Here is a 54,927-nt window from a genome sequence, read left to right as displayed (position 1 = left end):
CTGCTGCATGGACGCCAGGAGCTGACGCGCCAGACCGAGCCCCGTGCCGCCCATCGTGAGCGCCTTGGCGAACATGTCCGCCATCCCGTCGGCGCCGTTGAGCAGCACCATGTTGTCGACGTTGCCGAAGGCGGACGCGCCGGCCCGGACGATCTCCGGCCAGTTCTCGGCGAGTTGCTGGGCGACGACGGCCTCCTGGTTCTCGGCGAGGGCGGCGGCCCGCGCCTTGATGGCCTCCGCCTCCGCCAGCCCCTTGGCCCTGGTCGCCTCGGCCTGCGCGAGGCCCTTGGCCTGAGCCGCGGCGGCCTCCGCCTCACCGGTGGCCCGGGTCGCCGCGGCCGTCGCCGTGCCGCGCGTCTTCGTCGCCTCCGCCTCGGCGCCCGCGGCCGTCTTGACCCGGGTCGCCTCGGCGGCGGCCGCCAGTTCCGTCTCCTTCGCCTTGGCCTGCGCCGCCGAGATCCGCGCGTCGCGCTCGGCCTCGGCCAGCGTGCGCTTCTCGTAGGCCGTGGCGTCCGCGGGCTTGCGGACATCGGCCTGGAGCTGCTGCTCGCGCCGGTGCGCCTCCAGTTCGGCGACCCGCGTCTCCTGGACGACGACCTCCTGCCGGGCGGCCGCGTCGGCGAGCGGACCGGCCTGCCGGGCCTTGGCGCCCGCCTTGTCGCGCTCGGCCTGATAGCCGGCCTGGAGGATCTCGCTGTCCCGGGTCGCCTCGGCCATCCGCGCGTAACTCTGCTGCTCCGCCTCGGTGGCGAGCCGGTTCGCCTCGGCCTGCGCGATCCGCGCGTCCCGCTGCACGGCCGCCGCGTGCGGCATGGCCAGGTTCTGGATGTACCCGGTGGGGTCCTCGATCTCGTGGATCTGGAGCGAGTCGACGATGAGACCGAGCTTCTCCATCTCCGTCCCGCACGCCGCCCGGGTCTGCCCGGTGAGCTTCTCCCGGTCGCGGATCATGTCCTCCACCGTCAACCCGCCCACGATGGACCGCAGATGACCGGCGAACACGTTGTGCACCCGCTCCGACATCAGCCTCTGCTGGTCCAGGAAACGACGGGCGGCGTTGGCGATCGACACGAAGTCGTCGCCCACCTTGAAGATGACCACGCCCCGCACCTTCAGCGGAATGCCCTGGTGCGTCACGCAGTCCACCTGCAACTCGGTCTCGTTCAGGTCGAGCGACAGCTTGCGCACCGCCTGCACACCGGGCAGCACCAGCGTGCCGCGCCCGGTGACGATACGGAAGCCCATGCCCTCCTCCAGGCCCTCGGTGCGGTGCTTGGAGCCGGAGATGACCAGGGCCTCATTGGGTTCGGCGACCCGCCACATCATCTTGAACAGACCGATCACGGCGAGAACGGCGACGACCGCCACCCCCGCAACGACGCCGACAACCATCGGCATACGCCCCCTTTGCATGGTGCCCTTTCGGCACCGAACGCAAGGGAGTGTGCGCCTTGGCGACGCGCAGGTACAGGCGTTGGCGGATCCTTGCCGCAACCTTGACGCGGACGGCTCTCACCTGCGAAGCAGCGGGCTCAACTGTCGTATGCCGGCTGGACGTAGACGGTGCGCGGCGGCTGGTACTCCACCACCATCACCACCGTGCCGGGTTCGATACGTCCGGTGCCGATGGCCGGATGGGCGAGGAAGTGCTCGGCGCCGCCGCGCACCCGCACGATCACCTCGCCGACGAGCCCGGGCCCCACCGTGCCGGTGACCCGCCCCATGAGCCCGACCATCGACGCATCGTCCATCGTCACAGGGTAGGGCCTGACCCGCCGTCGGCGGTGCCGGCTCAGCCGACGGGGGCCGGTACCGTCTCGCCCTGCTGCGGCGGCCACAGTTCGTGCCAGCGCAGGTCCGCCTCCAGCTGCGCGGCCAGCGAGATCAGCAGCGGCTCGCTGTTCGCGGGCCCGAGCAGCTGGGCGCCGACGGGCAGCCCGTCCACGAACCCGGCGGGGACGTTGACGCCGGGCCAGCCCAGCACGTTCCACGGCCAGGCGTAGGGGCAGGCGGCGATCATCGCGCGGTCGGTGGCGAAACCGCCGAGTTCGAGCATCGCGCCGATCCGGGGCGGGGGAGCGGCCGTCGTGGGCGCGAGGACCACGTCGTACGACTCGTAGAACGCGCCGATACGCCGGTGCAGCACCGCCTCCGCGCGCCGGGCCGCCCGCAGCGGGGCCCCGCGCAGGAGCCGGCCCAGCCGCACGGCGCTGCGGGTGCGCGGGTCCAGCAGCGCGGGGAAGGGCGCGTCGTTCGCCCACTCGGCGATACCGGCCGTCGCGCGCGGCACGAAGGTCAGCCCGATCTGGCCGTACGGCGGATCGGCCGCCTCGACGAAGTGCCCCAACGCGCCCAGTTTCTCGGCGAGTCGGACCACCCTGGCCCGCACCTCCGGCTGGAGCCGGGCGGGCACGGCGGTGAACGGCGGCTTGAGGGAGAGCGCGATGCGCAGCCGGCCGGGGTCGCGGCCCACGGCCTCGGAGGCGTTGACCGCCGGCGGGCGGTGCGGGTCGAATTCGTGGTTGCCGGCCGCCGCGTCCAGGAGAAGGGCCGCGTCGGCCACCGTACGGGCGAGGGTGCCGTTGACGGTGATGCCCTGGAAGGACTCGCCGCGCGGCCAGGTGGAGATCCGGCCGCGCTGGGGCTTGATGCCGATCAGATGTGTCCAGGAGGCCGGGATCCGCACCGAACCGGCGCCGTCCGAGCCGAGCGCGGCGGGCACCAGACCGGCAGCCACGGCAGCCGCCGAACCACCGGACGAGCCGCCCGGTGTGTGGTCCGGGTGCCAGGGATTGCGGGTCGCGCCGAAGGCGGGGCCCTCGGTGAACGGCCACTGCCCCAGCTCACAGGTGTTGGTCTTGCCGACGATCACCGCGCCGGCCGCGCGCAGCCGACGTACCGCCTCGCCGTCCTCGGCGACGGGCGGGAACTCACCGCAACAGCCGAACGCGGTCGGCTCGCCCGCCACGTCCATGTCGTCCTTCACCGCGACCGGCACGCCCAGCAGCGGCTTGCGGATCCCGGCGGCCAGCTCCACGTCGGCGGCCTTCGCCTCGGCGAGGGCCGCCTCGGCCCGCACCACCCGGAAGGCGTTGAGGGACTCCTGGGTCGCCTCGATCCGCGCCAGTGCCTCCGCGACCAGCCCCCGCGACGTCACCTCCCCGTCAGCCAGCGCTCGGGCGGACTCGGCGAGGCCTGCGGCACGGTCGGGTGTCATACGGAGCACCTCCGGGACGACATTGTCTACCGAACGGTAACCTCCAGGGGTCGGCTGCGGAACGGTTTCGCCCGGTGCGGCTCCCAGGTTCACCACAGGTTTCTCCCAGGTCCCACTTCGCGCTGCGCAAACCATTGACGGGCCCGGGCCTCACCCCTACTTTCTGATCGAATTTCCGAACTGTGTTCGACATTCCGAACGAGCCAACGGGTATGTCGAGCGGACGCCGAGGGAGAGCCGCCCGTGACCAGACACCCCCACACCCCGTCCCGCCGCACCCTGCTGCGCGCGATGGCCGTCCTGCCCGCCTCGGCCCTGGTCCTGGGCGAGGCCCCCGGCCTGCTCGGCACGGCGCTGGCGGCCGCACCGCCGAGCGGCTCGGCCACCCGCTACACGATCGTGCCGTTCCTCAACAGCAACGACGGGACCGTGGACGTCTACCAGTCGGACGACGCCACCGACTTCCGGCTGGCCAAGGCCTCCGCGTACACGCCGCCCGCCAACCGGATCCGCGACGCGAGCGCCTTCAAGCACAGCAACGGCTACTACTACATCACCTACACGACCCACACCTGGCAGGACACCAGCACCACCATCGGCTTCGCCCGCAGCTTGGACCGGGTCAACTGGACGTTCCTGTACGACTACACGGTCCCGATCGCGAACCTCTCCCGGGCCTGGGCGCCGGAGTGGTTCGTCGACAGCGATGGCAGCGTCAACGTCATCGTGTCCTGCTCGACCACCAACGACGAGTGGATCTTCACGCCGTATCTGCTGAAGGCGACGAACTCGGCGCTCACGGCGTGGAGTTCACCGGTGGCGCTGTCCGGCATCGGCGCCAACCACATCGACACCTTCCTCGTGAAGATCGGCTCGACCTACCACGCCTTCACGAAGAACGAGACGACGAAGTACATCGAGTACGCGACGGCGTCCAACCTCACCGGCCCCTACACGATCTCCCGCACCGGCGACTGGGCGGGCTGGGGCAGCTACCGCGAGGGTCCCGCGCTGGTCCAGCTCGACAACGGCGGCTGGCGGCTCTTCTTCGACGGCTACGGCGACGGCAGCTACTACTACAGCGACAGCTACGACACCTTCGCCACCTGGTCGGCCCCGGCCGCCCTGCCCGCCGTCTCCGGCACGGCCCGCCACTTCACGGTCATCAAGGAGACCGTCTCGGGCGGCCCGACCCTGGCCAAAAACGCCACCCGGTCCTTCCGGTCGGCCAACTACACCACCCGCCACTGGCAGGTACAGTCCTCCCTGCTCAACCTCCCGGTGGTCACCAGCTCCAGCACGACCGCCGAGAAGCAGGCCGCCACGTTCACGGTCGTCGCCGGTCTCGCCGACGCGAACGGCTACTCCTTCCGCGACTCCTCGGGCAGGTATCTGCGCCACTGGGACTTCCGGGCCCGCCTCGACACCAACGACGGCACGTCGACCTTCGCCAAGGACGCCACGTTCATCGCCCGTACCGGCACGGCGAGCGGCTCGATCCGCTTCGAGTCGTACAACTACCCCGGGTACTACCTGCGGCACTACAACTACGAGCTGCGGGTGGAACGGTCGAACGGGACGGATCTCTTCCGGCAGGACAGCTCGTTCGTGCCGGTGACCGCCTGGGCCTGAGCGGCGACGCCTCCCTGTCACAGAACAGGGAGGCCTCCGGTCAATGAGGGAGACGACCGGAGGATCGGAGACAGCGGGAAGACCGACCGCTCGGTGGTGGTCAGCCCGGTGGCGTTCCTGTCGAGCACCACCACCCGGCTGGCCATCAACGTCGCCCAGTCGGCCCGGGTGCGCCGCGAGACCTACATCGGCCCGTGGCTGCCCGAGCCCGTCGACACCAGCAACGATCCCGAGGTGGGCGCCGAACGGGCCGAGGCGCTGGAGCTCGCGCTGCTCCTCGTCCTGCAGAAGCTGAGCCCCGCCGCGCGGGCCGCGTACGTCCTGAGGGAGGCGTTCGACTACGCCTACGCCGACATCGCGGACATCCTTCGGCTCAGCGTCGTCAACGTCCGCAAGATCGTGAGCCGGGCCCGTCGGCATCTCGCGGCCGACCAGCGGGAGACCGTCGACGCGGTGGCGCACCGACAGCTCCTCGACGCCTTCCGCGCCGCGGCGCGGAACGGGGACGTCGCCTCCCTGGAGTCGCTCCTGACGCCGGACGCCGTCAGCCTGTCCGACGGCAACGGCATCCGGGGCGCCGCGCGCGTCCCCGTGCTCGGCCGCGCGCGGGTGGCGAACCTCGCGAGCGCCACACGGGGGTTCTGGAGCGGGGCGGACGTCCGCCATGTCGAGGCCAACGGGCGCGACGGAGTACTGCTCTACCGGGACGGCCTGCCGACGACGTTCATGACGATGGCCGCCTCGCCCGCCGGCATCCACCAGCTGATGTGGGTGTTGGAACCCGGCAAGATCGCCGCGTTCCTCGGCTCGGGCTCCCGCGTTCAGGGCTGAGCGGGGCCGGGGCGGTTCCAGGTGCGCAGCTTGTCGGGGTTGAGGGTGACCCAGACCTGGACGACCCGCGGGCCGGCGACGTCGAGGCCGACGACCGCGGCGACCTGACGGCCGTAGCGCACCACGAGGCCGGTCCGGCCGTTGACGGGATGGGTGTCCACGGTGGTCCGCGGACGCCGGGCCAGCAGGGTCAGCAGGCTGCGGGCCACCTCAATGTCGCCCCGCACCGGCTCGATCAGCGCCCGCACCTTGCCGCCACCGTCGAAGAACGCCGTCGCGTCGGCCGCCAGCAGCGACGCCAGCAGCGCCTCGTCCTCCGTCACACAGGCCTGACGCACCGCGCGGACCACCTCGTCGTGCCGCTCGGCCGGCGTCGGCCGCGCGCGCCGTGCCCGCAGACTGCGACGGGCCCGGTCGGCCGGCTCGACGCACCGCGGCTCGGTCCGCCTGACGATGTCGGCGACCGCGTGCGGCGCCATCCCGAACACGTCGTCGAGGACGAACGCCGCCCGCTCGGCCGGGGCCGGCGAGTCCCGCGCGTCCAGCGCGTCCAGCAGAACCGTGCTGATCTCCTCCGCCCGCATGCCCTGCGGCACCGCACCGCCGGGCTCCGTCCGTACCGCCCGGGCCCGGGCCCGGCCCGGCGGAGTCAGCCGGGACAGACAGATGCCTCCTGCGGCCTTCGCCAGCCAGGACCGCGGTGCCGTGGTCCGCGCCCGCTCCGCCTCCGGCAGCTCGAACCACCGCCGGTAGGTCTCGTCGACGACGCCCTCGGCCGCACGGCCGCTGCCCAGCATCCAGTACGCGACATCCAGCAGATGCCGCCGTTCGTCGAGCAGTTCCGCGATCGGTACCGCGTCGTTCGCACTCGCCATACCGCGCCCTCCCTCTCCTACAAGGGAGACCGGGCAGGCGCGGACCTTGTGACGCGGCCCACGCATGCCCGGCCACGCACCGGCCACGCGGACCACGGGGTCGCCTACGGCATCCCAAGGGCGCGGGCGCCCGCCTCCCGGGGCGATGTTGGTTCGGGCCGACTTTCAGGCCGCCGACCCACGGAGCGGAGGAGCCGGTCGTGAACACGTATCTGGTCGAAGCCGTGCAGGATCCGGACCCGGCGGGCACGACGAGCGCCGCGGCCACGGGCGTACCCGACGAGGCGACGGCGGTGTTCGTCCAGGCCAGACCCGGACTGCTCAGGATCGCCAACCGGATCGTCGCAGACGCCGGCGAGGCGGAGGACATCCTCCAGGAGGCCTGGCTCCGGTGGCAGCGAACGGACCGTACGGTCGTCCTGAACCCGACGGCGCTGCTCAGGACGACCACCGTCCGGCTGGCCCTCAACCTCGTCCAGTCCGCCTGGAAACGCCGCGAAACCTGTGCCGGTCCCTGGTTCCCGGAGCCGCCGGCCCTCGACGCCACCCCGGAAGCGGTGGCCGAGCGGCACGACGCCGTCGAGCGGGCCGTTCGCCTGCTGATGGAGACGCTGACGCCGACCCAACGGGCCGCGTACGTCCTGCGGGAGGGGTTCGGCTACCCGTACGACCGGATCGCCGAGCTCCTGGGCATCGGCGTGCCCAACGCGAGGCAGCAGGTCTCACGCGCCCAGGACCGTCTCACCGCGCACCGGGTCCGGCAGCCGGTGGACGCGGTCGCGCACCGACGGCTGGTGCAGGCCTTCCTCACGGCCGCCCGGTCCGGTGACCTCGCGCCCCTGGAAACGGTCCTGTCACCTGGTCGCTGACATACGTCGCGGCCCCCGCCCGCGCACCCACGGGCAGGGGCCACTTCGCCCTGCTCACTGCTGCTGCGCGAGCCAGTCCGACAGCTTGGTCTTCGCGATCTGCGCGTCCGGTCCCGGCAGGAGCGTGGTCTCCTGCAGCACGGCTCCGGAGTACGGGGCCTGCGGGTCCGTGACGACCGTGCGCGGGTCGTCGTGGTCGGCGAGGGTCTTGCGGATGAGCTCGTCGAGCTGGAACACGTCGGGGCCCGCGACCTCCACCACGCCGCCCACCGGCGAGCCGACCGCGGTGCGGCCGACGGCCGCGGCCACGTCGTCGGAGTACATGGGCTGGATCTTCGCCGGGGCCAGCCGCACGGTGTCGCCGTCGGTCGAGATGTCCGCGATCCCCTTGATGAACTCGAAGAACTGGGTGGCGTGGACGATGGAGTAGGGCATGCCGGACTCCTTGATCAGGTCCTCCTGGGCCTGCTTGGCCCGGAAGTAACCGCTCTCCAGGAGGCGGTCGGTGCCGACCACGGACAGCGCCACATGGTGGGTCACCCCGGCCTCGGCCTCCGCCTTGAGGAGGTTCGCCGTGGAGGTCCGGAAGAAGTCCATGACGGCGTCGTCCTCCCACGAGGGCGAGTTGGACACGTCGACCACGACCGACGCGCCCTCCAGGACCTCGGCGAGCCCTTCGCCCGTCAGGGTGTTGACGCCGGTGTTGGGCGCGGCCGCGACGGCCTCGTGCCCGTGTTCGTCGAGCTTGCCGACCAGCTTCGAGCCGATGAGCCCGGTTCCACCGATCACTACGACCTTCATGACGGATTCCTCTCGGAGAAAGATTCGGTCTGCACCAGGAGAGACAGGACAGGGGCTCCGCCTGTGACAGGTGCGTCGCGGAGATTGGAAGGGCGGGATCGAGGTCCGGGTAGTCGCTGCGGTTGTGGCAGCCCGGGTCTCGCGGCGCTCCAGCGCCGCTTCGAGGGTGGCCCGGGCCGCCAGGGCCGCGGACTTGAGGTCGAAGGCGTGCGCGAGGTCCTGGAAGCCGGCGATGTCCGGGTGGACGCCGACGTCCAGCATCCGCTTCTCGATCACCGCGAGCTCCGCCAGCCCCCGCTGCTGCCAGCTGTCCTCGGGATCCATCGTGGCCAGCGCCGTGTTGATGCCCCCGGCCGCCAGCGCCGTGTGGGCGTCCTCCTTGGGGCGTTTGCCGACCGCGAGGACGTCGACACCGGCCTCGGCCAGTTCGATCGCCGCGCGCAGACCGGCGCCTCCGGTGCCGATCACCAGCACCATGGTGGAAAGACGTTGTTCGGTGAGGGCCACGGTGTACTCCGATCACGGGGTTGTCACCGAGTACGACCGGTTGATCGCCGTATCTGTGACACCGTCCGCCGCCGGCCCACGCACCCCGCGCCCTCTCATCCTGCGGCAGGCCCGGCTTGGGCGCAGGCGGGAGGCGCGTGGCCGGCCGGTCGGGTCGCCGGCGTGATCGTCGTCGGGGTCCCCTGCCACGCCATCCGCGCGTACGGGCACAGCGAATCGGCCTTCTCAAGGAGTGGGGCGGCGATCTCCGGGTCGATGTCCGGCCACCTGACCGCCAGGTCGATGTGCAGCAGGACGACGTCGTCCTCGGAGGCCCGGCCGAAGGCCACGGTCGCCGCCACGGAGATCGGGGCCGGGTCGAGTTCCTCCTGCCGTGCCACCAGGCTCAGGGCGCCGTGGAAGCAGGCGGCGAAACCGGCCGCGAACAGCTGCTCGGGGTTGGTACCCCGGCCCTCCCCGCCCAGTTCGGCGGGCATGCGGAGGTCGAGGTCGAGGACGCCGTCGGCCGAGCGCGCCCGCCCCGAGGCACGCCCGTGACCGGCCGGGCCGCCGCTCACCGTGACCGTGGTGGTGTAGAGGGGGGCGAAGGACTCGCCGACGTAGTCCTTCTCGGTGGACAGGTCGGGAAGCCGGAACGGCTCGCTCATGGTCGACGCACCTCGCCGCGTAGGGGATCCCGGTCCGGGACAGCCTGTTGACCGACAAGGCACCGGCGTTGTGACAGCCGCCCCGCTCGACGAGCCGGGGGTGGACTCAATCGGCCAGCGACGCCACGTACGGGGCCAGCTTGTCCGGATTCATCACCCACATGACGCGTTCGATACCCCGGGCCGAGACATCGACGCTGAGCAGGGCCACCGGGTCGCCCCCGGCCGTGACGAGGACGGCCGGGCGGCCGTTGGCCTCGACCCAGCGGACCTCCGTCGGCGGCCAGAACCGTGGGGCGAAGGCGGCGAGGTACTTGGACACGCGCGGCCGCCCCACCACCGGGATCCTGGACGCCCCGCGCATCCCGTTGCCGTCGGTGTAGCTGACCACGTCGTCCGTGAGGACGCCCTCCAGCACCGACAGGCTGCCGGTCCGGGCCGCGTCGAGGAAGACCTCCAGCAGACGCCGGTGGACACCGTCGCCGACCGGCTGCCTTCGCTCAGCGGCCACGTGCTTGCGGGCACGGGTCACCAGCTGGCGCGTATGGGCCTCGTTCGTCTCCAGGATGTCCGCGATCCGCTTGTACGGGTAGTCGAAGGCCTCCCGCAGCACATAGGCGGCCCGTTCCACCGGATTGAGCCTTTCGAGGAGCAGGAGCACCGCCAGGTCCAGCGCCTCGGCCCGTTCGGCGCCCAGCTGCGGATCCGCACGGGTGTCGACCGGCTCCGGAAGCCAGGGACCGGTGTACGACTCACGCCGCATCCTGGCGGCCTGGGCGAGGTTGATCGCCAGACGGGAGGTCACGGTCGCCAGGAACGCCGCCGGCTCCCTGATTTCCGCGCGGTCGGTGTTCTGCCACCGCACCCACGCCTCCTGGACGATGTCCTCGGCCTCCACGGCACTGCCGAGGATCCGGTACGCGATGCCGAACAGCTGCGGGCGCGCCGCCATGAACTGCTCCGCCGCCCGGTCCAGGGAGCCCTTGTCGTCCTCGGCGCGCATGCATGTCCTCCAGCCCTGAACGACCAGGCTACAAGCGGACGCGGGGGACGCCGCCTGCCGACCGCGCCGCGGAGCCCCACCGCGGGCGTTGGTAGCGTCGACTCTGCGCCGCGCCCGCCGGTCCGGTGTGCCTACTGACCGAGAGAGACCTGATGTCCCCGACCATTCGCAGGGCCGTGATTCCCGCAGCCGGGCTCGGCTCCCGGCTGCTGCCGCTGACGAAGGCGACGCCGAAGGAGATGCTGCCGGTCGGTGACAAGCCGGTCATCGAGCACACCGTGCGGGAGCTGGTGGACTCCGGCATCACCGACATCACCATCGTGGTCTCCGGCGGCAAGAGCCTCATCCAGGACCACTTCCGGCCCAACCCCGCCCTCGTCGACCAGCTCCGGGCCGACGGCAAGACGGCCTACGCGGACGCTGTGGAGGAGGTCGCGGAACTGGCCCGCCAGGGCCACATCACCTACCTCGACCAGTACGGCCCGTACGGCAACGGCACCCCCGTGCTGAACGCCGCCCGCTCCTTCGGCGACGAGCCGGTCCTGGTGCTGTGGCCCGACGACGTCTTCGTCGCCGAGGTCCCGCGCGCCCAGCAGCTGATCCGCGCCTACGAGCAGACCGGCTGCCCGGTGCTGGCCCTGCTGCCGATGGACCCCACCGAGTCCCAGCGCTACGGCGTGCCCATCGTCAAGGAGGACCTCGGCGACGGCCAGCTGCGCATCACCGGTCTGGTCGAGAAGCCCGAGCCCTCCGCCGCCCCGTCGGCGTACGCGGCCATCGGCGGCTATGTCGTCACCCCCGGCATCATCGACGAACTGCGCGAGCAGACCCGCCGCTGGTACGAGCACCGGACCGGCGAGGTCTATCTGACCGACGCCATCAACGCCTACGCCGCCACCCGCGCCGTGTACGGGCAGGTCATCAAGGGCCGCTGGTACGACACCGGCAACCCGGCCGACTACCTGGTCGCCCAGATGGCGTCCGCCCTCGCCCACCCGGAGTACGGCCCGCTGCTGCGGGGTCTGGTCGCCGGCCTCGACGACGACCAGGCCGCGACCTCGTAGCGCGCCGGAACCTCGTAGCAGCGGCGCGCTCTCAGGGCGCCGGGCGGTCCGTGGCCGGGGCGGTCGTGGTCGCCCCGCGCTGCCGGGCGCGGATCAGCGTGATCACGGTGTCGGTCGTGCGGTCGAGGTGACTGCGGCCGTCCGGCAGCCGTACCTCCGGGCTGATGTAGCTGTGCGGGCCGAGATGGGTGGCCGGCTCCAGCCGGTGCACGGTGATCTTCCCGGCGCGGCGGGCCCGGTTCCACCCGCTGCCGCGCAGCAGCCGCCAGCGCTGCGGGAAGATCCAGGTGCCGACCCCCTCGATGCGGTCGTAGGCGCTGGTGAGCTGGTGCACCTGCTCGGCATGGGTGAGGTCGTTGGCGCCGTTGTGGAATCCGCCGAGCGTGATCACGACCACCGGGCAGCGCAGCCGGGTGTGCAGCTCGTCCACCGCTCCCGTGGCGACCTGGGCGCCCCCGCTGTAGCTGAGCAGCACCACGGGGACGCCGCTGTCGGGCCGGTAGCCGGCCAGCTCCAGCTGGGTGGCGATCTGGGAGCCCACGGCCCGGTTGTAGAGCGGGCGGTAGCGGTGGTCGGCGGCCACGAAGACCTGCATGACGTTGTGCAGGAACAGCAGCAGCCCGATGTGCCGGCGCAGCCACGCCCACACCGGCCGGTCCGCGATCGGGTCGGCCAGCGGCGAGTAGGGCTGCACCTGCCCCAGCACCCGCAGCTCCGGCGCCCCGGCGAGCACGGCCTTCACCAGCTGGCCGCCGTCCCGGGTGTCCCGGACCCGGCGTTTGCCGATGCCGTCGAGATACACCAGGTAGGCGCCCGGAGGACGGTCGGCGGCCGCGCCCCGGGCGTAGGGCACGCCCTCGGGGAGCACGGTCGTCGGGGACCGGAACCCGGCGCTGTAGGCCAGCACCTCGTAGCGGGCCAGCAGACCCTCGGCGAGCAGGACGGGCCCGAGCACACAGGCCCAGAACAGGAAGTCGTTCATGCGATCGGCTCCGGTGTCCGGGGCGCGCTGAACCTCACGACCAGACGCCGAACGGCTCCTACGGCGACCCCGAGTCCGACACCGGCCACGGCGACGCAGCCGGCGGCCCCCCACCAGCCGAGCTCGGTCGCGTCCGCCAGCGGCTCGGCCAGGCCCGCCCCGACCCCGACGAAGAGCAGCAGATGGAGCAGCGGCCCGAGCAGCGGGAACGCGAGGACGCCGGCGAGGACCAGCGGCGCGACCAGGCCTGGCGTCCACGCCAGTGCGTCGCCCGGCGGTGCCGGGGACACCAGGAGCTCGGCCAGGGTCCCCGCGGTCAGCGGCCACAGGGCCAGTACGGCGGCCTCGACGAGGCCGGCGGCCAGCAGCAGTCCGGGCACGAGCCGCCGTGACATGCCGGGTCGGCGCGCCAGCAGCGGCAGGATCCGCCCGGCGGCCTCGGACAGCCCGGCGAACAGCAGCAGCACGATGACGAGTGACATCGCTCAGCCCCGCTGCGACGGATCGACGGCGACCACCGCCGGACGGTCCGGGCCGGCGCCCCGTACGTACTGTTCGAGCTCGTCGGCGGCCCGCCGGTACCCGCCCGCCGCGTGCTGGGCGGCCTTCAGGGCGGCGGCGGCCGTCCGGAACCCGGGCTCGTGCAGCAGGCGCCGGGCGAGGGCACGTACGGAGCCCTTCGCGACGTCCTCGGTGCCGAGGGACAGGCCTGCGCCGAGCTCGACGACGCGGGCGGCGGTCATCGGCTGGTCGGCGCCCTGCGGGACCACCAGCATCGGGACGCCCGCGTGCATCGCCTCGTTCACACTGTTCATCCCGCCGTGGGTGACGAACAGCGCCGCGCGGTCCAGTACTTCGAGCTGCGGAACGAACCGCAGGGGAAGCACGTTCGCCGGCAGCGGCCCCAGCGCGTCCGGGTCGCTCTGCCCGGTCGAGACGATCACGGTGCCGCCCAGGGGGGCGAGCGCGCTCGCGAACGTCCGCAGCAGCTTCGGGTCGGCGCCGAACACCGTGCCCAGCGAGGCGTACAGCACCGGGTCGTGGAGCCGGTCGGCCTCGAACGACGGGTCGGCCGGGCGGGCGCCGATGCTGGGGCCGACGAAACGGTAGGACGCGTCGAAGTCCTCGACGGCCGGCTGGAACGCCCGTGAGGTGTAGACCAAGTTGAGCGGCTGGCGGATGTTCAGCAGGTCGACCAGGGGCAGGCCGCGGGCGTCGAAGCGGCGGCGCAGCTCCCGGCGGGAGCGGACGTACCCCCGTACGCTGCGCGGCTGGGCCCATGCCCCCGCCAGCAGGTGCCACGAGGCGCCGGTCGGGCTGGGGACGTGCCGGCCGAAGGCGAACGTGGTGAACGACGAGGCCGCCGGCACACCGAGTTCACGGGCGGCCACGGCGCCCCACAGACAGGAAGCGTCGTGGACGATCAGGTCGGGCCGGTCCCGGCGCAGATCGTCGAGCACGCTCGGCAGCAGCCGGACGGTGGTGCTCGCGAGCGACTCCAGCAGCGTGACCGGCGTCGGCGGATCGGGGAGCGGCTGCTCGCCCCCGGGGTAGAGCCGCACTCTCGCGCCGGTGGCCTCGATCTCCGACCGGAAGGCGGGCGAGGTGTGGTACGTGACCCTGTGGCCGCGCCGGACGAGCTCGGCCACCACCGGCAGCGTCGGGTTGACGTGCCCGTGCATGCCGATGTTGAGGAACGCGATGGTACTCACAGGCCGGCCTCCAGTACGGAAGGAGTAGTCGACGTCCCGCCCGGACCCGGGGGCGTCACCGAGGGGCCGTCGACCCGGTACAGGCCCGGCCCGCCGACGCGCAGCCCGTCCAGGAAGCGCCCGGCCGCCTGGGACGCGGTGCCGATCAGCCGCTGGGAGTGGCCGAAGTCCCACGGGGCGGGCCAGGCGTCGATGCCGGTGGGGAGCACCACCGTCGGGATGTGCCGGGCCACCTCGTGCAGGTCACGCTCGATCTGATGGTGCAGCAACAGCATCCCGGCCCGGGCGGCGACGGCCCCGGCACTGCGGCGCGGACCATGAGGCCGGGGCGGCGCGCTTTCCGGCCCGCTCGACACCACCACCACGCTCGCCGCACCGGCCCGCAGGGCGGCCAGCACCGGGACGTAAGCGATCACTCCGCCGTCGACGAGGGTGCGGCCCGCACGGTCCACCGGGGGCAGCATCCCCGGAACGGCCGCGCTGGCGAGCAGCGCCGACTCGAGGTCGCCATGGTCGAGGCGGGCCGCGGCGCCGGTGTCCAGGTCCATGGCCACCGCGGTGAACGGCACCGTCAACTCCTCGATCCGCGACGGCAGTTCGGCCCGGGCGATCAGTCGGCGCAGCCCCCGGTCGGTGAAGACGCTGCCCCGTGCGGTCACGCGGCTGAGCGGGTACACCTCGCGACGGCGCAACTGGGCCCACACATGGTCCAGCCACGGCGCGGCCCGGTCCGGGTGGGCGGCCGCGATGGCGCCGTTGAGGGCGCCCACCGAGGTTCCGATGATCATGTCCGGTCTGAACTCACGCTCTTCCAGCGCGTATCCGACGCCCACCTGCGCCGCTCCGACCACCCCGCCGGCGCCCACCACGACGGCGACGGGACGGGGTAGGGCGTGCAACCCTGTCGCCATGACCCACCCGCCGGGTCAGCCGAACTGACCGGGCTGGTAGTCCCCGGCGGGCTGCTGGTTGATCACGTTGATGCGGTTGTAGGCGTTGATGACGGCGAGCAGGGAGATCAGCGCCACGAGCTGGTCCTCGTCGAAGTGCTTGGCGGCGTCGCGCCAGGCCTCGTCGGTGACACCGCCCGCCGCGTCGGCGATACGGGTGCCCTGCTCCGCGATCTCCAGCGCGGCGCGCTCGGCCTCCGTGAAGACGGTGGCCTCCCGCCAGGCCGCGACGAGGTGCAGACGCTGTGCGGTCTCCCCGGCGTGGGCCGCGTCCTTGGTGTGCATGTCGGTGCAGAAGCCGCAGCCGTTGATCTGGCTGGCGCGGATCTTCACCAGTTCCTGGACCGTTTCCGGCAGCGTGGAGTCCGAGACCAGCTTGCCGGCGGTGTTGATGTGCCGGAGCACCTTGCCTGCGAGGGGGTGGCCGAAGTAATCGAGACGCGGTTCCACGGTGATCTCCTTGCCTGTGAGCGGGATACACCCAACTGACCGGGCGGACCCGCGATCTGTGACAGCGGGTCGTGTGTGAGGTGGGTCTCAGGGGTGGTGCGCGACGTACCGCGACACCGCTCGCCGTCCAACTGGTCACCGGAACAGGGGAGTTGATCAGGACGCCGTCCGCACGACGGACACGGGGAGCGGGAATGTTGAAGGAGGGACGTATGTCCCCTACCGGTAAAAGATGCGGCTTTTGTGGCGATATGGTGATCTGGGTTGTGGAGGCTATGGCTGACCCCAGAGGAGATGGTGATATGCCTTCCGTTGACAAGGCGATCGAAGAGATCACCCACGTCCGGACCGACCTAGAAGCGGCACTTGACCCCGCCGAGCCCGACGGTGTCTACCGCGACAGCCGGGAGTGCGCCGCCCTGGCGCTGCTCTCCGCAGACACCAAGCTGCTGCTGTCCCCGCCGACCCCTCGCCCCAAGAAGGGCTGAGCGGACCCCCGAACGGGAGCAGTGAATGGAGCAGTCAGGCACTTCGGCCCTCTTGCAGGGCGCTGTGCAGGACCTTGCGACCGACGTGGTCTCCGCCCTCCGGGGCGGAGACCACGTGCGCATGTCCGACACAGCGACGGCGGACGACCCGGAGGGCAGCTTCGCCCTCGCGGCCGTTCGCGTGCTGGGAGCAGACCTTCTGCTGCCGCACGTCCTCTTCCCGACTCCGCCCGCCCCGGGAGCACTTGCCGCGTTCCGGAACACGGTGGAGGCCTTTCCGCCGCGCGCCGACGCGGCACCCACCGTCAGATGGAGCCACTGGGCCATGAGGCGCACCCTGGTGCGGTTCGACTCGGCCCCGGCCGGCCCACCCGGCGCGGACGACCTCACGGAACCCGACGCCGCCTGGCTCGACGCGGCGACATGGCAGGTTCTGACCCACCAACTAGCGGTCCTGGCCCCCCTCGCGGTGCCCGGCGACGACTGCGCGGTCACCCGCGCCGCCCGGCGCCGGCCGGTCGACGTGGCCCGCGGCTTCGTGCGGGCGGTGCGCCGCAGGGACTGGCAGCAGGCGGCCGGCGCGGGACGCTGGCTGACCCTGCTCGAAGCGGTCCCGGACACCCTCGGCCTCGAAGCGGGCCTGGACTTCGTGGAACTGATGGGCGGCAACGACCCCCGGGTCGCCCTCCAGGTACAGGCGGCGCGGGTCATGCGGGCGGCCGGAGCCCTCGTATGACGGCCCTGGACGTCGGCGGGATCCGGGACGTCGCAGCCGCCGCGTTCGCCTGGCTGTCCGCACACCGCGAGGACTTCGCGCTCGGCGAGGACGCGCTCACCGCGGACGGCCAGGTGGACGCCACCTGGAAACCGCTCGGGGAACTCGCCCAGACCTGTGCGAGCGTCCGCGCGCACAGCCCGCCGTGGGACCCGCTGCACGCCTGCGCCGCGGACCTGCTGCGGTTCGCCTGGCAGCAGACGGGCCGGGGCGAACTGTTCCGCCACCTCCAGCGGTTGGAGCCGTTCGCGACCTACCCGCTGGAGGTCTACTCCGTCTTCGCGTCGGCCGGACTGCGACACCCCGGGTACGAGGCCGCCGCCGCGACGACGGCCCGCACCCGGGGCTGGCGGCTCACCGAGCAGGACCCGACCCGCCGGCTGGGAGTGCTGAAGGCCGAGCGACGCAGCGGCATCCACCGGCCCGAGCAGGACGACCCGACGCTGCGCCGCACCTGGCTGGGCGGGCTGCCGGAACCCTGGACGTTCGAGCGCTCCTCGGGATACGCGCTCACCCACGTCGTCTTCCACCTCACCGACTGGGGCCGCGACCCCGAGGGCGTCCCCGCCGACCTGGCCGCCTATCTGGCGCACTGGCTGCCGCCCTGGCTCGACACCTGCCTGGATGCCGGGATGTGGGACCTCGGCTGCGAACTGCTGGTCGTGGCATCGAGCCTGCCGGACCCGCCCGACCCCGCGACCCTCCAGGACGCCTGGACCCGGATCGCGCGGGCGCAGCTGGACTCCGGCGCGCTCCCGCAGCAGGCGGCCTTCCAGGAGGACGCCGCAGCGGACACCGAGCCGGGGTTCCTGCACTGCTACCACTCCACGCTCATGGCCGCCTTCGCCGCGGCACAGACCGTCACCTGCCTGAGCCGCGAGGCCGAAGGAGTGCCCGGATGACCGACACCCGTCTGATGCACACCGTCGGCGTGCGCGCCCTGGAGTGGCTGTGGGCCCACCGCGACGGATTCCGTCTGGAACCCGACGTCGACCCGGAAGTGGGCTTCCTGGAGCGCTTCAAACCGGTCGGCGAACTGGCCCTGATCTGCCGGGTGCTGTTCCGTGAGGGCGTGGCCGGCTCCCGGCAGGCCGAGCTGGCGCGCAAGCTCCTGGACCACACCTGGCGGCACACCCTGGACGGCGGCCGCATGCTGGCACGCGGCCAGCGCATCGAACCGCTCTCGCCGATCCCGTTCGAGGTCTACCTGCCGTACAAGGAACTGGGGTACAGCGAACCCCAGGTGGAGCGCGCCACCGTCCTCTACCACCGGACGCACAGCTGGGCCGCCCTCGAACTGGACCCGACCCGGCGCCTCGGACTCTCCGCGTTCCAGCGCCGGTTCGGCCTCACGCCCTCCATGCCCGAGGCGGACATCGTCGGCTCCACCTGGCTCGGCCGCACACCCGAGCCCTGGACGGTCAGCGGGCACATCGCCTACGACGTCACCCACACGGTGTTCCACCTCACCGACTGGGGCGAGCACCCGGACGGCCTGCCGCCGGACATCGCCGACTACCTCGCCATGTGGCTGCCGGTCTGGATCGACGACTGGCTGGACCTGAAGCGCTGGGACCTGCTCGGCGAACTCCTCGTCGTGGACGCCTGTCTGCCCCGCCCCACCCTGGACGAACGGGCTTGGGAGGGCTTCGCCGCCGCACAGCAGGCCGACGGCGCCATGCCCGCCGTACGCGAGATGCCGCAGGGCGAGCCGGACGAGCTGTTCGACATGATCTACCACCCGACGCTGGTCGCGGCCTTCGCCTCCGTGCTGGCGACCTCCCGCGCCCTGACCGAACTGACCCAAGTCGCCTCATGAGCGGCCGGCCCCTGCCCTGGCCGGGCATCTCCGACGACACCGAACAGACCCCGCCGGACGGCCCGCCCACCGACGACGCCACTTTGAGGGAGCGTCTGGAGCGTGCCGTCGACGCCGTCGACGCACCCGACGCCGTCTTCGCGGTCTCCCGGCACGGCCGACGCACCCTGCACTGCGGCGGCACCGCCGCGCCCCCGTCCGTCGCCCGGCAGGACCTGCGCTACGAGATCGGTTCGGCCACGAAGACGTTCACCGGACTGCTGCTGGCCCACCTCGTCCAGCGCGGCCTGCTGACCGGCGGCGAGTCGGCCGCAGCCTGTCTGGCACCGGGCCGGCGCACCGACACGGCCCCGGTGACCCTGGCCCACCTCATCACCCACACGGCCGGACTGCCCGGCCTGCCGGCCGACTTCTACGTACGGGCGCTCCCCGCCTGGCGCACCAACCCCTACGGCCGCTACCCGGCCGAGCGGGTGACCGACGCCTTCCTGCGGTACCGCCCACGGCACCGACCCGGCACCCGGTGGCACTACTCCAACCTCGGTGTCGCCGTACTCGGCCACGCACTGGCGGCGGCGACCGGCACGGCCTGGGAGGAACTCCTCGCCGCACAGCTGCTGCGCCCGCTCGGCCTCAGCGGTACGGCCCTGTGCGCGGAGGACCCGAAGACCGACGCCGTCGGGCACGGCAAGGACGGGCAGACGCCCACCCTCCCCTTCGACGCGGGCGGCTTCGAGGCGGCCGGCGCCGTCCGCGCCACCCCGCACGACCTGCTCACGTTCCTCGAAGCCCACCTCGACCCGGCCGGCACCCCGTGCGCCGACGCGCTGCGGGCGGTGCGCACACCGGTCCTGCGGCGCGGCCTCGGGCACCGGCACGTGCACACGACGGCGTGGTTCCGGCACCCCACGGACGGCGGCCCGATGTACTTCCACAGCGGTGCCACCCTCGGCCAGCAGGCCTTCCTGGGCTTCAGACCCGACACGGGCACGGCCCTGGTCGCGCTGTGCACGCGCCGCTACCGCGCCCACGACCCGTTCGTCGCCACCGCGTACGCGTTCCTGGCGGAGGATCCGGAGGATTAGGGGGGTGTCCGGCGCGGAGGGACCGCCGAGGGCCGGTGTGCGGTGCGGGGACAGTGGCCCGCACCGCACGCCGTACGACTCCCGTGCCTCGTCTACACCTTCTGCCACAGCGCCGGAGTGGCGAGCGGCGACCACGTGCCCTGCGCCTGGTGTGTCTGGAGGCACTGGTAGCGGACGCCCGCGTGGGTCACCGTGGCGCCGGCCTCGTAGACGCGGCCCGCGGCCCAGGTGTCGGCGGCCCCGTTGTCCTGCGGAGCGGGAGCGCCCTTCTGGGCGGCCGCGGTCTTCAGGACCAGCCCGAAGTCGCTGAGGATCGGGTTGATCGGCTGGTAGAAGGTGGTACCGCCGTCCGTGCAGTCACCCGAGCCGCCCGAGGTCACGCCCTGGGCCTGGGACCCCGACAGGTACGGGCCGCCGGAGTCGCCCGGCTCGGCGCACACCGTCGTCTCGGTGACGCCGTCCACGGTGCCCTGCGAGTAGCTGACACTCGTGTCGTGCTGCTCGATGGTGCCGCAGTGCCATCCGGTGGTGGAGCCGGAGCGGCAGATCGACGCCCCGACGAGCGCCTGGACCGAGCCGGTGACCTGCGTGCGCGCGTCGTCCTCGCCCTCCACGTCGGCCGTAGCGGTCCAGTCGCTGTTGACGCCGACCCAGGACATGTCCTTGCCGGGGAACGTGGAGGCCTGGAACGTGCCCTGCGTGGCCATGTTGGAGCCGGTGGTCGAGTCGCCCTGGTCGCCGCAGTGGCCCGCCGAGGCGAAGCCCTGCTGGTCGCCCTTGGTGACGGAGAACCCGATGGAGCAGCGGGCGGTGCCCTCGATGTAGTAGGCCTGGCCGCCGACGAGGTCCGCCAGCAGCCGCGGCCGCTGCGCCGACACCCGGATCCCGACGCCCTCGTCCTGGACGCCGGCGGTCTTGATGAAGGCGGTGGCGGCCGACCGCTTGGTCGCCTGGACGACGACCCGGTTCGTCGGCACGTCGACGTACCAGACCGGGGTCTCGCGCGTCTTGACCCGGGTGGCGGCCTTGTCCAGCTTCTCCTTGACGGTCCGCAGCTCGACCAGCGTCCGCTTGACGACCGCGGCCTTCGCGCCCTGCGCCTGGATGGCGGACACATCGGAGGCCCGCGTGGTCGCGACGGTCAGCTCGGCTGCGGTCGTCCCCCGCAGCCAGGCCCCCGCGAAGCGCTCGCCCAGCGAGTTGCGGAGCCGGCCGGCGCGGACGCCCGCCTCCGCCTCGTTGACCAGCCGGTCGGCCGCCTGCCCCGGCTTCAGCTTGAGGTCACGCTCCAGTGCCCGCAGCACCGCGGTGGACGGCCGGTCGGCACCGAGGGTCTGCGCGGCGGTGGACGCGGGCACCGGCGCGGGGGGCGGCCCGGCCGCCGCGGCCGAGGTGACGCCGCTGAGGACGAGGGCGCCGAAAACGGTCAGAGCGGTGCGGCGGCCAGCCGCGGTATGTCTGCCGAGCATGCGATGTACCTCCATCGAGTACAGGGGGATTGCGACCAATCCAGGCCTTGACAGAAAGGCATGACTCGATGTCGGAAAAGATGATTTTTCGCGCTTTGGGAGGTGCGGAGAGGGGCAAGTGCGTCGACGGAAGGGGGCCGTGGGGCCGCCAAAGCTTCATCGTTCGTTTTCTTGAATCATTCGTGTTTAGCAAGGTAGGTTGTCTGCCATGACCGCATCCCAGACTCCGACCCCCGCCGAGGAGCTCCGCGGTGCCGGCCTGCGGGTGACGGCTGCGCGAGTCGCGCTGCTGGAAGCCGTCCGGGCCGGTGACCACCTCGGTGTCGAGGCCATCGCCTCGGGGGTGCGTGATCGCGTAGGTCATGTCTCCCTGCAAGCGGTGTACGAGGGCCTCCACGCACTCACCGCGGCGGGACTCGTACGCCGTATCGAGCCGGCCGGCAGCCCGGCCCGGTTCGAGGGGCGGGTCGGCGACAACCACCACCACATCGTGTGCCGGTCGTGCGGTGTCGTCGCCGACGTCGACTGCGAGGTCGGCGAGGCGCCCTGTCTGACCGCGTCAGACGACCACGGCTTCGCGATCGACGAGGCCGAGGTCATCTACTGGGGCCTGTGCCCCACCTGTTCCACCGCCAGCAGTGCACCCCCAGCACTGTGATCCACCTAGTTCGGAAGGTTTCCCATGGCTGAGAACCCCGATGCGATCGTCACCGACGCGAAGACGGAGGGCACCGGCGGCTGCCCCGTCGCGCACGATCGCGCCCCCCACCCGACGCAGGGCGGCGGCAACCGTCAGTGGTGGCCGGAGCGGCTCAACCTGAAGATCCTCGCCAAGGACCCCGTCGTGGCGAACCCGCTCGGCGAGGAGTTCGACTACGCCAAGGCGTTCCAGGCCCTCGACCTGGCGGCCGTCAAACGGGACATCGCCGAGGTGCTGACCACCTCGCAGGACTGGTGGCCGGCCGACTTCGGCAACTACGGCCCGCTGATGGTCCGGATGGCCTGGCACAGCGCCGGCACCTACCGCATCAGCGACGGCCGCGGCGGTGGCGGCCGCGGTCAGCAGCGCTTCGCGCCGCTGAACAGCTGGCCGGACAACGGCAACCTGGACAAGGCCCGCCGTCTGCTGTGGCCGGTCAAGAAGAGGTACGGCCAGTCCATCTCCTGGGCCGACCTCATGATCCTCACCGGTAACGTCGCCCTGGAGACGATGGGCTTCGAGACCTTCGGCTTCGGCGGCGGCCGAGCCGACGTCTGGGAGGCCGACGAGGACGTCTACTGGGGTCCCGAGACCACCTGGCTCGACGACCAGCGCTACACCGGCGACCGTGAGCTGGAGAACCCGCTCGGCGCCGTCCAGATGGGCCTGATCTACGTCAACCCGGAGGGCCCGAACGGCAACCCGGACCCGATCGCCGCGGCCCGCGACATCCGCGAGACCTTCCGCCGGATGGCGATGAACGACGAGGAGACCGTCGCCCTCATCGCCGGTGGCCACACCTTCGGCAAGACCCACGGCGCCGGCCCGGCCGACGCGGTCGGCAACGACCCCGAGGCCGCCTCCATGGAGGAGCAGGGCCTGGGCTGGAAGTCCACCTACGGCTCCGGCAAGGCGGGCGACGCGATCACCTCCGGCCTCGAAGTGACGTGGACGACCAAGCCCACCCAGTGGAGCAACGACTTCTTCGACATCCTCTTCGGCTACGAGTGGGAGCTGACCCAGAGCCCCGCCGGCGCCAACCAGTGGGTGGCCAAGGACGCCGAGGCGATCATCCCCGACGCCCACAGCGACTCCAAGAAGCTGCCGACGATGCTCACCACCGACCTCTCGCTGCGCTTCGACCCGATCTACGGGCCGATCTCCAAGCGCTTCCACGAGAACCCGGCCGAGTTCGCGGACGCCTTCGCCCGCGCCTGGTACAAGCTGACCCACCGTGACCTGGGCCCGAAGTCCCTGTACCTCGGCCCGGAGGTCCCGGCGGAGACGCTGCTGTGGCAGGACCCGCTGCCGCAGGCCGAGGGCGAGGCCATCGACGCCGCCGACGTGACGGCGCTCAAGGCCAAGCTGCTCGCCTCCGGCCTCACGGTCTCGCAGCTCGTGTCCACCGCCTGGGCGTCGGCCTCGACGTTCCGCGGCAGCGACAAGCGCGGCGGTGCCAACGGCGCCCGGATCCGCCTGGAGCCGCAGCGCGGCTGGGAGGTCAACAACCCCGACGAACTCGCCCAGGTCCTGCGTGTCCTGGAGGGCGTCCAGTCGGAGTTCAACTCCGGTGCCAAGAAGGTCTCCCTGGCCGACCTGATCGTCCTCGGCGGTGCCGCCGGTGTCGAGAAGGCCGCCAAGGACGCCGGGTTCGACGTGACGGTTCCCGTCACGACGGGCCGGGTGGACGCGACTGAGGAACACACCGACCCGGAGTCCTTCGCCGCGCTGGAGCCGACCTCGGACGGCTTCCGCAACTACCTCGGCAAGGGCAACCGCCTGCCGGCCGAGTACCTGCTGCTCGACCGCGCCAACCTGCTCACCCTGAGCGCCCCCGAGCTGACCGTCCTCGTCGGCGGCCTGCGCGTCCTCGGCGCCAACCAGGGCGGCTCGCAGCACGGTGTCTTCACCGAGACGCCGGGCAAGCTGACCAACGACTTCTTCGTCAACCTGCTCGACCTGGGCACGACCTGGAAGTCCACGTCCGCCGACCAGACCACGTTCGAGGGCCGTGACGCCTCCGGCGAGGTCAAGTGGACCGGCACCCGTGCCGACCTGGTCTTCGGCTCCAACTCCGAGCTGCGCGCCCTCGCCGAGGTCTACGCGAGCGACGACGCGAAGGCGAAGTTCGTGAACGACTTCGTCGCGGCGTGGGCCAAGGTCATGGACCTGGACCGGTTCGACCTCGTCTGATCCGCGTCTGATGCGCGTCTGATGCGCGTCTGATGCGCGTCTGATTCGGGTCTGATCCGCGTCTGATCCACCCCGCACCGAACGTCCGGGCCGGCCCCCACGGGTCGGCCCGGACGTTTTTCGCCCCACCCCGGCTCCTCCTCGCGGCGCGCACCCTTCACGGAACGCACACCGGGCCCCATCGATTCTTTATGTTTCAAGCGCTAGGCTCGCCGAAAGGGGAGTGGCCAAAGGGGGCCGAGTGGCCGAGAGTGGTGATCGGCGGCGGCTACGCCGGCGTCCGTCTCGCGAAGCGACTGGACACCACGGCCCGGGTCACACTGGTGGACCGCAAAGAGGTCTTCTTCCACCGCATCGCGTCCCTGCGTGCCGGGGTGCGCCGGGAGTGGTCGCACAGCCCGTTCATCCCGTACGACCGCCTGCTGCGCAACGGCCGCGTGGCCGTCGGCAAGGCCGTCCGCGTCGACACCACCGAGCGCCAGGTCGTCCTCGCGACGGGGGAGCGGCTCCCGTACGACGTCCTGGTGATCGCGACCGGCGCCGACTACCCCGAACCGGCCCGCTTCGCCGGCACCACCGCCGAGGAAGCCGCCAAGGCCTTCGCCACGCACCAGCAGCACATCGCCGCCGCCGAACACGTCCTGATCGTCGGCGGCGGCCCCTCCGGCGTCGAGCTCAGCGCCGAGATCCGCCTCGCCCGGCCGGACGCCCGGGTCACGCTCGCCCACTCCGGGCCCGAACTGCTGCACGCCACGGGCAGCGTGCGGGCCGGCCGCAAGGCGCGCGGCTGGCTGGAGGCGCACGACGTCGACGTGTGGCTGGACGCCTTCATGTCCCCCGGCAACGACTTCGGCACCTACCGCGACGCCCGCGGCAACGTCATCGAGGCCGACCGCTCCTTCTGGGCGACCGGCACCACGCCCAACACGCTCTGGCTGCGGCTGGCCGGGCACGGCGACTGGCTGAACGCATCCGGCCATGTGAAGGTCGACCAGGCCCTGCGGGTCCAGGGCTGGCTGGACGTGTTCGCGGTCGGCGACGTCAACGACGCCACCGAGGTCAAGATCACCCCGGCCGCGCTCGCCCAGGCCGACCTGGCCGCCCACAACATCCGCACCTACCTGAACAGCGCCGGGAAGCACCGCAAGGAGCCCCGGTTCTACCGGCCGATCCACCGCACGCCGCTCATCGTCCCGTTCGGCCCCGCCGACGGCGTGACGATGCTGCCGGTGCCGGGCGGCGAGACCGCGGTCCTCGGCGGCCGTACCACCACGCTGGCCAAGGCCAAGAACCACATGACGCCCTACATGAGGCGCCGGCTCGGCTACACCGCGGCGTAGGCGCTCCGCTGGGTGGGCCGGCGGGGTTGTGGTCGGCCTGGGGTGCGTCGGTCGACCGCGGCGCCGTCGCGGCTGGTCGCGCAGTTCCCCGCGCCCCTTCGGGGCGCGCGGTCGAAACCCTGCCAGGCGGGTACTCGGGGCCTTCACCGAGCCCCGGCCGGACCGGGTGGGGAACGGAGGCGTGATGACGAACCGGGAGAACACGGCGCCCGCTCGACAGCCCGGATTTCCCGAGCTGCGCCCGGTCGGGGACAGCCCGGCCGGGGCGGCCTCGCGGGAACCGCGCCCGCTGAACAGCCAGGAACTGCCCCGGGACCGCAGCCAGGCGATCCTGGAGGCCGCCAAGCAGGTCGGCGCGCTGCTGAAACGCCACGGGCACACCTTCGCCCTGGCCGGCAGCGTGGCCGTGTACGCCCACGGCGGGAGCGGACACCTCCAGCACGACGCCGACTTCTGCGTGCTCCGCTCCGACGCCGAAGCGGTGGCCGGCACACTGGCCGAAGCCGGACTCACGGTCCGTATGCCGCCGGAGGACTGGCTGATGAAGACCACGTGCCTCGGCCAGGAGGTCGACCTCCTCTTCGAGATGGCCCACCGCCCCGTCACCACCGACATCCTGGCCCGGGCACAGGAGATCCCCGTCGACTCGGTGCTCATGCCCGTACTGGCGCCCACCGATCTCATGCGCGGGCTGATCCAGGCGTTCTCCGAGCACTACTGCGACTTCGGGCCGGTGCTCGCCGCGGCCCGGGCCCTGCGCGAGAAGGTCGACTGGGAGGACGTACGACGCTCCTGCGGGGACGAGCCGATGCCCGCCGCGTTCCTCTTCCTCCTGGAGCGGCTGAACGTGATCTCCGCACGGGAGGAGCAGCGATGAGCGGCCCCGGCACCCGGCCCGCCCAGGGCGCGGGCGGCGCGCGGAACCTGGACTACCTCGTCGCCCACCTCACCGACCACCTGGCCGCCGGGCCCCTCGGTGAGCTGGGCGTGCGGATCGAGATCCGGGGCGAGGCGATCCTGCTGACCGGCACCGTGCCGTCCGCCCAGTGCCGCGACGACGTCCTGCGCAGCGCCCGCGCGGAGCTGCTGGGACACCCCGTCCACTGCGACCTCGTGGTCGCGGACAACGCGGCGCCCGACCATGCCGAGGAGGTCGAATGATCCGCATCGCGGCCGTCGGGGACATCCACTTGGGCCCGGAGAGCCAGGGCGTGCTCCGTCCCTCGTTCGAGACCCTGCACGAGAGCGCCGACGTCCTGCTGCTCGCCGGGGACCTCACCCGGCACGGCACCGTCGAGGAGGCCCAGGTCGTCGCACGGGAGATCAAGGACCTCGCGGTCCCCGTGGTCGCGGTCCTCGGCAACCACGACCACCACGCCGACTGCCCCGACGACGTCACCGCCGTCCTCCAGGACGCGGGCGCACGGGTCCTCGAAGGCCAGGCCACCGTGGTGGACAACGGCGGCACGCGCATCGGAGTGGCCGGCACCAAGGGCTTCGGCGGCGGGTTCGTGGGCCGCTGCGCCGGCGAGTTCGGCGAGCCGATCATGCGGGAGTTCGTCCGGTACTCACGCCACCGGGCCGACACCCTGCGGGCCTCGCTGGAGGAACTCCGGGACCAGGACTGCGACGTACGCGTCGCCCTCACCCACTTCTCCCCGGTGCCGGACACCCTGGCCGGCGAACCCCCCGAGATCTACCCGTTCCTCGGCAGCTACCTGCTGGCCGAGGCCATCGACTCGGCGGGCGCCGACCTCGCCGTCCACGGCCACGCCCACCTCGGCACCGAGCACGGCATGACCAGCGGCGGAGTGAAGGTCCGCAACGTCGCCCAGCCGGTGATCGGCCGGGCGTTCCACGTCTACCACCTGGCGCGCTGAACCACCCCTCCCGGTGTGGGCGCGGTGTGGGCGAAGCCACGCTGTTCGCGACGCCGGAGGCATGTCGGCCGGACGGGTCGCCGGGCTACCGTTTGAGGGATTCCGTGCCCGCCAGTACCTCGGACGGCCCCGCAGTGCTCGCAGATCTCTCCCCGCTCATCGCGGCGACCACCCAATGGCTCACGCGTTCCTACCCGGCGTGCGGCGGCGCGCTCGCCGCCGCGCTGGGCGAGGTACAGGCCCGGCAGGCCGTCACGGTCGCGGCCTGGCTGCGCTACCCGACGCCGACGGACGCCGCACTGGTCCAGATGGCCGGGCCGGGCGGCTCGGCCGCGCTGGACTGGATCACCGGCGCGGACGCGACCGCGCACGACGAGACGGACGACTTCGCCTGGCGCACGTGGGTGGACGAGGTGGTGGCCAGCTGGGCGGCCTGTCTGCTCACCGACGACGGACTGGCCCGGCTGGCGGTCGCCGCGGTCGCCGCGGTCGCCGACGGCGGCCATGCGACCGGTGTGCCGGTCCCGTTCCGCCGACTGGTGTCGCCCGACACCCGGGACCGCCAGGCGGCGGCCCTCCTGCGTCACCCGGACCTCCTCGCCCCCGTGGCCGGCCTGCACCGCCCCGCACTCCACGAACGCCTCGACCCGGGCCGGGCGCTCATCGCCTGAGCCCTGCCCGGCTCCGGGTCCCGGGGGCCGTACCCCGACCGAGGGTCAGTCCTCCTTGCCGCGTCCCGTCAGCGCGTCCCGCAGACGGTCGACGAGGCCGGCGCCCGGCGCCAGCAGCTTGTTGGCCGGCGGCTTGTCCGGGGCGGACGGGTGCGGGCGGGTCGGCGCCAGCTTCTTCGCCTGACGCACCTTGTCACCCAGGGTGTCGAGCGCCTCCGGGGGACAGGCGGCGCGCAGATTGGGGAAGAGGTTCTGCTCCTCGTCGGCGATGTGCGAGCGGACCTCCGTCATCAGCATCCCGATCAGCCGGTCGAACTCGGCGTCGCCGGCGTCGCAGCCCTCCAGGTCCTTCATGATCTGCTCGGCCTTGGAGTGGTCCTCGATCTCCCGGTCGGCGATGGCGTCCCCGCCGGCCACGTGTTCCCGGACGGCCGGGTACAGGTACATCTCCTCGGCCACCGAGTGCCGCACCAGCTCCATCGTGACCTGGTCGGCGACCAGCTTGCGGTCCTTGTCGCCGTACGGAAGCGCCTCGATCCGGCCGAACATCTCCTCCACCTCGCGGTGATCGGTCACCAGCTCGTCGATGACGTTCCCACCATGACCCATGGTCTCCACCTCCAGAACGGGGCGGCGGCCCGGACGGACCCGCCGCGGCCCCCGAGTGCCCGGACGCGACGGGCTCACACGAGGGGGGACGCAAACCCCGGCTCCTACGGCGGCCGCGACACCGGCGACGAGGCGATCCCGATGTCTGTGCCGCGCTGTCCCTCCGGCTCGGCCGCAGCCCCAGCGAGGTCCCCCACCACCTGGTCCGAGGCGCGCTGGTCCGACAGGGCGCCCACCTGCGCCTGGAGCCGCGGGGCCCGGTGCCGCAGCGGCCCTGACGGCGACGCCCCGAGTGCCGGCGCGGGGCGTGTGCCGCCTAGGGTGCGGACATGACGTCGCAGGCATATCTCTCCGAACTGTTCTCGCTGGAAGGCCGGGTCGCCGTGGTGACCGGTGGCAGCTCCGGCATCGGCCGCGCCATCACCGAGGCCCTCGCCCGCGCGGGCGCGAGCGTCGTGGTCGTGGCCCGCCGGGAGGCGGAACTGGCCGCCACGGTCGGGGAGTTGGCGGCCCAGGGCGGCCGAGCGGCCTGGGTCGGCGCCGATCTCGGCACACGGGACGGCGTGCGGGCGGCGGCCGAGGGGGCCGTCAAGGCGTTCGGTGAGCCTGACATCCTCGTCAACTGCGCGGGGATCAACCTGCGGCCGCCGATCGGTGAACTGGGCGAGGACGTCTGGGACACCACGATGGCCGTGAACCTGGAGGCCCCCCATCTGCTGGGGCAGCGGTTCGGGCCCGGGATGGCCGAGCGGGGCTTCGGGCGGATCATCCACATCACCTCCCAGCAGGCGCACCGGGCGTTCGTCCAGAGCGGCGCCTACGGCGTGTCCAAGGGCGCGCTGGAGTCGCTGGCCCGCTCGCAGGCCGAGGCATGGTCGCCGTACGGCGTCACCTGCAACACGCTCGTGCCGGGCTTCGTCATGACGCCCCTCAACACCCGTCTGTCGTCCGACCCCGAGAAGGTCGCGGCGCTCGCCGCCCGCACGATGATCGGGCGCAACGGCCTGGCCGAGGACTTCGCCGGCGCTGCGGTGTTCCTCGCGAGCCGGGCCTCCGCCTACGTCACCGGGCAGTCGATCTTCGTGGACGGCGGTTTCTCGGTGCACTGACCCGGCGGGCGGATCCTCCGTCCGGTCCGTCAGCGCAGGTCGAGCCGCATCAGGATCCGGGGGTGGCCGGCCAGCACGGAGGTCGTGTCGGCGGCGTGGACGAAGCCCGCCCGTTCGAAGTTCTTCCGGATCCCGGCGTAGGCCATCGTCAGGTCGACCCGGGCGTCCCCGTTGTCCAGGGGGTACGCCTCGACAGCCGGGGCGCCCCGGTCGCGGGCGAAGTCCACCGCGCCGGCGATGAGGGCGTGCGTGATGCCCTGCTTGCGGTGGCCCGGGCGGACGCGGACGCACCACAGCGACCACACCGGCAGGTCGTCGACGTGCGGGATCTTGCGGTTGCGCGCGAAGGACGTGGCCGCACGCGGCGCCACGGCGGCCCAGCCGACCGGTTCGTCACCGTCGTAGGCGATCACCCCCGGAGGGGGATCGGCACGGCACAGCTCGGCCACGTACGCACCGCGGGCCGGCCCCTGGAGCTCCTTGTTGACCTTCGACGGGACCCGATAGCTCAGACACCAACACACGTTGGCGGTGGGCGACTTCGGGCCGACCACCGCACGGACGTCCTCGAAGACCGAAGCCGGGCGAACCTCTATGACCATGGCACCACCCTGGCACGGGGATCAGGCCGTGGCGTGGAACGCCTGGAGCGTCTCGGCGGCCCGGGACTCGGGGACCGGGCCGTAGTCCTCGTACCACTCGCCGACCGTGTGGAGGGACTGCGGCTGTTCGAGGCAGACGAGGTCGTCGCACTCGGGGCGGAGCGCTGTCGTGGTCCGGGGGCTGCCGACGGGCACGGCGAGGATCAGACGGGCCGGGCCGTGGCGGTGCAGGAAGCGGAGCGCCGCCGTGGCGGTGAGGCCGGTGGTCAGACCGTCGTCGACCAGGACGACCGTGCGGGCGGTGATGGAGGGGAGCGGGCGGTGGCCGCGGTAGGCACACTCGCGGCGGTGCAGCTCGCCCCGTTCGCGGGCGACCACGTCGCCGAGCCGGTCCTCGGACAGATGCATCATGGTCAGGCTCTGCCGGTCGTACAGCGGCGGATCGTCGGCGACGATCGCCCCGATCGTCGTCTCCGGTCGGATCGGCGTGGAGATCTCGCTCGCGACCAGCACGTCCAGCGGAGCGCGCAGTGCACGGGCCACCTCGGCGGCGACGGGCACCCCACCGGGCGGCAGGGCCAGCACGAGCACATTGACCAGGTCACCGGAGTCGGCCCACTCGACCAGCCGCAGGGCGAGCTCCTGCCCGGCGTGAGTACGGTCACGGAATGCCACGGCGCGCTCCTCCCTCGAAGATCGGCGCAGGCGCCGAGTTCCCGGCGGGCGGACGACGAAACGGGGCACGGCAGCGACGGCGAAGGGTTCCCGCAGGCCGGTCCGGCGTCGCGTGTGGCCCGCGTCCGGGTGGGTACTGCGGCGCGCATGACCGACATCGAACTCAAGAGCTCCGCGTTCCACGACCACGAGATGATCCCGCGTCGGCACGCCTGGGAGGGCGAGAACCTCTCACCGCCCCTGACCTGGTCCAAAGTGCCCGACGAGACGGTGGAGCTGGCCCTGTTGTGCGAGGACCCGGACGCGCCGTCGGGGACGTTCGTCCACTGGCTGGTCACCGGCATCGACCCGCATGCGGAGGGGCTGCCCGCCGGCCGGACGACCCCGGGCAGTCACCCGCACACCAACGGCTTCGGGGAATCCGGGTGGGGCGGACCGCTGCCCCCGGTCGGCGACGACGCGCACCGGTACTTCTTCCGCCTGTACGCCCTCCCCGGCCCCGTCTCCATCCCGGAGGCGCCCACGGCCGTCGAAGCCCACCGGGTGCTCGACGGGCAGCAGCTGGCCAGCGGAACCCTCGTCGGCCTCTACCAGCGCTGAGCGCCGGTTACCCACGCTGAACGCCGGTCCGGGCCCGTTCGCCCGGTGCGCCGGGCTGCGTTCCGGCCGCGCAGAGCGCATGGTGGTGTCATGAGCACGCGTCCCCCCGTGGTGGTGCTGCCTCCGGCGTCGGACGGCGGGCGTCAGGTGACGATCCGCGGCGAGCCGACCGGCACCGCATACAACCTGTTCGACGTGATGGACCTGGTGCACCGCGCGGGCCTGCCCGGCAAGGACCGGGCCGTCGACGACCCCGAACTGATCGAGTGGCGCGGCGGCGGACCCTACGACTGGAACGCCCCGGAACCGCCCGATACGCCGAACGAGTGAACGCGCACGGCTCGAACCGGACGGCACCACCACCCCGCGGGGGACACCGGTAGAGCCGTTCAGTACGACCGCAGACCCGCCGCCCGGTCCGGGTCCGGGTTGAACTCCGCGTGGTAGCTCTCCGGCGGCGCCAGATAGGCGGCCGGCAGCCCGCCGGTGTCGATGACGAGCTGGTCCACGGCGATGCCCGGGTCGACCATGAAGATCCGCAGGACATGCTCACCGGGCTCGTCCACCGTCACCCTGGCCGTCAGCTTCTCGACGCCGTCCTCCACGTTGCGCGCCCAGGCGTCGCCCCGGTTGCCGGTGGCGACGGACTGGCCCGTGAGGACGGTGGCGGGCTGTTCGTCGAGCGCGACGGCCAGCCGACGGTGGCCGCGCTCGTCGAGGGATGGCAGCCGGAAGACGGTGACCGGGAAGGTGCCGGCGCCGTCGAAGCGCACCCGGTACCGCAACTCCGGCGCCCTCGTGGCGAAGTCGGCGGTCACCGGGGCCGCCGTCGTCGGCACCGCCTCCAGAGCGCCCGTACGCCGGCCCAGCCCGCGCACCTCACGCCAGGAGGCCCCGCCGCGCGCCACCCGGCGCTCGGTGTGCACGGCGTCGATCGAGACGTACCCGTGGGCCGCCACGAAACCACGCGCCCGCCGACGCGCCCGCTCACCGTCGTTGACCACCCGCAACGGCACCTCGATCCGCTGCCCGGCCCCACTGACGGCCACCGTGGCGTCGTCGTACGTCCCCTCGGGGACCCGCGCCCAGTCGATGTCCACCCACACCCGCGTCTGCTCGGTGAGAGAGCCGCCCGCCGAGCTCAGCAGCACCCACGGGTGGCTCGCCTCGGCCGACCAGTCCAGCGGCAGGAAACCGGTGTTGAAGACGTCGAGGAAGCGTCGGTCGCGGGTGTAGGAGGAGAAGGAAAGCGGGCGGCTGGCCCCGGTCTCGTTGCCCTCGGCCGCCACGCCCAGACCCGAGGTCTCCTGCCGGGCGACCCGTGTGACGGCGGGGCGGCCCGGCGCCTTCGGGATCTGGGAGGGGTAGGGGTTGACGATCCCGTCCCACTTCCCGCCCGCCACCTGGGTGTTGTACCGCTTGGTGAGCGCCGTCTCCTCGGTGTGGGCCGCCTCGGCCAGGTCGGCGAAGCGGTTCGTCCCGGCCCCGCGTCCCTGCCTCACCGCGAGCGCGTTGCGGTCCGCCCAGTAGTGCTTCAGGTTCATCAAGTACGCCCCGTGCACCGGGTATTCGACCAGCTCGAAGAAGGCGTCCCGGTACTGCTCGGGCACCTTGGCCCCCACCGCCCGGACCCGCGCGAGCAGCCGCTCGTACGCGGCCATGCGGCGGCCCGCCTCGTCGCCGTGGTGGATCACGGAGAACACGCCGGGGTCGATGAACTCCGGGCGCCGCTCCGCCGCGAGCCGGTAGTACTCGGTGCGGATCGCGGCGATCTCCCGGCCGTACCGCCGGCCGAACTGCCGCCCCGACCACTCGGCCAGGAAGTCGCCCACGTCCTCGGCGCCCCACCGGTCCACGTCCCAGGCCATGTCCATGCTGAACGACAGACCGGTCTCGATCGACTTGACGTCACCGACGTTGAAGATCCACATCCGGTCGACGCCGTGCTCGTACACCCGCCGCAACTCCTGCCAGACCTTGGCCAGTTGGGTGGTTTCCAGCCACAGATAGCTTTTCGGGCGGCCCCAGTAGGACAGGTGGTAGTAGATGCCGTTGCCGCCGGCCCGGGCCCGCTCGGCGTCGTCCGGAAGCTGGCGCATGTTGCCGTGGTTGTCGTCCGGCCAGATCAGCGTGATGTCGTCGGGGACCTGGACGCCCGCGTTGTACAGCTCCAGGACCTCCTTGTACGGGATGAAGATCTGCGGCTCGGCCGCCGCCCCGACCTCCTCGGCGAGGATGCGGCGCTGGTCGGCGATGATGTCGTTCATCACCGCGACCTTCTCCGGGATCGTCGTGGCGTACTTCGTCTCCAGCGCGCTGTCGTGCAGCCCGCGCATCCCGATCGTCCAGCTGCTCTCGTACGACGCGTTCTGTTTCGCCCGGGCTCTCCAGTAGTCGGAGATGACGGCCGGGTTCACCGTGTAGTCGTACACCGGCAGGGTGCCGTCCGCGCCCCGGTGCTCCTCGGCCCACGGCTCCCACTCGTGGACGCCGTTGCGCAGCAGGGCCTCGGGGTGGCTGGAGCCGACGACGATGCCGTAGCGGTCGGCGAGTTCGGGGTTCTCGCGGTGCTTGTTGAAGAAGTCGGAGTACGGATGCATCGCCGGCCACAGGTAGTTGGCCTTGAGACGGAGCAGCAGCTCGAAGACGCGCTTGTACGTCTCGGGGCCGATGTTCTTGTCCGGCTCCTGGGTGCGGTGCGACCAAGTGGTCAGGTTCTGCTCGTCGTTGATGAAGACGCCCCGGTAGCGCACCGACGGCTCGTACCGTTTGAGCGGCCCCGCGGGCACCGTCACGGTCTCCCGCCGGGGCACGGGGACGTCGGCCCACCAGTACCAGGGGGAGACCCCGATGCGCTCCGAGGTGTCGTAGACGCTGTAGACCGTGCCGCGCCGGTCGCTGCCCGCGATCACCAGGGCCCGCTGGACGCCGGGCAGCGGCCGCTCGACGACCTGGGTCACGGAAGCCTCCCAGCGCCCCTTCACCCGCGAGACGTCCAGCCGCCCCTGGGCGACGAGCCGGTCGACGACCGGACTGGCGCCCAGCGTGCCCACGAGCACGAGACCCGCCGCTGCCGTATCCGGCAGCGTGTGCCGCAGCGCCGGCCGGACCCCGCTGACCCGTTCGACGTCCGCCTGGAGGTCGCCGGCCGCTCGGATCACGGCGGGGTCGTCGGCCGCGTCGACGTAGAGCTCGACGGCGGCGCCGCCCCGGACCAGCGGGAAGTCGGGCCGGTCCGACGCGGCCCGGGCGGCCGGGGGGAGGACGCCGGGGAGCAGCGGGGCGGCTCCGACGGCGGCCATCCCGCGCAGGAAGGACTTCCGGGTCCAGGGGCGGGACGGGAGGGGGAGGGGGTGGGGGGTGTCGTGATGCGGCACGTGACGCTTCCTTTCCGCGCATGACTGAGGGCGTGGTGCGAGGGAACGACGTGAGCGTGCGTGCGTTGGCATGTGCAGGCTAGAAAGCGCTTGCCGTGCCTGCCGTCCGGAACCCTAAGCCAGTCTCGTCCGAGCGGTCCAGACCCCTGGGGCGTCGGGGTCCGTACGGGCCCTGTGGGGTGTCCGGTACCGGTGGGTGGGGTACGCGGCGACGGACGGAAGGGGAGACCCATGCAGTTCCGTGACCGCAGGCAGGCCGGGCGGGAGCTGGCGCAACAGCTGCGCGTCCGGCAGGAGAAGGGCACCCTTCCGCATCCCGTGGTCCTCGCGCTGCCCCGGGGCGGTGTCGCCGTCGCCCGGGAGATCGCGCGGACGTTGGAGGCCCCGCTGGACGTGCTCGTCGTACGCAAGATCGGGGCGCCGTTCCACGAGGAGTTCGGGGTGGGGGCGCTCGCGGGCGACGGCCCGCCGCTGTTCGACGAGCAGACGCTGTACCGACTGGGGCTGACCGAGGCCGACCTGGCGCCGGTGGTGGAGCGGGAGCGCAAGGAGCTGCGGCGGCGCGAGGAGCGCTATCGGCAGGGCCGGCCGGCTCCGCGACTGCGCGACCGTACGGCCGTGGTCGTCGACGACGGCGTCGCCACCGGCTCGACCGCACGTGTCGCCCTGCGGGCCGTACGCGACCAGGGGCCCGAGCGTCTGGTCCTGGCCGTACCGGTGTGCGCACCGGAGGCGGCCGGGGAACTGCGGCGCCTGGTCGACGAGTTCGTCTGTCTGCACGTGCCGAGGCTGTTCAGCGCGGTGGGGGAGTGGTACGAGGACTTCGGCCAGCTGACGGATGCCGATGTCCTGGAGGCGCTGCGGGGTGAGGAAGGGGTGCGCTGAGGACTGGTTCACGGGGCGGCGCGGGCGGCGGACTTCCGCAGCGCGAGCGTGCCGTCCGGGTCCAGGATGAGGTGGGCGCCGTGGCTGACACGGTCGAGCGTCGTGCGCAGCCAGGTCCGGTCCTCGGGCGGGGCGGGCTCCAGGCGCATACGGCGGGCGATCAGGGGCACCATGCGCAGCTCGGTGAGTTCGCCCGTGTCCGCCGCCAGCGTCACGAAGTAGGCGACGCGGAGGTCGTCCCGGTAGCGCTCGTAGCCGGGGATGCCCTCGTAGTCGTCGATGAAGTCGCCGCAGCCGTGCAGGATCAGCCGGTCCCGGTGGATCTCGACGGGGCGGGGGTGGTGCGAGGAGTGGCCGTGGACCACGTCGGCGCCGCCGTCCACCAGGGCGTGCGCGAAGCGGCGCTGGTCACGGGGGACGAGGTAGCCCCAGTTCGAGCCCCAGTGCACGGACACGACCACGAGGTCGCCGGACCGCTTCACCTGCCGTATGCGCCGGACCACGGCTGCGGCCGTGGCGGGCGTCAGCTCGGGCAGGTAGGCGACACCGGGCAGATCCGCCGTCGCCGCCCAGCCCGCGGGGACGCCGCTGGTACCGGCCCCGAGGGCGAACACGAGCACGCGGCCGCCGTGCGGGAGCGGCAGCGCCACGGGAGCGTACGCCTCCTCGGCGTCGCGCCCCGCGCCCGCCGTCCGCAGACCCGCTCCGTGCAGCACGTCGAGCGTCTCCGCCAGGCCTGCCACGCCGAAGTCCCGCACATGGTTGTTGGCCAGAACGCAGACATCGGGCCGGGCCACCCCGAGGGCGGGCAGATTGGCCGGATGCATGCGGTAGTGGACCGCCTTGCCGGGCTCGAACGCGTCGCTGCGCGTGATGGACGTCTCCAGATTGACGATCCGCTCGTCCGGGCCGGCCGACTCCAGCAACGGCAACGCCTCGCCCCACGGCCAGGACGGGTCGACGGGCGCCGGGATCGGGCCGCTTACCGCCTCCGCCATGCTCACGTACGACCGGGCGTCCGTGACGTACCCCTCGCGCAGCTCCGGCTCCCCGGGCCGGGCCAGGATCTGGTCGACGCCGCGTCCGAGCATCACATCACCGCAGACGAACAGCGTGACCGTGCCGCCGTTCATGCCTCCACCGTACGGGTGCTCGGGGGCCGGGGCGGCTGGGGGTGGTTCGTGGCTGGTCGCGCAGTTCCCCGCGCCCCTAAGAGGTACGTGCACCGGACGCGCCTCCAGGGGGCGCGGGGAACTGCGCGACCAGCCCCCACTGACCCGCGGTCGCCCACAAACCCCCGACCCGGTACGTCGTGTCCCGCGCGGGTACCCCGCACCTGCGACGCCGGGTGTCCGAGCGTGCTCGCCTAGGTGCGGGAGGCCGTCATGGAACTGGTCCAGGAAGCTTCCCACCGCTTCCGTATCGACCCGCACGGTCCCATGCGGGTGCCGGGCGTGGTGTTCGCGTCGCGGACGCTGTTGAGGGACGCCGAGAAATCGCTGGAGCAGGTGGTCAACGTGGCCACGCTGCCGGGCATCGTCGGTGCCTCGTACGCCATGCCCGACATCCACTGGGGCTACGGCTTCCCCATCGGCGGCGTCGCCGCGACCGATGTGGCCGACGGCGGGGTCGTCTCGCCCGGCGGTGTCGGCTTCGACATCTCCTGCGGTGTCCGCCTGCTCACCGCCGACATCGACCGGGACGGGCTGGCGTCGGCGCTGCCCGTCGTGATGGACGGCCTGGACCGGGCGATCCCGCGGGGCGCCGGCCCCGGAGGGGTGTGGCATCTGACCGGCCCCGGGCAGCTGGAGCGGATCCTGCTGGGCGGCTCCCGGTACGCGGTGGGGGAGGGGCATGGCGAGGAGCGCGACCTGACGCGCTGCGAGGACGGCGGGGCGGTCGCCGACGCCGACGTGGACCAGGTGAGCGCGCGGGCCCGGGAGCGCGGGCTCGCACAGGTCGGGAGCCTCGGCTCGGCCAACCACTTCCTGGAGGTGCAGCGCGTCGACGAGGTGTACGACGAGCAGGCCGCGGCCGCGTTCGGGATCGCCGTCGGCCAGGTGTGCGTGATGATCCACTGTGGCTCCCGCGGCCTCGGCCACCAGATCTGCACCGACCACGTCCGGCTGATGGACCGCGCGATGGCCCGCTACGGCATCAAGGTCCCCGACCGCCAGCTGGCCTGCACCCCGGTCGACTCACCCGAGGGGCAGCGGTACCTCGGCGCGATGGCGGCCGCCGCCAACTACGGCCGGGCCAACCGCCAGCTGCTGTCCGACGCGGCCCGCATCGTCTTCCGGCGTGCCACGGGAGCCCGGCTGTCCCTGGTGTACGACGTCTCCCACAACCTCGCCAAGATCGAGCCCCACCCGGTCGCCGGAGCACGCCGCACACTCTGCGTCCACCGCAAGGGCGCGACCCGCGCCTTCCCGCCCGGCCATCCGGACCTGCCCGGCGATCTGCGCGACGTCGGCCAGCCGGTGCTGATCCCGGGCACGATGGGCACCGCGTCGTACGTCCTGGTCGGCGTGGCGGACGGGGACGCCTTCCACTCCACCTGCCACGGCGCGGGCCGCGTCCTCAGCCGTCACCGGGCCGCCCGTGCCGTGGGCGGCCGGGAAGTGCGGGCCCGGCTGGAGTCGGCGGGCATCGCGGTCCGTCCGCGTTCGCTGCGCGGCCTGTCGGAGGAGATGCCCGAGGCGTACAAGGACGTGAGCGAGGTCGTGGCCGCGAGCGAGGGCGCCGGCCTGTGCCGGACGGTGGCCCGCCTGGTGCCGTTGGGGGTGGTGAAGGGCTGAGCGGCGGCCGGGAGGTCGCCTCACACGTCCACGGTCACCGCACACGACCACCCGTACGAGTCCGGCCCGATGTGCAGCCCGTGCCACGAGACGCCCTTCGGGGTGGCGCCGGTGACCTCCACGTCCCCCAGCTCCGCGAGCGCGAGCCGTACGTCGAGGTCACCGTCGGTGGTGTCGGCCTCCAGGTCGACGGGCACGCGGCCGTCCACGTCAAGGCGGAAGACCACCTCGTCGAGAAGTGCGGTCAGCAGTTCCTCGTCGCTGTTCTCGGCGAGCCGCACCCGCTCCATCGAGGTGGGCCGGACCGCCGTGACGTCGGCGAAGCACTCCACCATGCCGAGCGCGGCCTCCACCAGACAGCGCTCCCGGCTCGCGCCCCACGCCTCGATCCGCACGTCGGCCGTGTGCGGCACCGCCCGGTGGCCGCTGCCGCCGTTGCGCCGGGTCTGGATGTCGTCGTCCGGGTCGCCGACCATCGGCATCACCTGATCCGCTCGTGCCGTGCGCGCTGTCGGTCCGGCCACGGCCTGCCGTGGCGGTGGTGCGTCGCACCGTTCCTCGCCAGGACCAGCCCCAGGCAGAAGACGAGCGCCAGGGCGAGGCCCGAGCAGAAGACGGCCAGTGTGTTCATGGCCGCGAGGTCCTGGCCGAGCACCGAGACGGAGTACTCGGGGCCGCCGGACAGGTTGTCGGCGATGACCAGACCGGTGAAGACGCCGCTGGCCGCGAGGAGGAGTAGTCCGAGGAACAGCATCCGAGTCATCTCCCCAGGAGGGTGCTACACGCCTACGGGTACCCGCGAGACGCCTACGGGTACCCGCGAGCGGCCATCGCGTATCGCCGGCGCCGAAGGAGGGCGCGGGTGAATCCGGCGGCGCAGCCCCATTGACCTTGACCAACCATGAACATAATCTCCGTCCTCATATGTAGACGTCGTCTTCATGTGAGGACCCCGTTCAGCGGGGTGAACGTAAGCGGCCCGCCGTTCAAAGGAGAACCGAATGCCGCTCGTGGTGGTCGGGATCAGTGTTCTGGTCCTGCTCGTTCTGATGACCAGGCTCAAACTGAACGGCTTCGCCGCCCTGCTCCTGGTGGCGGTGGGCGTCGGCCTGGTTCAGGGCATCGGGCTCGAGAAGATCCCGGACGTACTCGCCGAGGGCATCGGCGACCAGATCGGCGACACCATGCTCACCATCGGGCTCGGCGCCATGGTCGGCCGGGTGATGGGGGACTCCGGCGCCGCCCAGCGGATAGCGGGGAAGCTCCTGGAGGTGTGCGGCCCTCGCTGGGTCCAGGTCGCCATGGTGCTGACGGCCATGCTCATCGGCGTGACGATGTTCTACGAGGTGGCCTTCGTCATCATCGTGCCGATCGCCTTCACCCTCGTCCGGGTCACCCGGGCGAACCTGCTGTGGGTCGGGCTGCCGATGTCGATCGCCCTGTCCACCATGCACAGCTTCCTGCCGCCGCACCCCGGCCCCACGGCGGTGGCCGCCACCTTCCACGCCTCCGTCGGACTCACCCTGTTCTACGGCCTGTTCATCGCCGTCCCGGTCGGCGCGTTCATCGCCCTGCTGTGGCCGCGCCTGCCCTTCGTCCGGGCGATGAACCCCTCCATCCCCAAGGGCCTGGTGAGCGAGCGGGTCTTCGAGGACGACGAGATGCCCGGCCTCGGCTGGTCGCTGTCCGTCGCGCTGCTGCCCGTCGTCCTGATCGCCGGCGCCGCCGTGACGGATCTGGCCGCCTCCGGCGACAGCGGCCCGCTCCACTTCGTCGCCTTCATCGGCTCCGCACCGATCGCCCTGCTGCTCACCCTGCTCGTGGCGATCTGGGCGTTCGGCCCGCGCATCGGCCGCGGCCTCGCCGAGGTCAGCGCCTCCTGCAAGGAGGCCGCCCAGGCGATGGCGATGATCCTGCTCGTCATCGGCGCGGGCGGCGCCTTCAAGAACGTCCTCGTCGAGGGCGGCATATCCGACTACATCAAGGACGTCACCGACGGCTGGTCGATCTCCCCGATCGTCCTGGCCTGGCTGATCGCGGCCATCCTGCGCGTCGCCCTCGGCTCGGCCACCGTCGCCGTCGTCACCGCCTCCGGCGTCGCCCTGCCCCTGCTCGCGGGCAGCGGCGTCCACCCCGAGGTGATGGTGCTCGCCGTCTCCTGCGGCTCCATCGCCTTCTCCCACGTCAACGACCCGGGCTTCTGGATGTTCAAGGAGTACTTCAACCTGTCCGTCCTCGACGCGATCAAGGCACGCACCACGTACACGACGGTGCTCGCGATCCTCGGCCTCGGTGGCGTACTGGTCCTGGAACAGGTCCTCGACGCCCTCAGCATCTGACCCCCTCACGAGAACGGCCCCGCCTGCCATGAGCCAACCCGTCGTCACCCGCTTCTCCGTGTACCCGGTCGCCGGCCGCGACTCGATGCTCCTCAACCTCTCCGGCGCCCACGCCCCCTGCTTCACCCGCAACGTCGTCGTCCTGGAGGACTCCGAGGGCCGTACAGGGCTCGGCGAGGTCCCCGGCGGGGAGAAGATCACGCGGACCCTGCGCGACGCCGAGTCACTGGTCGTCGGCGCGCGGGTGGGCGACTACAAGCGCGTCCTGCGTGCGATCGGGGCGAACTTCGCCGACCGGGACTCGGGCGGTCGCGGCGCCCAGACCTTCGACCTGCGGACCACGGTGCACGCCGTCACCGCCGTCGAGTCGGCGCTCCTCGACCTGCTCGGCCAGCACCTCGACGTCCCGGTCGCCGCCCTCCTCGGCGACGGCAAGCAGCGCGACTCGGTCCGGGTCCTCGGCTACCTCTTCTACGTCGGCGACCCGGACCGCACCGACCTGGACTACGTCCGCGACCCCGACGCCGCCGTCGACTGGTACCGCGTCCGGCACGAGGAGGCCCTGACCCCCGAGGCGATCGTCCGCCAGGCCGAGGCCACCTACGACCACTACGGCTTCCGTGACTTCAAGCTCAAGGGCGGGGTCCTGCCGGGCGCGGAGGAGGTCAAGGCCGTACGGGCGCTCAAGGAGCGCTTCCCGGAGGCGCGGATCACCCTCGACCCCAACGGCGCCTGGTCCCTGAGCGAGGCCGTCGAACTGTGCCGCCCCCTCGTCGGCACCCTCGCCTACGCCGAGGACCCCTGCGGGGCGGAGGGCGGCTACTCGGGCCGGGAGATCCTCGCGGAGTTCCGCCGGGCCACCGGACTGCCCACGGCCACGAACATGATCGCCACCGACTGGCGCCAGCTGACCCACGCCCTCGCCCTGCAGTCCGTGTCCATCCCGCTGGCCGACCCGCACTTCTGGACCCTGCAGGGCTCGGTACGCGTCGCCCAGCTGTGCCACGCCATGGGGCTGACCTGGGGCTGCCACTCCAACAACCACTTCGACATCTCCCTGGCGATGATGGCCCACTGCGGCGCGGCAGCGCCCGGCGAGTACAACGCCCTGGACACGCACTGGATCTGGCAGGAGGGACGCGAACGGCTCACCGTCGAACCCCCGAGGATCAGCGGCGGCGAGGTCGCCGTACCGGACACGCCCGGACTGGGAGTCCGCCTGGACCACGACCGGCTGCTCGCCGCGCACGAGCTGTACCGGGAGAAGGCACTGTCGGGCCGTGACGACGCCGCCGGCATGCGGTATCTGATCGACGGCTGGACCTTCGACGCGAAGCGGCCGTGTCTCGTGCGCTGAGCCGGCCGCCGCGGCAGGGCCGCCGTTCCGTGCACCCGCATCTGTCGTGAGGCCATGTACCGGGCAGGTGCACGTGTTCGAGAGCCGGGAGGGCGGGTCCTTCCGGGTCTCGCTCACCCATGACGAGCCGACCGCCACCGGGAAGTCGGCCGCGCACACCGGCACCTACCACGGTCGACGACCCCGCCCTGCGCGGCACGTCGTGCCCGCCGCGGACAACGAGACGGGCACCCGGACGGCGCTCGCCAACCTCGCCCGGCGGGTCGCGGCCGCGCCACGGTGACCTCGGGAAAGTGATCGGCAACCTCCGGGCGTCCGGCGGCGACTGAGGGGCGAGGAGGCCTCCCGACGCCTCCCCGAGCCCGAACGAGAGTCACCGTATGAGCACCGCCGCGAACCCGCGCAGCCACCGTAAGAGACCTGACCGCCGCCGCACGCCACTCGTCGCGGCCCTGGCCGCCACCCTGGTCGCCGGCACCGTACTCGTCGGCGGTCTGCTGGCGAGGACCGACCCGGGACCGGACCGGGCGGCGAAGGGCGACGCCTCGACCTTGCGAGGGGCGGGCAGCGCCTCCCCGTCGCCCTCCGACACGGTCACGTCCGCCTCCCCCTCGCCCGCGAAGTCGTCGGCGTCACCGTCCCCCGCGAAGGCGTCCGCCGCACCCCGCAAGAGTGCCACCGCACCCAGGAAGACGACCGCCCCCGCCCGCTCCTCGACCGGCTTCGCCGCATGGCCCGTTCCCGCCGCCGACCGCGCGGTCGCCGCCACCATCGAGGTCACCGGCACCTACGACGGCCGCCTCGGACGCTTCCACGGCTCCGGAGCCCTCGGCAGCGACGGCCAGGACGAGGACCAGGGCCCGCTCTTCGAACTCGCCGACGGGGCGACGCTGCAGAACGTGGTCCTGGGCGCGCCGGCCGCCGACGGTGTGCACTGTCTGGGCAGTTGCACCCTCAGGAACGTGTGGTGGGAGGACGTCGGCGAGGACGCCGCGACGTTCAAGGGCACGTCCGCGTCGGCGGCGTACCTCGTCCAGGGCGGGGGCGCGCGGCACGCGGACGACAAGGTCTTCCAGCACAACGGCGCCGGCACCGTCACCATCAGCGGCTTCCAGGTGGCGGACTTCGGCAAGCTGTACCGCTCGTGCGGCAACTGCGACACCCAGTACGAACGCCATGTCGTCATCAGCGACGTCCGGGTGACCGGACCGGGCACCGCCGTCGCCGGGATCAACGCCAACTACGGGGACACGGCGGCCCTCTCGGGCGTGACGATCACCGGGGACAGCGGCCGGGACATCGACGTGTGCGACCGCTTCGAGGGCAACGACAGCGGGGCCGAGCCCACCAGGACCGGCAGCGGTCCCGACGGCACCTACTGCCGCTACCGCGTGTCCGACATCACCTACCGCTGACGCCGTGCATTACGTGATCTTTGCCTGGGGTTCGCCGGGCGTATGAAAGCGCTCGCTTCCATGCGGATGTATGGACACCGAACTGCTGTCAGGGCTGCACGTCGACTACACCGACCAGGACGACCCCGTACTGATCCGGCCGGACGGCAGCCCCGTGGACACCTGGCGGGAGAACTACCCGTACGAGCAGCGCATGGAGCGCCCGGAGTACGAGTGGCACAAGCGGCTCCAGCAGATCGAACTGCTGAAGCTGCAGAGCTGGATCAAGGAGACCGGCCGCCGTCTCGTCGTCGTCTTCGAGGGGCGCGACGCGGCCGGCAAGGGCGGCACGATCAAACGCTTCACCGAGCACCTCAACCCGCGCGGCGCCCGGGTGGTGGCCCTGGAGAAGCCGACCGAGCGCGAGCGCGGACAGTGGTACTTCCAGCGGTACGTCGAGCATCTGCCGACCGCCGGGGAGATCGTGCTGTTCGACCGGTCCTGGTACAACCGGGCCGGTGTGGAACGCGTGATGGGCTTCTGCACCGACGACGAGTACCGGCGCTTCATGCGACAGGCCCCGGCCTTCGAACGGATGCTGGTGGACGACGGCGTCGACCTGATCAAGTTCTGGTTCTCGGTGTCCCAGGGCGAGCAGCGCACCCGCTTCACCATCCGCCAGGTGGACCCCGTACGGCAGTGGAAGCTCAGCCCCATGGACCTGGCCTCGCTGGACCGCTGGGAGGACTACACCGCCGCCAAGGTCGCCATGTTCCGCGAGACGGACACCGAGCACGCGCCCTGGACGGTGGTGAAGAGCAACGACAAGAAGCGCGCCCGCGTCGAGGCCATGCGCAGCGTGCTGGCCCGCTTCGACTACTCCGACAAGGACGAGGAGGTCGTCGGCGACCCCGACCCCCGGATCATCGGCGCCGCGGCGGGCCTGCTGGAGGCGGGGGAGGACGACGCCGAACTCGAACGCTAACCGCGCGGCAGCACCGTGACGCGACGGAAGTTGCACTCGTCCCCTGCCGTGCGCCCGGCAGGGGAGGGGCGGTTCTGATGGGCCTTGAGGGCGGCGCTGACCAGGCTCATCAGCAGATCGACGTCCGTGTCGCAGTCGAGGTGCACGGTCACCCAGTCCGAGCCGGGGACCAGCCGGATCGCCGTCGACTCCTGGAGATCGGCGTGGAAGCGGCCTATGGCCCCCGACGTCAGATGCAGGTCCACGTCACGGTCCGAGTGGAAGTGCACGATCTCGCTGTGGACGGAGCGCAGTGCCCGCCCTGCGCCGCAACTGGCCGAGCCCGAACTGAGGTCGGGCCAGACTTCCAGTTGTTCCATGGCGCGCTGGGCCAGTGTCATGTCCCCATAGTCACCCGATCATCGCTTCGCAACCAGAGGTTGAGCGATTCGTAACCGGGGCGTGAGGTACCTCTCGGCCACCCCGCGCCCCATCGGCTACTCCGGCGGCGTCGGGGTGTCGTGCGTGCGGTACATCGCCTGCACGTCCAGCTCCAGCTGGACCGTCGGCCCGACCACCGCGATGCCGCGCGCCAGCATGCTGCGCCAGTTCAGGGTGAAGTCCTCCCGGTGCAGCTCCGCCTTGGCCAGCGCCGCGCACCGCAGCTCCTCGCCGTAGCCGCCGTTGACCGACCCCAGGTAGGTGGTGTCCAGCTCCACCGAGCGGCTGACGCCGTGCATGGTGAGCGAACCGTGCAGCGTCCACTTGGCACCGCCCCGGTAGGCGAACCGCGTGCTGGCGAAGTCGATGTACGGGTAGCGCTCGACGTGCAGGAAGTCGGCGGAACGCAGGTGGTTGTCCCGGGTGTTGTTGCCCGTGGTGATGCTGGCCGCCTCGATGCGCACCGACACCTGGGACGCGGTCATGTCCTGCGCCACCCGGATGCCGCCCGTGAACCGCTCGAAGCGGCCGTGCACATGGGCCATGCCGACGTGCTTGGCGATGAACCGGATCGCCGTGTGCGGCGGGTCGAACAACCAGGTGCCGGGCGACGGCAGTTCCAGCTGCCGGGCCGACGTCAGCTGGACCCGGGCGGCGGGCTGCGGGGGACCGGCGACGACGTCCAGGGGCTCGCGGTGCGGGGTCAGCCCCTCGGCCGTGATCATGAGGCTGTAGCGGCCCGGCGGCAGCGCCGCGAAGAACAGGCCGTACGGGTCCGTCGTACCGGACGCGACGACCTCGTGCGAGTCCAGCGCGGTCACGGTCACGTCGGCGCCGCGCATCGGCAGCCCCACCGGATCCACGACCTCGCGGCCCACGACCCCCGCACCGGCCGGCACGGGCATCGGGGCGCCCGGCGCTCCTCGGGAGCGACGCCTCCTGAGCAGACCGAGGGGCATGCTGATCACCTTTCTTCCAGACGTGGGGGATGTGGGGGACGGGGGGGACGTGGGGGGGTGTTCGAGCGGAGTCGCGTCGAGGACGGGCGAAGACGTCAGCGCTCGGCCGACGTCGGCGGTACGCCCTCGTACGCCGCCCGCAGCAGGGCGAGCACGCCGTCGGCCGTGACCGGGCGGGGATTGGCGTACGCCTGGTTCGCGACCTGCGCGGCCGCCAACGCCAAGTCGGCTTCGGCGAGGCCCAGTTCGGCGAGCGAGCGGGGCGCGCCGAGGCGTCCGGCCAGGTCCCACAGGGCTGTCGGCGCGTCGCCGGTGTCCAGGGCGCGGGCCACGGCCGAGACCGCGTCCGGGGCGGCGGGCGCGTTGTGGGCCAGGGCGTACGGCAGCACCACGGTGTGCGTCTCGGCGTGCGGCAGCCCGAAGGTGCCGCCCAGGACATGGCACAGCTTGTGGTGCAGGCCCATCGTGGTGGCGCCCAGACAGGACCCGCACAGCCAGGCCCCGTACAGGGCACGCCCGCGGGCGTCCAGCGACGCCGGCTCCTCGGCCACCGCGGGGAGCGCCCGCGCCATCGCCCGTACGCCCTCCTCGGCCATCAGCGCCACCAGCGGCGAGGTGTCCGGGGCGTACAGGGCCTCGACGGCGTGCGCGAGCGCGTTGACGCCGCTGGTCACGGAGAGCGCGACCGGCAGGGAGAGGGTGAGGTCGGGATCGTAGACCACGCTGCGGGGCAGCACCTTCGGGTCGCGGCCGGTGCGCTTGGCGCCGTGCTCGGTCAGGCCCCAGACGGGCGTCATCTCCGAGCCGGAGTAGGTGGAGGGCACCGCGACCAGCGGCAGCCCGGTGCGCAGGGCGACGGCCTTGCCCAGCCCGATCGACGAGCCGCCGCCGACCGCCACGCAGCCGTCGGCGCCCGCCGCGCGAGCCGCCCGGACCGCCGCGTCGGCGACCTCGACGGGGACGTGCATCCGGGCCCGGTCGTGCACATCGGCGCAGGCCGGGCCGAGCGCGTCAGCGACCGCCCGCGCGGTGTCCCCGCCCCGCTCCCCGCACACCACCAGCACCCGCCGCAGCCCCAGCCGCTCCACCTCGTCCGGCGTCGCCGACACCGCGGCGCCGGCCCGGAAGACCACCCGCGCGGGCCGGGTCTCGTAGGAGAAGTCGAGGGCGTGCGTCATGACGGCTCCAGCACGAGGTCGAAGCGGGCGTGCCGGAAGGGGTTTGGCACGCCGAACCCCCCTGCCGCCGACGGGTCGTCGACCGGGGCGAAGTCGGTGACCAGGCCCGGCTTCACCGCGAACACCGCGTCCGAGTCCAGGTATGCGCTGCCCTCGACGAAGATGTGCGTGGTCACCGGGATGTGCCCCTCGGCCGAGGCGATGAAGTGGATGTGCGCGGGCCGGTAGGGGTGCCGTCCGGTGGCCTCCAGCAGCCCGCCGACCGGCCCGTCCGTCGGGATCGGATACGGGCTCGGCACACACGTACGGAACCAGAACCGTCCCTCCCCGTCCGCGGTGAACAGGCCGCGCCCGTTGCCCGCGGGCTGGACGTCCGGCCGCTGCACGTCGTAGAAGCCGTTGCCGTCGGCCTGCCACACGTCCACGACCGCGCCCGGCAGAGGCGTGCCGTCCCGGGACAGCACCCGCCCGCTCACCACGCACGGCTCGCCGCCGCCCACCAGGTCGATGTCCGCGCCGAGCTCGCGCACCGGCGACTCGGTCATGTGGAAGGGGCCCAGGACCGTGGACTGAGTGGTGCCGGGACCGTGCCGGTCGTTGACCGTCTCGACGAGCATCGACAGACCGAGCACGTCCGACAGCAGGATGAACTCCTGCCGGGTGTCCGTGCACATCCGCCCGGTCGCCGTCAGGAACCCGACCGCCCGCTCCCACTCCTCCCGCGTCAGCCGCGACTCCCGCGCGAAGGCGTGCAGATGCCGGACCAGCCCGGTCAGCAGCTCCCGCAGCCGCGGGTCCGCCGTACCCCGCAGACTGGCGACGACCTCGTCGGTGACCGTGTCTGGCGTGTCGCCGGTCATGTCGGCTCCTTCCCCGGCTGATGGTCCTGGGCGCCCATCTCAACCGTGCCCGAGAATCCGCCGCAGCGCGTCCGTGAGCAACCGTTCGGCGTCCTCGGCCGCGTCGGCGTGCCGGAACGCCACGTATCCGTCGGGGCGTACGAGGAGGGCGCCGGCGTCGGAGATCTCGCCGAGCCGCGCCCAGTCGCCGTACGGGTCCTCGTACTCCTGGCCGGGCCCGACGACGACCGTGGCGATGCCGAGGGGCTGGGCCTCGGCGGCCCGCACCCACGCCTCGCCGCCGATGCCGGTGAGCAGTGTGAAGCGGCCCTTGCCGACGGTGTCGAGGGTGGACAGGGTCCGGGTCCCGGAGGTGAGCCAGGCGTGCGGGAGCTTGGCGCCGGGGCGGGAGGTGGGCTGGTGGTACAGCTCGGGATCGCGGGTGAAGCCGGGGTCGGGCGTGCTGTCGGGGACGACGGCGGCGGAGGCGTAGCGCTGGTTGAGGTCGACGCCGTGCGCGTTGAACTCGTACACCTTGTGGGCGATCGCCTCGCGCAGTGCGGCCCGCTGCTCGGCGGCGGCCTCGGTGGCGTCCTTGCGGGCGGCGATGTTGGCCCACAGCCGCTCGGGCGTCTGCGGCGAGAGCCCGTCGAGCGCCTCGAAGACCGGGGCGGTCTCGGCGATGGACTTGTTGGCCCGCGTCACGATCTGCCGGCCGACCGGCGCGCGCTCCGCGGTGTACGTGTCGAGGAGCGCCGGCGAGGCGACGCCGTCGAGGACCAGCTTCAGTTTCCAGGCCAGGTTGTAGGAGTCCTGGACGGAGGTGTTGGAGCCGAGCCCGTTGGACGGCGGATGGCGGTGCACGGCGTCGCCGGCGCAGAAGACGCGGCCGTTCGCGTATGTCTCGGCGTACATCTCGTTGACCGTCCACGCCGAGGACGACCTGATCGTCACCGGTATCTCGTCGTCGCCGACCAGCTGCCGTACGACGGACAGCGCGTACTCCTCGGTGAGGTCGGGCGCGCCCGCGCCGACGTCGTAGCCCCACACGATCAGCCACTCGTTCCAGGGCCGCACACAGCGCACCAGGCCCGCGCCGATGCCGCCGACCGTGGCGCCGGGCGCGAGGACCCAGTAGAGGGTGGAGGGGCGGTGCGCGGTGTACTTGCTCAGGTCGGCGTCGAAGACGATGTTGATACTGCCCGCGACGCCCATCTGCCCGCCCATCGGCAGCCCCGCGTCCACGGCGACCTGGGACCGGCCGCCGTCCGCGCCGATCAGGTACCGGGCGCGGACGGTGTACTCGTCGCCGCGCAGCCGGTCCTCGACGGTGACCGTGACGCCCGCGTCGTCCTGCACGAAGGACTTGTAGACCGTGCTGAACCGGAAGTCGGTGCCGCGGCCGATCGCCGCGTTCACCAGGACCGGCTCCATCAGGTGCTGCGGCATGTCGCACATGCGGGTCGGGCTGGCGAGTTCGTGCGCGGCCTGGACCAGCGGGTCGTTGCCCCAGGACCGCACCCGACCGAGCTCGTCGCCGGCCAGGCTGGTGCAGAAGGTCGTGTTGCCCATCAGCCGCTGGGGCGTCGCCCTCGCGACGACCTCGTTCTCGACGCCCAGGTCGCGCAGCACCTCCATGGTCCGCTGGTTGGTGATGTGCGCGCGGGGCGTGTCGGCGAGGCTCGCGTACCGGGTGACGACCATGTTGCGCACGCCGTAGGTGCTCAGGGCGAGCGCGGCCGACGCGCCCGCCGGGCCGCTGCCCACGATCAGGACGTCGGTCTCGACAACGGTGTGCACGACAGAACGCTCCAGGAGATGAGACACGGGACGAGGCGGGGGACGCGTACGGGCCCCGGCTTTCAAGATCATGGAGCGGTGCGGTCGGCCGTGGGTGTCTCAATACGAGACAGCCCGCACCCGCGCGCGACGCCCCCGATACGGTGAGGAGCGCCATGAGCACCGCCGAACATCCTCCCGCCCTCGCCCCGCTCCGCCACGCCCGTGAACGGTTTCTGACGGGGCGCCCGCTGCCGGACGGCGTACCGGACGACGTCGTCGCCGCCTGGCGACGCGCCCGCTTCTTCGGCGTACGGCCCGATCTCGACGGCCGCGGACGGGAGTCGGCGCCCCCGGTCGACTCGCCCCTGCTGGAGGCCGCGCGTCCCGTGCTCACGCGGATCGTCGCGGCTCTGGACGCCGAACGGTCGGCCCTCGTGCTCACCGACGAACGGCTGAGGGTGCTGTGGTCGGCCGGCAACGCGCCCGGCGACGACGCCTGCCGTGACCTGTCCGAGCGTGCGGTCGGCCACAACAGCGCCGCGCTCGCCCTGCGCACCCGGCGCCGGGCCGAGGTGCACGGCCCCGAGCACTTCCTCGACGTGTGGCAGGACGTCTCCGCGGTCAGCGTGCCGCTGCTCTCCCCGGAAACGGGCCAGGCGCTCGGCACGGTCACGATCGCCTCCGGTCTGCGCCCCGGCTGCCGCCCACACCCCGGCGCCGCCCTCGCCGAAGCGGCCGCCACGGCCGTCGAGGCCGAACTGCGGGCACGCACGCGTACCGCGGAACGAGCCCTGCACGACGCCTACGAACGGGCCGCGCGGGGCCGCGACCGAGCCGTCGTCGCGCTTGACGGCCGCAACCGCCTGATCAGCGAGGCCGCGGCCGGCCTCGCCTCCCCGCAGGTCCTGGAGGCGCTGGAGCGGAGCGCGAGGGCATGGGGGAGGGGCGGCGGCACCGGTGACGGGAGCGGTGCGTCGTACGACATCTCGCTTCCCGAGGACGCCGGATGCACCGTCGAGATCACTCCGGTACGGCATGAGGGGTGCGCCGTGGGCCTGGTCGCCGTGCTCGCACCGCGTCCCGTGGAGCCGGTGCCGGCGGCGCTGCGTCCGGTGAGTGCGCTGGTGGGGGCCTCGGTGCCGTGGCGGCACGCGGTCGCGCAGGCGACGGCGCTGGCCCGCACTTCGGGCCCCTTGCTCCTGGTGGGTGAGCGGGGCACGGGCAAGACCACGCTCGCCCTCGAACTGCTCGACGGCACGGCCGCGTTGGTCGTGGACGCCGCCGAATCACCCGGCCTGCCCGAGACGGAGGACGGCACCGCGCCGTGGCTGGGCGGCTGGGCGGGGGCCGGCGATCGCCCCCTGCTGCTGCGCCACGCCGAACGGCTGGCCCAGCCGGACGTCGCCGCCCTCAACTCCCTCCTGGACGAACGCCCCGACGCCCACCTGATCGCCACCTACACACCCGGCCACTCCCCGGGGCCCTGCCTCCAGCGCCTCCTCGACACCCTCGGCGCCCGCTCGGTGACCCTGCCCGCGCTACGGGAACGCCCCGAGGACATCAGGGAGTTGCTGCCCGCCCTCGCGCCCGGCCCGGCCCCCGCGAGCCCGCCGCTGACCTGGACGCTGGACGCCCTGCGCGCACTGGAGCGGCATCCGTGGCCCGGAAACGTGACCGAACTCGCCCATCTCGTAAGGGCGTTGGCGAGCCGGCGCCGGGTCCGCGGGCCGGTGCGGCGCGGTGAACTGCCGGACCCCGTCCGCGAAGGACCCGCGGGACGCAACCTCAGCCCGATGGAGCTCGCCGAGCGGGCCGCCATCCTGGAGGCGCTGCGCCGCCACGGCGGCAACAAGGCGCGCGCCGCGACGGCGTTGGGGATCGCCCGCGCGACCCTCTACCGCAAGCTGCGGGAGTATCAGGGGCGGGACGCGCTGATCACCCCGAAGCCCTGATCGCTTCGGTTCCTCTCCGGCGCGGGCCTCAGCGTGCCCCGGTCCAGTTGTGCGCCACGTCGACCACGACCCGGTCGGGAGCCACCCACACCCGGAACGGCAGCCGTGCCCGGACGCCGAGCCCGATCTGCGTGTCCCCTTCGAAGCTGCCGACGAACCGCGCGTCCCGGAAGGTGCGGTATCCGGTGAGGTCCACGCCCTTCAGCCGCTGGCCGGCCCGTACGGGATACGTCGGCTTCCCGGTGTCGACGTCGTAGGCGGGCGCGGCCACCCGTACCTCCAGGACGGCTCCGCCGCCGACGGTGACGCGGTTGCCCGAACCGTCCTGGTAGAGACGGCTGACGTACCTGACGGAATAGCCGAGGCCGTTGGTGCCCGCGCCGGGGACGTCGACGACCATGCGGTCGAAGCAGGCGTGCCGACCGGTCCTGATGTCGGTCACCGACTCCGTCGTGGCGGCGGAGCGGGTCTTGGCCACGCTGCCCCAGCCGGTGGGGCAGGCCGTCGCCTGGGTGGTGGTGGTCGTGGTGGCCTCGGCCGGGACCGCCGCCACGCCCAACGTGGCGGCCATGAGCGCGGCTGCCGTCGCCCATGCGGTTGTGTTTCGTCCCATTTTCATCCCCTAGAAGGGTGTGTGTCTGATATTAGGCAAGACATTCGGGTCGGCGGAATGGTTGCACCGTTCCGGAGTTCCTCGGTCCGGGATGTACAACGACCGACGGCCCGGCCGGGAACCCGCACGCGGTCCGGGACGTTCCACGAAGGACGGCCGCCGCTCACGGGGGCCGCACACATACCGGGGGGCGATGTGACGCGGTTGATCGTCATGGGCGGCGGGATCGCCGGCGCCGGAGCGGCTCTCGCGCTGCACAAGGCCGGCTTCGACGTCACCGTGTACGAGGCGCACCCCGACTCCGCCGAGGACATCGGCGCGTTCCTCACCCTCGCGAGCAACGGCATGCGCGCCCTGGCACAGACGGACGCCTCGGACGCGGTCACGGCCATCGGCTTCCCACTGACCTCCATGCGAGTCCTGGACGACACCGGAGCCGAGCTCGCCCAGGTGCCGCTCGGCGAGGCGGGTACCCCGCATTTGCGGTACCGATGCCTGCGGCGCGGCGATCTCAACGCCGCCCTCCAGGCCGAGGTCACCCGCCGGGGCATCGACATCCGGCACGGCAAGCGCCTCGTGTCGGTCGACGACGGCCCGGACACCGTCACCGCCCACTTCGCCGACGGCACCACGGCGACCGGCGACCTCCTCATCGGCGCCGACGGCCTGAACTCCACCGTCCGCCGCCTCAACTCCCCGCACACGCGCCCGACTTATGCCGGACAGCATGTCTTCTACGGCTACACCGGCGACGCGTCCGAAACCGGCCGCCCCGAGACGATCACCATGGTGCGCGGCAGCTCCGTCGCGTTCGGGTACACGGTGTCGCCCGAGGGGGAGACGTACTGGTTCGCCCGCGTCTCCGACGCACCCTTGACCGCCGACGCCCTCGCCGAAGGCACCCCTGGCGGCCTGCGCGACCTCCTGCTGCCGCTGCTGCGCAAAGACGCGGGCCCCGCCGCCGACCTCGTCGCGGCCACGACTGACCGGCTCATGGTCACCAACGCCACCGAACTGCCCACCGGCACGCCCTGGAGCTCCGGTCGGACCCTGATCATCGGCGACGCGGCCCACGCGGCGTCCCCGGCGACCGGGCAGGGCGCCTCAATGGCGCTGGAGGACGCCGTCGTCCTCGCCAAGTCCCTGCGGGACGCCCCGGACACGGAGTCCGCGCTCGCCCTGTACGACAGGCTCCGCCGCCCCCGCGTGGAACACAACATCACCGTCAGCGGCAACATCTCCCGAGGCACCCGCACCCCCTCGGGCCCCGGCCCCGGCGGCCCCGGCCCCCGAGGCGCCGGTGCGGACCGGCCGGGCGACGACGACCTCGTGCGACAGCTGGAGTGGGAAACCGACCTCTGGCAGCCCGCCCGGTAAGCGGCTCACGCCATCAGTGCCGTGCCGTAGAACGATGCAGCCACCAACTGGCGCAACCCGGACGCGCGTCGGCCCCTCATACAGGTCGAACTGACCCGGAGCCCCGACCCGGGTTCGCGGAGAGGAGCGCCTGTTGGCCCGTCAGTTGTCCCGTCGACAGTTCGTGGTTACTCGCTGGCGGCGACCACCCTGACCGTCGCGGCACCGCTCGGCTGCGACGGCTCGACCGCCGAGGGCGCCGAGGAACCCGCGGACGGCGACCGTCGGTCGTCCGACGTCCTGGTCACCGGCACCGACGCGGAGATGCTGGTCCTGGAGGTCACCCCGGCCAACAAGGTTGTCGTACGGCTGCCGCGCGTCGAGGTCGGCCAGGGCGTCACCACCGCCGTCGCCATGATGATCGCCGAGGAACTGGACGCCCGGCTCGCCGACGTCGACATCCCGCTCGCCGACGCCCGCAGCGAGGGCAACCAGTTCACCGGCGGCTCCAGCTCGGATCGACGCCGTCGACCCGAAAATCCGCGGGTGACGAAGGTGGTGATGGCGGCCGACGTCAGAACGGCCGTCAACCCGCGCGGACTTCAGGCCCAGCTCATGGGCACCGCCGTCGACGGGATCTCCACGATCCTGCGCGCCGGACTGCACATCGACCGGGGCGCCGTCCGCGAGAGCAGCTTCGCCGACTTCCTCCCCCAGACTCCGTCCGGGGGGACCCCCATCTCGCTTCGCTCGCCCGCCAGCGGCACGCCCCGCAGCACTTCGAGGCGCACATCCTGCCCTCCGACCGCGATCCCGGCGGCGCCGGGAGAACTCGGCGTTCCCGCCGCGGCCGGCGCCGTCGCCAACGCCTACGCCCGCGCCACCGGCACCAAGCCGCGCCGCTTCCCGCTGAACTTCTGAGCCACCCGAAGAGAAGGTATTCGATGCCCTCCCACTCCTTCACCCTCAACGGGAGGCGGGTCACCGTCGAGGCACCCGCCGACATGCCCCTGCTGTGGGTGCTGCGCGACCTGCTGAACGTCACCGGCCCCAAGTACGGCTGCGGCGTGGGCGCCTGTCGCGCCTGCACCAGCCATCTCGACGGCGACGAGATCCAGCCCCGCGTCGTCCCGGTCGC

At 72.4% G+C, this 54,927-nt stretch carries 56 protein-coding genes and 1 pseudogene (2 of these 57 running past the window's edge); 30 read left to right on the top strand and 27 right to left on the bottom strand.

Annotated elements, in window-relative coordinates; genetic code table 11:
* The 3 genes from AQJ67_RS01035 to AQJ67_RS01025 all read right to left on the bottom strand — a co-directional run.
* Positions 1-1,398 carry the 5' portion of an SPFH domain-containing protein gene (locus AQJ67_RS01035; protein ID WP_062715979.1) on the bottom strand. Its footprint begins 69 nt before the window's first position, so the window shows 1,398 of its 1,467 coding nt (coding positions 1-1,398); it begins with the start codon at positions 1,396-1,398; its stop codon lies beyond the left edge, outside the window.
* Between the two features lie 134 nt (positions 1,399-1,532).
* Positions 1,533-1,751 (bottom strand): hypothetical protein, encoded by a 219-nt coding sequence (locus tag AQJ67_RS01030; protein ID WP_208614880.1) that lies wholly within the window; start codon positions 1,749-1,751, stop codon positions 1,533-1,535.
* Positions 1,752-1,792: 41 nt separating this feature from the next.
* Positions 1,793-3,217 (bottom strand): amidase, encoded by a 1,425-nt coding sequence (locus AQJ67_RS01025; RefSeq protein ID WP_062715977.1) that lies wholly within the window; start codon positions 3,215-3,217, stop codon positions 1,793-1,795.
* Between the two features lie 243 nt (positions 3,218-3,460).
* Here AQJ67_RS01025 and AQJ67_RS01020 point away from each other — a divergent pair, with 243 nt between their 5' ends.
* Both AQJ67_RS01020 and AQJ67_RS01015 read left to right on the top strand, forming a co-directional pair.
* Entirely contained in the window at positions 3,461-4,849 is a 1,389-nt protein-coding gene (locus AQJ67_RS01020) for a glycoside hydrolase family 43 protein (RefSeq protein ID WP_062715976.1), read from the top strand.
* A gap of 93 nt (positions 4,850-4,942) precedes the next feature.
* A complete protein-coding gene (locus AQJ67_RS01015; RefSeq protein ID WP_425264131.1) occupies positions 4,943-5,680 on the top strand; it encodes a sigma factor-like helix-turn-helix DNA-binding protein in 738 nt (245 codons plus the stop codon).
* On the opposite strand, the gene AQJ67_RS01010 is transcribed toward AQJ67_RS01015, so the two are convergent.
* Entirely contained in the window at positions 5,671-6,555 is an 885-nt protein-coding gene (locus tag AQJ67_RS01010) for a sigma-70 family RNA polymerase sigma factor family protein (RefSeq protein ID WP_062715975.1), read from the bottom strand. The two genes, AQJ67_RS01015 and AQJ67_RS01010, sit on opposite strands and share 10 nt — an antisense overlap.
* Positions 6,556-6,755: 200 nt before the next feature.
* Here AQJ67_RS01010 and AQJ67_RS01005 point away from each other — a divergent pair, with 200 nt between their 5' ends.
* Positions 6,756-7,424 carry a sigma-70 family RNA polymerase sigma factor gene (locus AQJ67_RS01005; protein ID WP_062715974.1) on the top strand — a complete coding sequence of 223 codons (669 nt, stop codon included), beginning with the start codon at positions 6,756-6,758 and terminating at the stop codon, positions 7,422-7,424.
* Positions 7,425-7,478: 54 nt separating this feature from the next.
* On the opposite strand, the gene AQJ67_RS48855 is transcribed toward AQJ67_RS01005, so the two are convergent.
* The 4 genes and pseudogenes from AQJ67_RS48855 to AQJ67_RS00990 form a co-directional block, all read right to left on the bottom strand.
* The gene (locus tag AQJ67_RS48855; RefSeq protein ID WP_062716740.1) at positions 7,479-8,225 is read right to left on the bottom strand and encodes an SDR family oxidoreductase; all 747 of its coding nucleotides are present in this window, start codon (positions 8,223-8,225) and stop codon (positions 7,479-7,481) included.
* Positions 8,226-8,534: 309 nt separating this feature from the next.
* Positions 8,535-8,702, bottom strand: a pseudogene (locus AQJ67_RS48850) (FAD-binding protein); the annotation flags it as partial.
* A 125-nt stretch (positions 8,703-8,827) separates the two neighbouring features.
* Positions 8,828-9,379 carry an Ohr family peroxiredoxin gene (locus AQJ67_RS00995; protein WP_062715973.1) on the bottom strand — a complete coding sequence of 184 codons (552 nt, stop codon included), beginning with the start codon at positions 9,377-9,379 and terminating at the stop codon, positions 8,828-8,830.
* A gap of 106 nt (positions 9,380-9,485) precedes the next feature.
* On the bottom strand, positions 9,486-10,382 hold the full coding sequence (locus AQJ67_RS00990; protein ID WP_062715972.1) for an RNA polymerase sigma-70 factor: 897 nt from the start codon (positions 10,380-10,382) through the stop codon (positions 9,486-9,488).
* Between the two features lie 152 nt (positions 10,383-10,534).
* Between AQJ67_RS00990 and AQJ67_RS00985 the strand changes: the two genes are divergently transcribed.
* Positions 10,535-11,446, top strand: coding sequence for a UTP--glucose-1-phosphate uridylyltransferase (locus AQJ67_RS00985; RefSeq protein ID WP_062715971.1), 912 nt, complete (start codon positions 10,535-10,537; stop codon positions 11,444-11,446).
* 31 nt (positions 11,447-11,477) lie between these two features.
* On the opposite strand, the gene AQJ67_RS00980 is transcribed toward AQJ67_RS00985, so the two are convergent.
* Genes AQJ67_RS00980 through AQJ67_RS00960 form a run of 5 tightly spaced genes read right to left on the bottom strand, consistent with a single transcriptional unit; the run spans position 11,478 to position 15,540 of the window.
* Complete coding sequence (locus tag AQJ67_RS00980; RefSeq protein WP_062715970.1) at positions 11,478-12,428, bottom strand: hypothetical protein; 951 nt, start codon at positions 12,426-12,428, stop codon at positions 11,478-11,480.
* Positions 12,425-12,910: a hypothetical protein gene (locus AQJ67_RS00975; protein ID WP_062715969.1), complete on the bottom strand. Its 486-nt coding sequence runs from the start codon at positions 12,908-12,910 to the stop codon at positions 12,425-12,427. Before AQJ67_RS00975 ends, AQJ67_RS00980 begins: the two co-directional genes overlap by 4 nt.
* Positions 12,911-12,913: 3 nt before the next feature.
* Entirely contained in the window at positions 12,914-14,140 is a 1,227-nt protein-coding gene (locus AQJ67_RS00970) for a macrolide family glycosyltransferase (RefSeq protein WP_062715968.1), read from the bottom strand.
* Positions 14,137-15,051 carry a patatin-like phospholipase family protein gene (locus tag AQJ67_RS00965; RefSeq protein ID WP_062715967.1) on the bottom strand — a complete coding sequence of 305 codons (915 nt, stop codon included), beginning with the start codon at positions 15,049-15,051 and terminating at the stop codon, positions 14,137-14,139. Before AQJ67_RS00965 ends, AQJ67_RS00970 begins: the two co-directional genes overlap by 4 nt.
* A gap of 15 nt (positions 15,052-15,066) precedes the next feature.
* Positions 15,067-15,540: a carboxymuconolactone decarboxylase family protein gene (locus AQJ67_RS00960; protein WP_062715966.1), complete on the bottom strand. Its 474-nt coding sequence runs from the start codon at positions 15,538-15,540 to the stop codon at positions 15,067-15,069.
* Between the two features lie 302 nt (positions 15,541-15,842).
* Between AQJ67_RS00960 and AQJ67_RS00955 the strand changes: the two genes are divergently transcribed.
* From AQJ67_RS00955 to AQJ67_RS00935, 5 genes are read left to right on the top strand one after another with little or no spacing between them, the layout of a single operon-like run.
* Positions 15,843-16,028, top strand: coding sequence for a hypothetical protein (locus AQJ67_RS00955; protein WP_062715965.1), 186 nt, complete (start codon positions 15,843-15,845; stop codon positions 16,026-16,028).
* Between the two features lie 25 nt (positions 16,029-16,053).
* Positions 16,054-16,764: a hypothetical protein gene (locus AQJ67_RS00950; protein WP_062715964.1), complete on the top strand. Its 711-nt coding sequence runs from the start codon at positions 16,054-16,056 to the stop codon at positions 16,762-16,764.
* Entirely contained in the window at positions 16,761-17,705 is a 945-nt protein-coding gene (locus AQJ67_RS00945; protein ID WP_062715963.1) for a DUF6895 family protein, read from the top strand. The genes AQJ67_RS00950 and AQJ67_RS00945 overlap by 4 nt, the downstream gene beginning before the upstream one ends.
* The gene (locus tag AQJ67_RS00940; RefSeq protein WP_062715962.1) at positions 17,702-18,622 is read left to right on the top strand and encodes a DUF6895 family protein; all 921 of its coding nucleotides are present in this window, start codon (positions 17,702-17,704) and stop codon (positions 18,620-18,622) included. The genes AQJ67_RS00945 and AQJ67_RS00940 overlap by 4 nt, the downstream gene beginning before the upstream one ends.
* A complete protein-coding gene (locus AQJ67_RS00935; protein WP_062715961.1) occupies positions 18,619-19,707 on the top strand; it encodes a serine hydrolase domain-containing protein in 1,089 nt (362 codons plus the stop codon). Before AQJ67_RS00940 ends, AQJ67_RS00935 begins: the two co-directional genes overlap by 4 nt.
* Positions 19,708-19,799: 92 nt before the next feature.
* Here AQJ67_RS00935 and AQJ67_RS00930 read toward each other — a convergent pair whose 3' ends face one another.
* Complete coding sequence (locus tag AQJ67_RS00930) at positions 19,800-21,176, bottom strand: alpha-lytic protease prodomain-containing protein (protein ID WP_062715960.1); 1,377 nt, start codon at positions 21,174-21,176, stop codon at positions 19,800-19,802.
* A 208-nt stretch (positions 21,177-21,384) separates the two neighbouring features.
* Here AQJ67_RS00930 and AQJ67_RS00925 point away from each other — a divergent pair, with 208 nt between their 5' ends.
* The 7 genes from AQJ67_RS00925 to AQJ67_RS00895 all read left to right on the top strand — a co-directional run bounded on the left by AQJ67_RS00925 (position 21,385) and on the right by AQJ67_RS00895 (position 27,960).
* A complete protein-coding gene (locus AQJ67_RS00925) occupies positions 21,385-21,834 on the top strand; it encodes a Fur family transcriptional regulator (protein ID WP_062715959.1) in 450 nt (149 codons plus the stop codon).
* 24 nt (positions 21,835-21,858) lie between these two features.
* Positions 21,859-24,069, top strand: coding sequence for a catalase/peroxidase HPI (gene katG, locus AQJ67_RS00920; RefSeq protein WP_062715958.1), 2,211 nt, complete (start codon positions 21,859-21,861; stop codon positions 24,067-24,069).
* Between the two features lie 251 nt (positions 24,070-24,320).
* Positions 24,321-25,409 (top strand): NAD(P)/FAD-dependent oxidoreductase, encoded by a 1,089-nt coding sequence (locus AQJ67_RS00915; protein WP_244190337.1) that lies wholly within the window; start codon positions 24,321-24,323, stop codon positions 25,407-25,409.
* 184 nt (positions 25,410-25,593) lie between these two features.
* Positions 25,594-26,286 (top strand): hypothetical protein, encoded by a 693-nt coding sequence (locus tag AQJ67_RS00910; RefSeq protein WP_062715956.1) that lies wholly within the window; start codon positions 25,594-25,596, stop codon positions 26,284-26,286.
* The gene (locus tag AQJ67_RS00905; RefSeq protein WP_062715955.1) at positions 26,283-26,570 is read left to right on the top strand and encodes a hypothetical protein; all 288 of its coding nucleotides are present in this window, start codon (positions 26,283-26,285) and stop codon (positions 26,568-26,570) included. Before AQJ67_RS00910 ends, AQJ67_RS00905 begins: the two co-directional genes overlap by 4 nt.
* Positions 26,567-27,289, top strand: a complete 723-nt coding sequence (locus AQJ67_RS00900) for a metallophosphoesterase family protein (protein ID WP_062715954.1) — start codon at positions 26,567-26,569, stop codon at positions 27,287-27,289. The genes AQJ67_RS00905 and AQJ67_RS00900 overlap by 4 nt, the downstream gene beginning before the upstream one ends.
* Positions 27,290-27,423: 134 nt before the next feature.
* Positions 27,424-27,960 carry a hypothetical protein gene (locus AQJ67_RS00895; protein ID WP_062716739.1) on the top strand — a complete coding sequence of 179 codons (537 nt, stop codon included), beginning with the start codon at positions 27,424-27,426 and terminating at the stop codon, positions 27,958-27,960.
* A gap of 45 nt (positions 27,961-28,005) precedes the next feature.
* Here AQJ67_RS00895 and AQJ67_RS00890 read toward each other — a convergent pair whose 3' ends face one another.
* The gene (locus AQJ67_RS00890; RefSeq protein ID WP_062715953.1) at positions 28,006-28,569 is read right to left on the bottom strand and encodes a hemerythrin domain-containing protein; all 564 of its coding nucleotides are present in this window, start codon (positions 28,567-28,569) and stop codon (positions 28,006-28,008) included.
* 329 nt (positions 28,570-28,898) lie between these two features.
* Here AQJ67_RS00890 and AQJ67_RS00885 point away from each other — a divergent pair, with 329 nt between their 5' ends.
* Entirely contained in the window at positions 28,899-29,678 is a 780-nt protein-coding gene (locus AQJ67_RS00885; RefSeq protein WP_062715952.1) for an SDR family NAD(P)-dependent oxidoreductase, read from the top strand.
* Between the two features lie 29 nt (positions 29,679-29,707).
* Here AQJ67_RS00885 and AQJ67_RS00880 read toward each other — a convergent pair whose 3' ends face one another.
* Together AQJ67_RS00880 and AQJ67_RS00875 are read right to left on the bottom strand one after the other, a co-directional pair.
* The gene (locus AQJ67_RS00880) at positions 29,708-30,280 is read right to left on the bottom strand and encodes a GNAT family N-acetyltransferase (protein WP_062715951.1); all 573 of its coding nucleotides are present in this window, start codon (positions 30,278-30,280) and stop codon (positions 29,708-29,710) included.
* 21 nt (positions 30,281-30,301) lie between these two features.
* Positions 30,302-30,955: a phosphoribosyltransferase gene (locus tag AQJ67_RS00875; protein WP_062715950.1), complete on the bottom strand. Its 654-nt coding sequence runs from the start codon at positions 30,953-30,955 to the stop codon at positions 30,302-30,304.
* 147 nt (positions 30,956-31,102) lie between these two features.
* Here AQJ67_RS00875 and AQJ67_RS00870 point away from each other — a divergent pair, with 147 nt between their 5' ends.
* Together AQJ67_RS00870 and AQJ67_RS00865 are read left to right on the top strand one after the other, a co-directional pair.
* Entirely contained in the window at positions 31,103-31,555 is a 453-nt protein-coding gene (locus AQJ67_RS00870; RefSeq protein ID WP_062715949.1) for a YbhB/YbcL family Raf kinase inhibitor-like protein, read from the top strand.
* A gap of 90 nt (positions 31,556-31,645) precedes the next feature.
* Complete coding sequence (locus tag AQJ67_RS00865) at positions 31,646-31,885, top strand: hypothetical protein (protein WP_062715948.1); 240 nt, start codon at positions 31,646-31,648, stop codon at positions 31,883-31,885.
* A 59-nt stretch (positions 31,886-31,944) separates the two neighbouring features.
* Here the strand turns inward: AQJ67_RS00865 and AQJ67_RS00860 are convergent, their stop codons facing one another.
* Complete coding sequence (locus tag AQJ67_RS00860; protein WP_107122779.1) at positions 31,945-34,857, bottom strand: glycosyl hydrolase 115 family protein; 2,913 nt, start codon at positions 34,855-34,857, stop codon at positions 31,945-31,947.
* 306 nt (positions 34,858-35,163) lie between these two features.
* Here AQJ67_RS00860 and AQJ67_RS00855 point away from each other — a divergent pair, with 306 nt between their 5' ends.
* Positions 35,164-35,817 (top strand): phosphoribosyltransferase, encoded by a 654-nt coding sequence (locus tag AQJ67_RS00855; RefSeq protein ID WP_062715946.1) that lies wholly within the window; start codon positions 35,164-35,166, stop codon positions 35,815-35,817.
* Positions 35,818-35,825: 8 nt separating this feature from the next.
* Here AQJ67_RS00855 and AQJ67_RS00850 read toward each other — a convergent pair whose 3' ends face one another.
* The gene (locus tag AQJ67_RS00850; protein ID WP_062715945.1) at positions 35,826-36,950 is read right to left on the bottom strand and encodes a CapA family protein; all 1,125 of its coding nucleotides are present in this window, start codon (positions 36,948-36,950) and stop codon (positions 35,826-35,828) included.
* Positions 36,951-37,202: 252 nt separating this feature from the next.
* Here AQJ67_RS00850 and AQJ67_RS00845 point away from each other — a divergent pair, with 252 nt between their 5' ends.
* Positions 37,203-38,615 carry an RtcB family protein gene (locus AQJ67_RS00845; RefSeq protein ID WP_062715944.1) on the top strand — a complete coding sequence of 471 codons (1,413 nt, stop codon included), beginning with the start codon at positions 37,203-37,205 and terminating at the stop codon, positions 38,613-38,615.
* Between the two features lie 20 nt (positions 38,616-38,635).
* Here AQJ67_RS00845 and AQJ67_RS00840 read toward each other — a convergent pair whose 3' ends face one another.
* Complete coding sequence (locus AQJ67_RS00840; protein ID WP_062716738.1) at positions 38,636-39,091, bottom strand: archease; 456 nt, start codon at positions 39,089-39,091, stop codon at positions 38,636-38,638.
* A gap of 5 nt (positions 39,092-39,096) precedes the next feature.
* Positions 39,097-39,369 (bottom strand): hypothetical protein, encoded by a 273-nt coding sequence (locus AQJ67_RS00835; RefSeq protein ID WP_062715943.1) that lies wholly within the window; start codon positions 39,367-39,369, stop codon positions 39,097-39,099.
* Between the two features lie 247 nt (positions 39,370-39,616).
* On the opposite strand from AQJ67_RS00835, the gene AQJ67_RS00830 reads away from it, so the two are divergent.
* From AQJ67_RS00830 to ppk2, 5 genes are all read left to right on the top strand, one after another.
* On the top strand, positions 39,617-40,954 hold the full coding sequence (locus tag AQJ67_RS00830) for a gluconate:H+ symporter (RefSeq protein WP_062715942.1): 1,338 nt from the start codon (positions 39,617-39,619) through the stop codon (positions 40,952-40,954).
* A 28-nt stretch (positions 40,955-40,982) separates the two neighbouring features.
* Positions 40,983-42,311: an enolase C-terminal domain-like protein gene (locus tag AQJ67_RS00825; protein ID WP_062715941.1), complete on the top strand. Its 1,329-nt coding sequence runs from the start codon at positions 40,983-40,985 to the stop codon at positions 42,309-42,311.
* A gap of 73 nt (positions 42,312-42,384) precedes the next feature.
* Positions 42,385-42,594: an SRPBCC family protein gene (locus tag AQJ67_RS00820; RefSeq protein ID WP_208614879.1), complete on the top strand. Its 210-nt coding sequence runs from the start codon at positions 42,385-42,387 to the stop codon at positions 42,592-42,594.
* Between the two features lie 268 nt (positions 42,595-42,862).
* The gene (locus AQJ67_RS00815; RefSeq protein ID WP_425264135.1) at positions 42,863-43,726 is read left to right on the top strand and encodes a pectate lyase; all 864 of its coding nucleotides are present in this window, start codon (positions 42,863-42,865) and stop codon (positions 43,724-43,726) included.
* 70 nt (positions 43,727-43,796) lie between these two features.
* Positions 43,797-44,690, top strand: a complete 894-nt coding sequence (gene ppk2 / locus AQJ67_RS00810) for a polyphosphate kinase 2 (protein WP_062715938.1) — start codon at positions 43,797-43,799, stop codon at positions 44,688-44,690.
* On the opposite strand, the gene AQJ67_RS00805 is transcribed toward ppk2, so the two are convergent.
* The 5 genes from AQJ67_RS00805 to AQJ67_RS00785 form a co-directional block, all read right to left on the bottom strand.
* Entirely contained in the window at positions 44,687-45,070 is a 384-nt protein-coding gene (locus AQJ67_RS00805) for a luciferase domain-containing protein (RefSeq protein ID WP_062715937.1), read from the bottom strand. The two genes, ppk2 and AQJ67_RS00805, sit on opposite strands and share 4 nt — an antisense overlap.
* A gap of 96 nt (positions 45,071-45,166) precedes the next feature.
* Entirely contained in the window at positions 45,167-46,069 is a 903-nt protein-coding gene (locus AQJ67_RS00800; protein ID WP_062716737.1) for a YceI family protein, read from the bottom strand.
* Between the two features lie 95 nt (positions 46,070-46,164).
* The gene (locus AQJ67_RS00795) at positions 46,165-47,247 is read right to left on the bottom strand and encodes a maleylacetate reductase (protein ID WP_062715936.1); all 1,083 of its coding nucleotides are present in this window, start codon (positions 47,245-47,247) and stop codon (positions 46,165-46,167) included.
* A complete protein-coding gene (locus tag AQJ67_RS00790; RefSeq protein ID WP_062715935.1) occupies positions 47,244-48,107 on the bottom strand; it encodes an intradiol ring-cleavage dioxygenase in 864 nt (287 codons plus the stop codon). The genes AQJ67_RS00795 and AQJ67_RS00790 overlap by 4 nt, the downstream gene beginning before the upstream one ends.
* Positions 48,108-48,146: 39 nt before the next feature.
* Entirely contained in the window at positions 48,147-49,886 is a 1,740-nt protein-coding gene (locus AQJ67_RS00785) for an FAD-dependent oxidoreductase (RefSeq protein ID WP_062715934.1), read from the bottom strand.
* 155 nt (positions 49,887-50,041) lie between these two features.
* On the opposite strand from AQJ67_RS00785, the gene AQJ67_RS00780 reads away from it, so the two are divergent.
* Positions 50,042-51,820: a helix-turn-helix domain-containing protein gene (locus AQJ67_RS00780; RefSeq protein ID WP_062715933.1), complete on the top strand. Its 1,779-nt coding sequence runs from the start codon at positions 50,042-50,044 to the stop codon at positions 51,818-51,820.
* Between the two features lie 28 nt (positions 51,821-51,848).
* Here AQJ67_RS00780 and AQJ67_RS00775 read toward each other — a convergent pair whose 3' ends face one another.
* Positions 51,849-52,433: an AMIN-like domain-containing (lipo)protein gene (locus tag AQJ67_RS00775; RefSeq protein WP_062715932.1), complete on the bottom strand. Its 585-nt coding sequence runs from the start codon at positions 52,431-52,433 to the stop codon at positions 51,849-51,851.
* Between the two features lie 195 nt (positions 52,434-52,628).
* Here AQJ67_RS00775 and AQJ67_RS00770 point away from each other — a divergent pair, with 195 nt between their 5' ends.
* From AQJ67_RS00770 to AQJ67_RS00760, 3 genes are all read left to right on the top strand, one after another.
* Entirely contained in the window at positions 52,629-53,810 is a 1,182-nt protein-coding gene (locus AQJ67_RS00770; protein WP_107122753.1) for an FAD-dependent oxidoreductase, read from the top strand.
* Between the two features lie 303 nt (positions 53,811-54,113).
* Positions 54,114-54,710: a molybdopterin cofactor-binding domain-containing protein gene (locus AQJ67_RS00765; RefSeq protein ID WP_062715931.1), complete on the top strand. Its 597-nt coding sequence runs from the start codon at positions 54,114-54,116 to the stop codon at positions 54,708-54,710.
* A 23-nt stretch (positions 54,711-54,733) separates the two neighbouring features.
* Positions 54,734-54,927 carry the 5' portion of a (2Fe-2S)-binding protein gene (locus AQJ67_RS00760; protein WP_062715930.1) on the top strand. It continues 262 nt past the right edge of the window, so only the first 194 of its 456 coding nucleotides appear in the window; the start codon lies at positions 54,734-54,736; its stop codon lies beyond the right edge, outside the window.

The organism is Streptomyces caeruleatus (assembly GCF_001514235.1).
Taxonomy (GTDB): domain Bacteria; phylum Actinomycetota; class Actinomycetes; order Streptomycetales; family Streptomycetaceae; genus Streptomyces; species Streptomyces caeruleatus.
This window is presented reverse-complemented; position numbering and strand designations above follow the sequence as displayed.

Coding starts and splice junctions, on each gene's coding strand:
- AQJ67_RS01030 (WP_208614880.1), bottom strand. CDS start 1,751: ATGGACGATGCGTCGATGGTCGGGCTCATGGGGCGGGTCACCGGCACG.
- AQJ67_RS01025 (WP_062715977.1), bottom strand. CDS start 3,217: ATGACACCCGACCGTGCCGCAGGCCTCGCCGAGTCCGCCCGAGCGCTG.
- AQJ67_RS01010 (WP_062715975.1), bottom strand. CDS start 6,555: ATGGCGAGTGCGAACGACGCGGTACCGATCGCGGAACTGCTCGACGAA.
- AQJ67_RS48855 (WP_062716740.1), bottom strand. CDS start 8,225: ATGAAGGTCGTAGTGATCGGTGGAACCGGGCTCATCGGCTCGAAGCTG.
- AQJ67_RS00995 (WP_062715973.1), bottom strand. CDS start 9,379: ATGAGCGAGCCGTTCCGGCTTCCCGACCTGTCCACCGAGAAGGACTAC.
- AQJ67_RS00990 (WP_062715972.1), bottom strand. CDS start 10,382: ATGCGCGCCGAGGACGACAAGGGCTCCCTGGACCGGGCGGCGGAGCAG.
- AQJ67_RS00985 (WP_062715971.1), top strand. CDS start 10,535: ATGTCCCCGACCATTCGCAGGGCCGTGATTCCCGCAGCCGGGCTCGGC.
- AQJ67_RS00980 (WP_062715970.1), bottom strand. CDS start 12,428: ATGAACGACTTCCTGTTCTGGGCCTGTGTGCTCGGGCCCGTCCTGCTC.
- AQJ67_RS00975 (WP_062715969.1), bottom strand. CDS start 12,910: ATGTCACTCGTCATCGTGCTGCTGCTGTTCGCCGGGCTGTCCGAGGCC.
- AQJ67_RS00965 (WP_062715967.1), bottom strand. CDS start 15,051: ATGGCGACAGGGTTGCACGCCCTACCCCGTCCCGTCGCCGTCGTGGTG.
- AQJ67_RS00955 (WP_062715965.1), top strand. CDS start 15,843: ATGCCTTCCGTTGACAAGGCGATCGAAGAGATCACCCACGTCCGGACC.
- AQJ67_RS00950 (WP_062715964.1), top strand. CDS start 16,054: ATGGAGCAGTCAGGCACTTCGGCCCTCTTGCAGGGCGCTGTGCAGGAC.
- AQJ67_RS00945 (WP_062715963.1), top strand. CDS start 16,761: ATGACGGCCCTGGACGTCGGCGGGATCCGGGACGTCGCAGCCGCCGCG.
- AQJ67_RS00940 (WP_062715962.1), top strand. CDS start 17,702: ATGACCGACACCCGTCTGATGCACACCGTCGGCGTGCGCGCCCTGGAG.
- AQJ67_RS00935 (WP_062715961.1), top strand. CDS start 18,619: ATGAGCGGCCGGCCCCTGCCCTGGCCGGGCATCTCCGACGACACCGAA.
- AQJ67_RS00930 (WP_062715960.1), bottom strand. CDS start 21,176: ATGCTCGGCAGACATACCGCGGCTGGCCGCCGCACCGCTCTGACCGTT.
- AQJ67_RS00925 (WP_062715959.1), top strand. CDS start 21,385: ATGACCGCATCCCAGACTCCGACCCCCGCCGAGGAGCTCCGCGGTGCC.
- katG (WP_062715958.1), top strand. CDS start 21,859: ATGGCTGAGAACCCCGATGCGATCGTCACCGACGCGAAGACGGAGGGC.
- AQJ67_RS00910 (WP_062715956.1), top strand. CDS start 25,594: ATGACGAACCGGGAGAACACGGCGCCCGCTCGACAGCCCGGATTTCCC.
- AQJ67_RS00905 (WP_062715955.1), top strand. CDS start 26,283: ATGAGCGGCCCCGGCACCCGGCCCGCCCAGGGCGCGGGCGGCGCGCGG.
- AQJ67_RS00900 (WP_062715954.1), top strand. CDS start 26,567: ATGATCCGCATCGCGGCCGTCGGGGACATCCACTTGGGCCCGGAGAGC.
- AQJ67_RS00890 (WP_062715953.1), bottom strand. CDS start 28,569: ATGGGTCATGGTGGGAACGTCATCGACGAGCTGGTGACCGATCACCGC.
- AQJ67_RS00885 (WP_062715952.1), top strand. CDS start 28,899: ATGACGTCGCAGGCATATCTCTCCGAACTGTTCTCGCTGGAAGGCCGG.
- AQJ67_RS00880 (WP_062715951.1), bottom strand. CDS start 30,280: ATGGTCATAGAGGTTCGCCCGGCTTCGGTCTTCGAGGACGTCCGTGCG.
- AQJ67_RS00870 (WP_062715949.1), top strand. CDS start 31,103: ATGACCGACATCGAACTCAAGAGCTCCGCGTTCCACGACCACGAGATG.
- AQJ67_RS00865 (WP_062715948.1), top strand. CDS start 31,646: ATGAGCACGCGTCCCCCCGTGGTGGTGCTGCCTCCGGCGTCGGACGGC.
- AQJ67_RS00860 (WP_107122779.1), bottom strand. CDS start 34,857: ATGGCCGCCGTCGGAGCCGCCCCGCTGCTCCCCGGCGTCCTCCCCCCG.
- AQJ67_RS00855 (WP_062715946.1), top strand. CDS start 35,164: ATGCAGTTCCGTGACCGCAGGCAGGCCGGGCGGGAGCTGGCGCAACAG.
- AQJ67_RS00850 (WP_062715945.1), bottom strand. CDS start 36,950: ATGAACGGCGGCACGGTCACGCTGTTCGTCTGCGGTGATGTGATGCTC.
- AQJ67_RS00845 (WP_062715944.1), top strand. CDS start 37,203: ATGGAACTGGTCCAGGAAGCTTCCCACCGCTTCCGTATCGACCCGCAC.
- AQJ67_RS00840 (WP_062716738.1), bottom strand. CDS start 39,091: ATGGTCGGCGACCCGGACGACGACATCCAGACCCGGCGCAACGGCGGC.
- AQJ67_RS00835 (WP_062715943.1), bottom strand. CDS start 39,369: ATGCTGTTCCTCGGACTACTCCTCCTCGCGGCCAGCGGCGTCTTCACC.
- AQJ67_RS00830 (WP_062715942.1), top strand. CDS start 39,617: ATGCCGCTCGTGGTGGTCGGGATCAGTGTTCTGGTCCTGCTCGTTCTG.
- AQJ67_RS00825 (WP_062715941.1), top strand. CDS start 40,983: ATGAGCCAACCCGTCGTCACCCGCTTCTCCGTGTACCCGGTCGCCGGC.
- ppk2 (WP_062715938.1), top strand. CDS start 43,797: ATGGACACCGAACTGCTGTCAGGGCTGCACGTCGACTACACCGACCAG.
- AQJ67_RS00805 (WP_062715937.1), bottom strand. CDS start 45,070: ATGACACTGGCCCAGCGCGCCATGGAACAACTGGAAGTCTGGCCCGAC.
- AQJ67_RS00800 (WP_062716737.1), bottom strand. CDS start 46,069: ATGCCCCTCGGTCTGCTCAGGAGGCGTCGCTCCCGAGGAGCGCCGGGC.
- AQJ67_RS00795 (WP_062715936.1), bottom strand. CDS start 47,247: ATGACGCACGCCCTCGACTTCTCCTACGAGACCCGGCCCGCGCGGGTG.
- AQJ67_RS00790 (WP_062715935.1), bottom strand. CDS start 48,107: ATGACCGGCGACACGCCAGACACGGTCACCGACGAGGTCGTCGCCAGT.
- AQJ67_RS00780 (WP_062715933.1), top strand. CDS start 50,042: ATGAGCACCGCCGAACATCCTCCCGCCCTCGCCCCGCTCCGCCACGCC.
- AQJ67_RS00775 (WP_062715932.1), bottom strand. CDS start 52,433: ATGGGACGAAACACAACCGCATGGGCGACGGCAGCCGCGCTCATGGCC.
- AQJ67_RS00765 (WP_062715931.1), top strand. CDS start 54,114: ATGCTGGTCCTGGAGGTCACCCCGGCCAACAAGGTTGTCGTACGGCTG.